The sequence below is a fragment of the Streptomyces sp. NPDC033174 genome (assembly GCF_055577795.1).
Map to the genome: position 1 here is coordinate 1 of NZ_JBVIPQ010000011.1, position 55869 is coordinate 55869.

The following is a 55869-nucleotide window of genomic DNA, read 5'->3' on the forward strand; positions in this document are numbered from 1 at the left end:
CCCCCCCCCCCCCCCCCCCCCCCCCCCCCCCCCCCCCCCCCCCCCCCCCCCCCCCCCCCCCCCCCCCCCCCCCCCCCCCCCCCCCCCCCCCACCCTCCCCCCCCCCCCCCCCCCCCCCCCCCCCCCCCCCCCCCCCCCCGGCACCGGTGCGTTAGGGAGGCGTCAGCCCTTGTTGGGGCCTTCGTAGTCCTCGCCGTAGGCGCCCTTGGCGGGGCGGCGACGGCGCATCGGGGGCTCCACGCCGTCCGCGAGGCGCCGGGCGGTGACCAGGAAGCCGGTATGTCCGATCATCCGGTGGTCGGGGCGGACGGCCAGGCCCTCGACGTGCCAGTTGCGGATCATCGACTCCCACGGCTGGGGCTCCGCGTAGCAGCCGAACTCGCGGATGGACTCCACGGTCCGCGCGAGCTGGGTGGTGGTCGCCACGTAGCAGCAGAGGATGCCGCCGGGCACGAGTGCCTTGGAGACGGCCTCCAGGCACTCCCAGGGCGCCAGCATGTCCAGGATGACGCGGTCGACGTCGGTGTCGGACAGGTTGTCCTGGAGGTCGCCGACGGTGAGCTGCCAGGCGGGGTGCGGGCCACCGAAGTAGCGCTCGACATTGCCCTTGGCGATCTCGGCGAAGTCCTCGCGGCGCTCGTAGGAGTGCAGCATGCCCTCGTCTCCGATGGCACGGAGCAGGAAGCTGCTGAGCGAGCCGGAACCCACCCCGGCCTCCACGACGCGGGCGCCGGGGAAGATGTCGGCGAAGGCCAGGATCTGCCCCGCGTCCTTGGGGTAGACCACGGCGGCGCCGCGGGGCATGGACAGGACGTAGTCGGGGAGCAGGGGGCGCAGCGCGAGGTACGCGACGTTCCCCGTGGTACGGACAACACTGCCCTCGGGAGCGCCGATCAGCTCGTCGTGGGGGAAGGAACCCTTGTGGGTGTGAAAATTCTTCCCGGCCTCGAGCGTGAACGTGTAGTGGCGTCCCTTGGGGTCGGTGAGCTGGACCTGGTCCCCGACCTTGAAGGGCCCGCGACGGCGGGCGGCACCGGTCGGTTCGGACATGTGACCAGCCTACCGGCAGCTATGCGGTGGGTCGTGCCATGGCCCTGACGAAGGCCCGCTCGACGTCCATGGTGGACAGGACGCCGTAGATCTCGCCGGTCTCCTCGACGACGAGGTACTCGGTGGCGGGATGGGCGCGCAGCCGGTCGAGGAGGGGCTCGCCGGCCAGTTCGGCCGGAATGCGCATGTCGTCTGTGAGGTCCTGGGCGAGGCCGCTGACGGCGACCCAGGGGCGGCGGTGCTGGGGGACGCCCACGATGGCGGTCTCGCGGACGAGGCCGGTCGGGGTGCCCTGGCCGTCGACGACGACGAGGGCGCGGGCGCCCGCTTCGTTGGCGCGGCGCAGGGCCTCGGAGAGCGGAGTCGCGGACTCGACGGGGACGGCGCGCCGGGTGAGGGTGCGGGCGCGCAGTTCGGGGAGGTGTTCGCGCAGCCGCGCCATGCGCAGGCTGTTGCCGGCGCCGGTCCAGATGATGGCGGCGAGGATGGCGGCGAGGAGCGCGTCCATCACCGTGTCCATTCCGCTGATCTCCTCGGTGGCGTTGCCGAGGGCGCCGGTGTGGGTGAGCAGGGGCAGGCCGATCAGGACGCTCACGGCCAGGGCCCGGCCGACCCAGGCGGCGGCGACGGTGCCGCTCATCGGCTTGCCGGTGATCTTCCAGACCAGGGCGCGGAGCATCCGGCCGCCGTCCAGGGGCAGGCCGGGGAGGAGGTTGAAGACGGCGACGATCAGGTTGGAGATCATCAGGCCGGCGAGCAGGACGCCGGGGACGGTGCCCGGCTCCACGGCGGCCATGCCCAGGTAGAAGACGCCCGCGAGGACGAGGGAGAGCAGGGGCCCGACGAAGGCGAGGACGAACTCGCAGCCGGGGGTCTCGGACTCCTTCTCGATCTCGGAGACGCCGCCGAAGAACTGGAGCTGGATGCGGCGCACCGGCAGTTTGAAGCGCAGGGCGGCGATGGTGTGGGCCAGTTCGTGGACGAGTACGGAGGCGTAGAAGGCCACCGCGAAGAAGAGCGAGACGAGATAGCGCAGGTTGCCCAGCTCGGGCAGGACACGGTCGAGCTGGCCGCCGAACACCCAGGTGATGAGGGCGGCGACCAGGAACCAGCTGGGGGCGACGTAGACGGGCACTCCGAACGGGCGGCCCATGAGGATGCCGCCTCCGGCCTCCCGGGACCGCCGGGGGGTGCCGCTGCCGGGGTTCGGTTGCGCCGTGTCGGACCGCGGCCTCGTGCTCTCGTCGCCGCTCTCGTCGTCCTTTTTCACGGGTTCCCTTCGTTGCCTGCGCCTGCTCCGGGAGACCGACCGCGTGCTGTGCGTTTCATCACCATCTCGCCGGAAGTCACCGGGTTACTGGCTCGATCATGCAGTGCGTGAGGGTCTGGAGTCGATGGTATTCCGCTCGCTGTCAGTGGCGGGTCGTAGGGTCTGCGTCATGAGTACCAGCCAGCAGCCGCCGTCGGACGCCCGGCAGCCCACGTCGTTGTCGCCCTCGCGGGCGAACGATTTCATGCAGTGTCCTCTGCTGTACCGGTTCCGGGTGATCGACAAACTGCCGGAGAAGCCGAGTGAGGCGGCTACCCGCGGCACGCTGGTCCATGCCGTGCTGGAGCGGCTCTTCGACGATCCGGCGGTGGAGCGGACGGCGCCTCGGGCGAAGGCGTTGATCCCGGCGCAGTGGGACCGGCTCCTGGAGTCGAAGCCGGAGCTCGGGGACCTGTTCGAGGCGGACGCGGAGGGTGAGGGGCTGCGGCGCTGGCTGGGCGAGGCGGAACGACTGGTCGAGCGGTGGTTCACGCTGGAGGATCCGACGCGCCTGGAGCCGGCCGAGCGGGAGCTGTTCGTGGAGACCGAGCTGGAGTCGGGGCTCCGGCTGCGGGGCGTGATCGACCGCATCGACGTGGCGCCGACGGGCGAGGTGCGGATCGTCGACTACAAGACGGGCAAGGCTCCGCGGCCGGAGTACAGCGAGGGCGCGCTGTTCCAGATGACGTTCTACGCGCTGGTGGTCCGACGGCTGAAGGGGGTCCTTCCGCGCCGGTTGCAGCTGGTCTACCTGGGCAGCGGTGACGTCCTGACGTACGACCCGGTGGAGGCGGATCTGCAGCGGGTGGAGCGGAAGCTGCTGGCGCTGTGGGAGGCGATCAAGGAGGCGACGCAGACGGGCGACTGGCGGCCGCGTCCGACGAAGCTGTGCGGGTGGTGCGACCACCAGGCCCTGTGTCCGGAGTTCGGCGGGACTCCCCCGGTGTATCCGCTGAGCATCGGGATGCCCGGGGCGGCACAGGTCCCGGCACAGGGCCCGGCGCCGGAGGAGGTCCCGGCACAGGTCGCGGCGGCGCAGCCCGCGGCCGCTTCGGTGGATCCGGCCGCCCCTGCCGCAACGGACGTCCCTGTTCGGGAGGACCACGACGGGGAGTGACGCGAACCACGTCGGCGGCGGCGCGGTGAGCGGTGTGCCCGGCGGAGTCCGGCGAGGGGTGCCAGGGCAGAATGGGCGCGTCTAGCGAAGGAGAACCCGTGGCGATCCGCGTCCTATTGGTCGACGACCAGCCCCTGCTGCGCACCGGCTTCCGGATGATTCTGGAGGCCGAGCAGGACATCGCGGTCGTCGGCGAGGCCGGGGACGGCCTCCAGGCCCTCGACCAGGTTCGGGCGCTGCAGCCCGACGTGGTGCTGATGGACATCCGGATGCCGCGGATGGACGGGGTCGAGGCGACCCGGCAGATCACCGGGCCGGGCCGCGACGGGCCCGCGAAGGTGCTGGTGCTGACCACGTTCGACCTCGACGAGTACGTGGTGGAGGCGCTGCGCGCCGGGGCGAGCGGCTTTCTGCTGAAGGACGCGCCCGCCAATGAGCTGGTGCAGGCGATCCGGGTGGTCGCCGGTGGCGAGGCGATGCTGGCTCCCAGCATCACGCGGCGGCTGCTCGACAAGTACGCGGACCACCTGCCGTCCGGCGAGGAGCCGGTGCCGGGCGCGCTGAACACGCTGACCGAGCGTGAGGTGGAGGTGCTCAAGCTGGTGGCGCGGGGCCTGTCCAACGCGGAGATCGCGGCGGACCTGTTCGTCAGCGAGACGACCGTCAAGACGCATGTGGGCCATGTACTGACGAAGCTGGGTCTGCGCGACCGGGTGCAGGCCGCCGTGTACGCCTATGAGAGCGGTCTGGTGCGCCCAGGCGCCCAGTAGCCGGACACGCACACCCGGCGCGGCCCGGGTGTCGCCGGCGCCGTGGAACACCGGCAGAACGGCGGCCGCGGCCCTCAGGACGGCAGTGTGACGGCGGACGTGCGGCGGCTCCCCGGCGCTCGATCCACCGCCTCGTGACGTGCGTGTGCCCCTGGGACCGGCGGTCCCAGGGGCACACTGCTGCCCGACCGGCCTAGTCCTTCTTGATCTCCCAGAAGCGGAAGACCGTCGAGGCGTCCAGCGTCCACTCCAGACCGGTGATGTCGTCGTGGGCCACCGCGTACTGCTTGCCCTGCCAGAGCGGGATGACCGGGACGTCCTTGGCCACCAGGTCCTGGAGCTCCGCGAAGTCCTTCTCGGTCGCCTGGCGGTCGGTCGCCGCCGAGGTCCTCGGGATGAGCGTCCCGGTGATCTTCTCGTTCTTGTAGTTGTTGCCGAGGACGTTGCCCTCGCCGAAGAACGGCGCCGTGAAGTTGTCCGGGTCCGGGTAGTCGGGGACCCATCCCTTCACGTAGACGCCGTACTTCCCGGCCTCGATGTCCTTCTCGTACTGGTCGATCGGGACCGACTTCATCGTCGCCTCGAACAGCCCGCTCTTGTTGAGCTGCGCGGCTATCGCCTTCAACTCCTGGTCGGTGGAGGGGCCGTAGCGGCTCGGCGTGGACCAGAGGGTGATCTTGACCTTGCCGTTGACGCCGGCGGAGCGCAGCGCCTTGCGCGCCTTGGCGACGTCCGGGCGGCCGCCATAGGCGTCGAAGAAGGCCGTGTTGTGGCCGATGATGCCGGCCGGGACGATCGAGTAGAGCGGGCTGGCCGTCGAGCGGTAGACGTCCCGGACGAGGGCGTCGCGGTCGACGAGGTGCGCGATGGCCTTGCGGACGCCGAGCTTGCCCGTGACCGGATCGTTCACGTTGAAGACCAGGTGCTGGACCTCGGCGCTGGAGCCCTCGAGGACCTCGCTGCCCAGGGCGTCGGGCGTCGCGGACTGCTCGAGCGCGGCGATGTCCTCGGAGGCGAGGCCACGGTAGGCCACGTCGACGTCGCCCTTGCCGAGCGCTTCGGAGAGCGCCTCGCGGTCACCGCGGAAGAACTTGAGGGTGACTCCGCCGTTCTTCGGCTTGGCGGTGCCCCGGTACTCCGGGTTGACCGAGAAGACGGCCTGGCCGTCGTCGAAGGACTCCAGCTTGTACGGGCCCGAGCCGACGGCCTTGCCGTCGGTGCGCAGCCCGTCCTCGGTGTACTCGCGGTGGTCGACGATGGACCCCGCACCGGAGGCGATCTTGCTGGGGAAGGTCGCGTCGGGGACCTTGAGCGTGAAGACGACCGTCCGGTCGTCCGGCGTGTCGATCTTGGCGATCGTCGCCAGCAGGGGCGCCGGGCCGGACGGGTTGTCGATCTTCAGGGCACGCTCGAAGGAGTACTTCACGTCCTTCGAGGTCAACTGGTTCCCGTTGGTGAACTTCAGGCCGTCCCGCAGGGTGCAGCGGTAGACGGTGCTGCCGCCCTTGGCGAATTCGCACTTCTCAGCGGCTTCGGGCTCGGGCGACGAGGCGCCCTTGGGGAAGCTGAGAAGGGACTGGAAGACATTGTTGAACAGCAGCCAGGAGCCGGGGTCGTAGCCCGCGGCCGGGTCCGTCGCCAGGACCTCGTCCGACATGCCGACGACCACGGACCCGTTCGCGCCCTGGCCCGGGCCCTTGTCCGTACCGCAGCCGCTGAGCAGCGCGGCGGACAGCCCCGCGGCGAGCGGAGCCGTCAGCCACTTGTTATGTGCCTTCACAGAACCTTGCCTCGTGATCTCTTTCAACCGGCCACGCGGGAGCGCGCGGCCGGGGTGACGAAGGGGTCAGGCGGTGCCGCGGCCGAGCTCCCAGAGCTGCAGGTCCGACGAGGTGTTCAGCGCCCATTCGACGCCGGTCACGTCATCGCGCGCGGCGACGTACTGCTTGCCCTGCCACAGCGGCAGAACCGGGACGTCGCCGGCGACGATGTCCTGCATCTGCTCGAAGGTGGCGGCCGCCCTGCTGCGGTCGGCCTCGCGTCGCGACAGCGGGATCAGCTGGTCGCGGACGGCCTTGTTGGCGTAGGGCGTGTTGAGGAAGTTGTCCGCGTCGAGGAACGGCGCGATGTAGTTGTCCGGGTCCGGGAAGTCGGGGAACCAGCCGAGGCCGTAGACGGCGTAGTCACCGCGCTTCTGGGCGGGGCGGAACTTGGCCCACTCGGTGCCCTGGACGGTGACGTCGAAGAGCTGGGTGGCGTTGAGCTGGTCGCGCAGCGCCTCGAACTCCTTGGCCGTGCCCGGGCCGTAGTGGTCGGTGGTGTAGTTCAGGGTCAGCTTCACCGGGGTGGTGATGTCCGCGCCACGGAGGATGGAGGCGGCCTTCTTCGGGTTCGGCTCGCCGTACTTGTTGAAGAACGAGTTGGTGTGCGTGGCGATGCTGGAGGGGATCAGCGAGTACAGCGGCTGCGCGGTGGAGCCGTAGACGCCGGCGAGGATCCGGCCACGGTCGATGACGGCGGCCATCGCCTGGCGGACGGCCTTGTCCTTGACCGAGGGGGCCTGGGTGTTGAAGCCGAGGTAGCGGATCTCCAGGCCGGGCACCTCGGTGAGCTCGATGCCTTCCTTGGGCTTCTCCGTGAAGCTCTTGATCTGCTCCGGCGACAGGGTCCGGGTCATCATGTCGATCTTGCGCGCCTCGAGCGCCGCCCCCATGGCGTCGGCGTCGGCGAAGGAACGCAGCTCCACCCTGTCGTTGAGGAGCTTGACGTCGCCCTTGTACTTGGCGTTCTTCGTGAAGACGGCCCTGGTGGCGTGCTCGCCGTCGTGCTCGATCTTCACGGTGTACGGGCCGGAGCCGTCGACAGCGAAGCCGTCGCGGAGCTTCTTGCCGTCGTACTTGTCCTTGCTGAGGATGCCGGCGACGGGGGTGGAGAGCTTGTACGGGAAGGTGGCGTCCGGGGTCTTGAGGTGGAAGACCACCTCCTTCTCACCCTTGGGCTCGACGGCGTCGACGTTGGCGAGCAGGGCCGCCGTACCGTTGTCGGACTTGATGTCCAGGACGCGCTCGATGGAGAACTTCACGTCCGCGCTGGTGATCGCCTCGCCGTCGGCGAAGGTGAGTCCGTCGCGCAGGGTGCAGCGGTAGCTCTCGCTGGCCTTGTCGGTGAAACCGCACTTCTCCGCGGCGTCCGGGACGGGCAGGCCGCCGCCGCGGGGCACGTGCATCAGCGTCTGCACGGTCTGCCTCAGGACGTTCCAGGCGCCGGTGTCGTAGGCGAAGGCCGGGTCGAAGGGCGCGGGGGCTTCCTTGGTCGCGACGAACTGGTCCGTGGTGCCGACGACTATGGCGTTGCCACCGCCGGACCCGCCTTCCGAGGCGCCACAGGCGACGAGCACGGGCGCGAGCAGGCCGACCACGGCCGGCAGCACCAAAGTCTTGCGGTTCATCCTGGACGTTCTCCCTCATCCGGCACTGAGATACAGCGGTGTCATGGACACTCCGCCGCGGCCGCCCGGTCGGGGCGGGGCGATCGGGCCGGGAAACAGTGCGATCGGTCCTGTGTTCGCGGTGACTTGGTTGACACCGGGGCACGCGGATGGTGCGGCGAAGTACTCGCGAAAGATTAGTGGGCGGCGCCAGGAAAGCAGGACTCGGGCAGAGTTGGGGAGTAATCGCACAGTGATCGGTAATGCACGGGGATCGATGATCATGCGAGGGAATGATTCGTACACCACTCCATGAACCGGGACACATGGGCCTGCCTGAAGTGGCTTGATCCGGACATGACGCCCTACCGGGCCACCTCCCGGGCGCCACACTGGGTGACGAAGGTCACTCGGTCCGCCTTTCGGTGAGGGGCCCGGTCATTTTCCCGGGCATTCCCCGGAACGCACGCTGGGTGCGCGGTTCAGTTCATTCGTGTGATCAGCGTCCGAAGAAAGCGGAGATCGACTTCTTCGAGGGACCGCACGACGACCCGCCCGTCGGAAGGGGCGATGGGCGCGACCGATGGCACGGCGACGACCCGGCAGCCCGCGGCCTCGGCGGAGGCCACGCCGGTCGCCGTGTCCTCGATCACCGCGCAGCGGGCAGGGTCTGCGCCGAGGCCGCGGGCGGCGAGGAGGTACGGCTCCGGGTGCGGCTTGGTGCGCCCCACCTCGTCCCCCGCCACGGTGAGGGTGAAGCGGTCACGGCCGAGCGAAGCCAGTACGCGGTCGATGACGTGCCGGTGCGAGGCGGACACCAGGGCGGTGGGGATGTTGTGCGCGGCGAGCTCGGTGAGCAGGCGCTCGGCCCCGGGCATCAGCGGCACTCCCCGGTCGATGCGCTCCACGAACTTCTCGTTCAGCAGGACGGTGAGCTCGGCGAGGGTGATGTCGGCGCCGGTGGCCTTGATGAGATAGCCGGCGCTGCGGCTCATCGGGCCGCCGACGACCACGTCGCGCCAGGCCTCGTCGAGCCGGTGGCCCAGGGCGCCGAACGCCTCGACCTCCGCGTCCCACCAGAATCCCTCGGTGTCGACCAGGGTGCCGTCCATGTCGAGGAAGACGGCCTGAAGGGCCGATCCTTCCGCCGTACGGGTCAGGGACGCGGGGACCGTACTGGTCATCCGGCACACCTCCATGAGGGACGAGAAGGCCGGCCGCCCTCCCAGCTGGGGAAGGCTGCCGGCCTGCACTGGACCGACCAGTGTACGTCTCGATGCTCCGGGGCGCGCTGTTGTTTCCCCCGGCCCGTCGTACTGTCGCCCGCTCGGGCGCCCCGGCGGACGTACGGGACGGTCCGACCGGCTCCCACGGGCGGGGTATCGCGGTCTACCGGGCGTTGAAGTACTTCGCCTCGGGGTGGTGGATGACGATCGCGTCGGTGGACTGCTCCGGGTGCAGCTGGAACTCCTCGGAGAGGTGCACACCGATCCGCTCGGGCTGGAGCAGCTCCGCGATCTTGGCGCGGTCCTCCAGGTCCGGGCAGGCGCCGTAGCCGAGGGAGAAGCGCGCGCCCCGGTACTTGAGGGCGAACATGTCCTCGACGTCGGCGGGGTCCTCGCCGGCGAAGCCGAGCTCGGCGCGGACGCGCGCGTGCCAGTATTCGGCGAGCGCCTCGGCCAGCTGCACGGACAGGCCGTGCAGCTCCAGGTAGTCGCGGTAGGAGTCGGCCTCGAAGAGCTTGGCCGTGGCCTCGCCGATGCGGGAGCCGACGGTGACGACCTGCAGTCCGACGACATCGGTCTCGCCGGACTCCTCCGGGCGGAAGAAGTCGGCGAGGCAGAGGCGGCGGCCCCGGCGCTGGCGCGGGAAGGTGAAGCGGGTGCGCTCGGCACCGTCCTCGCCCAGGATGATCAGGTCGTCGCCCTTGGACACACAGGGGAAGTAGCCGTAGACGACCGCTGCCTCCAGCATGTTCTGGGTGTGGAGCTGGTCGAGCCAGCCGCGCAGCCGGGGCCGGCCCTCGGTCTCGACGAGCTCCTCGTAGCTGGGGCCCTCGCCGGTGCGGGCCTGCTTGAGTCCCCACTGGCCCTTGAACAGGGCGCCCTCGTCGAGCCAGCTCGCGTACTCCTTGAGCTGAATGCCCTTGATGACGCGGGTGCCCCAGAACGGAGGCTCAGGCACCGCGTTGTCGGTGGAGACGTCGGAGCGGCCGCCTTCCTCGGGCTCGGTGACCTCCACGGCGGTGGTGGCCCGCACACGGCGCTGCTTCAGCTCGGGGAGCGCAGCTCCGGGGACGCCGCGCTTGACGGCGATGAGGGCGTCCATGAGGCGCAGGCCCTCGAAGGCGTCGCGGGCGTAGCGGACCTCGCCCTCGTAGATCTCGTGCAGGTCCTGCTCGACGTACGCCCTGGTCAGCGCGGCGCCACCGAGGATCACCGGGTAGTCGGCGGCCAGCTTGCGCTGGTTGAGCTCCTCCAGGTTCTCCTTCATGATCACGGTGGACTTGACGAGGAGTCCCGACATGCCGATGACGTCGGCGCGGTGCTCCTCGGCGGCCTCCAGGATCGCGGAGACAGGCTGCTTGATGCCCAGGTTGACGACGTTGTAGCCGTTGTTGGACAGGATGATGTCGACGAGGTTCTTGCCGATGTCATGGACGTCACCGCGGACGGTGGCGAGCACGATCGTGCCCTTGCCGTCCTCGCCCTCGACCTTCTCCATGTGCGGTTCGAGGTAGGCGACCGCGGTCTTCATCACCTCGGCGGACTGGAGCACGAAGGGGAGCTGCATCTGGCCGGAGCCGAAGAGCTCGCCGACGACCTTCATGCCGTCGAGAAGGGTCTCGTTCACGATGTCCAGCGCGGGGCGGGTCCGGAGTGCCTCGTCGAGGTCGGCCTCCAGGCCGTTCTTCTCGCCGTCGATGATCCGCCGCTTGAGACGCTCGTCCAGCGGCAGGGCGAGCAACTCCTCCGCCTTGCCGGCCTTCATCGACTTCATGTTGACGCCCTCGAAGAGCTCCATGAGCTTCTGGAGGGGGTCGTAGCCCTCGGCGCGGCGGTCGTAGATGAGGTCGAGCGCGACCTTGACCTGCTCCTCGTCCAGGCGGGCGATCGGCAGGATCTTCGAGGCGTGCACGATCGCCGAGTCGAGGCCCGCCTTCACGCACTCGTCGAGGAAGACGGAGTTCAGGACGACACGGGCGGCCGGGTTCAGGCCGAAGGAGATGTTGGACAGGCCCAGGGTGGTCTGGACGTCCGGGCGACGGCGCTTCAGCTCCCGGATCGCCTCGATCGTGGCGATGCCGTCCTTGCGGGACTCCTCCTGGCCGGTGCAGATGGTGAAGGTGAGGGTGTCGATGAGGATGTCCGACTCGCGGATGCCCCAGTTCCCGGTGAGGTCGTCGATGATCCGCTCGGCGATGGCGACCTTGTTCTCGACGGTACGGGCCTGGCCCTCCTCGTCGATGGTCAGGGCGATCAGGGCGGCGCCGTGCTCCTTGGCGAGCGCGGTGACCTTCGCGAACCGCGACTCGGGCCCGTCGCCGTCCTCGTAATTGACCGAGTTGATGACCGCGCGTCCGCCGAGCTTCTCCAGGCCGGCCTGGATGACGGGCAGCTCGGTGGAGTCGAGCACGATGGGCAGGGTGGAGGCGGTCGCGAACCGGCCCGCCAGCTCCGCCATGTCCGCCACGCCGTCCCGGCCGACATAGTCCACGCACAGGTCGAGCATGTGCGCGCCCTCACGGATCTGGTCGCGCGCCATCTCGACACAGTCGTCCCAGCGGCCCTCCAGCATCGCCTCGCGGAACTTCTTCGAGCCGTTGGCGTTCGTCCGCTCGCCGATCGCCATGTAGGCGGTGTCCTGGCGGAAGGGGACTGTCTGGTAGAGCGAGGCGGCGCCCGGCTCGGGGCGCGGGTCGCGGACGGGTGGGGTGAGGTCACGGACCCGCTCGACGACCTGGCGCAGGTGCTCGGGGGTCGTACCGCAACAGCCGCCGACCAGGGAGAGGCCGTACTCGCGGACGAAGGTCTCCTGGGCGTCGGCCAGCTCGGGCGCGGTCAGGGGGTAGTGCGCACCGTTCTTGCCGAGCACGGGCAGGCCGGCATTGGGCATGCAGGACAGCGGGATCCGGGAGTGCCGGGCGAGGTAACGAAGGTGCTCGCTCATCTCGGCGGGGCCGGTGGCGCAGTTCAGCCCGATCATGTCGATGCCGAGCGGTTCCAGCGCGGTGAGCGCGGCACCGATCTCGGAGCCGAGCAGCATCGTGCCGGTCGTCTCGACGGTGACGGAGCAGATCAGCGGCAGATCGAGGCCCGCGGCGTCCAGGGCGCGGCGGGCACCGAGGATGGCGGCCTTCGTCTGGAGCAGGTCCTGGGTGGTCTCCACCAGGAGGGCGTCGGCGCCACCGGCGATCATGCCTTCGGCGTTGATCTGGTAGGCGTCGCGCAGGGTGGTGTACGCGGCGTGGCCGAGGGTGGGGAGCTTGGTACCGGGGCCCATGGAGCCGAGGACCCAGCGCTGCCGGCCGGTGGAGGCGGTGAACTCGTCGGCGACCTCGCGGGCGATCCGGGCGCCGGCCTCGGACAGCTCGTAGTTGCGCTCGGGGATGTCGTACTCGTTGAGCGCGGCGAAGTTGGCGCCGAAGGTATTGGTCTCGACACAGTCGACGCCGACGGCGAAGTACTCCTCGTGGACCGAGCGGACGATGTCCGGGCGGGTCACGTTCAGGATCTCGTTGCATCCTTCGAGGTTCTGGAAGTCCTCGAGGGTGGGGTCCTGCGCCTGGAGCATGGTGCCCATGGCTCCGTCGGCCACCACCACACGCGTGGCGAGTGCCTCACGGAGGGCTGCGGCTCGGGTCCGGCTGTCAGCGGAAGGGGTAGGCAACGAGGCCATGGATTGTGCTCCCTGGAGTGCGACGGCTGTCGGCTTTGCGTCTTCGGAGGAAGGCGCACGGGGCCAGGGTAACCGCGGGACCGCCGGGGTGGACACGTCGTCCCACGGGCCGGACGGCATGCTGTGGCAGGGGCCCGTATCGGGGAGCGCGGTTGCGCGAACTCTTGACGGGCAATTTCAGTGGTGACACAAGTTCGGCATGGACCGATAGTGTTCAGCATTGTCGAACTTCATGATCCACGGATCCAAACGGCAAGGGAGAAGGCCGGGCGATGGCGAAGAACATCCAGTCGCTTGAACGGGCAGCGGCGATGCTGCGGCTGCTCGCGGGCGGCGAGCGCCGGCTCGGCCTGTCCGACATCGCGTCCTCCCTGGGCCTGGCCAAGGGGACGGCCCACGGCATTCTGCGCACGCTCCAGGCCGAGGGCTTCGTGGAGCAGGACGCGGCTTCGGGCCGCTACCAGCTCGGCGCCGAGCTGCTGCGGCTGGGCAACAGTTATCTGGACGTCCACGAGCTGCGGGCCCGCGCCCTGGTCTGGACGGACGACCTGGCCCGCTCCAGCGGTGAGAGCGTCCACCTCGGCGTCCTCCACCAGCACGGCGTCCTGATCGTCCACCACGTCTTCCGGCCCGACGACAGCCGTCAAGTGCTGGAGGTCGGCGCGATGCAGCCGCTGCACTCGACGGCCCTGGGCAAGGTGCTCTCGGCGTACGACCCGGTGGCGCACAGCGAGGTGCTGGAGGTCGAGCGCCGGACGTTCACGCCGCGCACGATCACCGGCCTCCACGACTTCGAGGCCGTCCTGGACATGACCCGCGCGCGCGGCTGGGCCGCGGACGTGGAGGAGACCTGGGAGGGCGTGGCCTCGGTGGCGGCGCCCATCCATGACCGCCGCCGGATGCCGGTGGGCGCGGTCGCCATCACCGGTGCGGTGGAGCGGGTGTGCAACGACGGGGAGCTGCGCTCCGAGCTGGTGGCCGCGGTGCGGGACTGTGCCCGTTCGGTCTCCCGCGACCTGGGTGCCGGCCGCTTCTGACGGGCTCCCGCGGCCGGTCGGCTACGGAGCCCCCACCTCCGGACACTTACGCCCGGCCCTCGGCCCGGCCCCGCCCGTACGCAGGCCGCCTCCGAGGGCCCCCGGTCCCGCCCCGCCCGGCCCTGACGCACGGGCCTTTCGGCCACTCGCCCCTGACCTGGGCATACGAGCCCCCGGGCGCTCCCCGCGCCCCGCGCGGGACCCTCGGTAACGAATCGGCTTTCGGCCACAGAACCCTTGACTCCGTGTTAACCGGGGCGCAAAACTGCCGTTCATCGGTCGGCATTGTCGAACACCTACCGGCAATACACGTTAGAGTGTGGCAACGCCAACGGCCGGGACAACGCCCTCACCTGAGGGCACGGACCACCGGAGGGACCCGGGGTTCGCCTTCCCCTGGACGAAGGACAAAGGAGTCGCGGGTGTCCAGCTCCGACATCTTCATCGGCGAGATCATTGGTACCGCCGTACTCATTCTGCTCGGTGGTGGCGTCGTCGCCGCCGTTGTACTCAAGCGCTCGAAGGCGCAGAACGCCGGCTGGCTCGCCATCACCTTCGGGTGGGGCTTCGCGGTCATGACCGCCGTCTACATGACGGGCACACTGTCCGGCGCCCACCTCAACCCTGCGGTCACACTCGGCATCGCGATCAAGGACGGCGACTGGAGCAACGTTCCGGTCTACTTCGCCGGCCAGCTGCTCGGCGCCATGCTCGGTGCCGCTCTGGTCTGGGTCGCGTACTACGGACAGTTCCAGGCCCACCTCACGGACCCGGAGATCATCTCCGCGCCTCCGCACGAGGAGGGCATGGTCGACCAGAAGGCCGCCCCCAAGGCCGGCCCCGTACTCGGCGTCTTCTCGACCGGCCCCGAGGTCCGCAATGTCTGGCAGAACCTCGCCACCGAGATAATCGGCACGGTCGTGCTGGTCCTCGCGGTCCTCACCCAGGGTCTGAACGACAGCGGCAAGGGCCTCGGTGTGATCGGCGCCCTGATCACCGCCTTCGTGGTCGTCGGTATCGGCCTCTCGCTGGGCGGCCCGACCGGCTATGCGATCAACCCGGCCCGCGACCTGGGCCCGCGTATCGTGCACGCCCTGCTGCCGCTCCCCAACAAGGGCGGCTCCGATTGGAGCTACGCCTGGATCCCGGTCGTCGGACCGTTGATCGGTGGAGCCCTCGCCGCGGGTATCTACAACATCGCGTTCGCCTGAGCCGTCCTTCTTCCACACTTCCGGGAGCAACCGTGACCGACGCACACACCCCCAGCACCTCCTCCCACGGCACCGGCCCGTTCATCGCCGCGATCGACCAGGGCACGACCTCCAGCCGCTGCATCGTCTTCGACCGCGACGGACGCATCGTCTCCGTCGACCAGAAGGAGCACGAGCAGATCTTCCCGAAGCCGGGCTGGGTCGAGCACGACGCCGCCGAGATCTGGACCAACGTCCAGGAGGTCGTGGCGAGCGCCATCGAGAAGGCCGGCATCACCTCGGCCGACGTCAAGGCGATCGGCATCACCAACCAGCGCGAGACGACGCTGCTGTGGGACAAGAACACCGGTGAGCCCGTCCACAACGCCATCGTCTGGCAGGACACCCGCACCGATGCCCTGTGCAAGGAGCTCGGCCGCAACGTCGGCCAGGACCGCTTCCGCCGCGAGACCGGCCTTCCGCTGGCCTCCTACTTCGCCGGCCCGAAGGTCCGCTGGCTCCTGGACAACGTCGAGGGGCTGCGCGAGCGCGCCGAGCGCGGCGACATCCTCTTCGGGACCATGGACTCCTGGGTCATCTGGAACCTGACGGGCGGTGTGGACGGCGGTCACCACGTCACCGACGTCACCAACGCCTCACGCACCATGCTGATGAACCTGCACACCATGGAGTGGGACCACAAGATCCTGGAGTCCATGCAGGTCCCGGCGACCGTGCTGCCGGAGATCCGCTCCTCCGCCGAGGTGTACGGCCACGTCAAGGGCGGCGTCCTGGACGGTGTCCCGGTGGCCTCGGCACTGGGCGACCAGCAGGCCGCGCTCTTCGGCCAGACGTGTTTCGCCGAGGGCGAGGCGAAGTCGACCTACGGCACCGGCACCTTCCTGCTGCTGAACACCGGCGAAAAGGTCATCAACTCCTACAGCGGCCTGATCACCACCGTCGGTTACAAGATCGGCGACGAGGCCCCCGTCTACGCCCTCGAAGGCTCCATCGCCGTCACCGGCTCGCTCGTCCAGTGGATGCGCGACCAGATGGGCCTGATCAACTCCGCCGCCGAGATCGAGACCCTCGCCTCCTCGGTCGAGGACAACGGCGGCGCCTACTTCGTGCCGGCCTTCTCCGGACTGTTCGCCCCGTACTGGCGCTCCGACGCCCGCGGTGTGATCGCCGGCCTGACCCGGTACGTCACCAAGGCGCACATCGCGCGCGCCGTTCTCGAGGCCACCGCCTGGCAGACCCGCGAGATCACCGACGCCATGACCAAGGACTCCGGCGTCGAACTGACCGCGCTCAAGGTCGACGGCGGCATGACCTCCAACAACCTGCTGATGCAGACCCTCTCGGACTTCCTGGACGCGCCGGTGGTGCGCCCGATGGTCGCCGAGACGACCTGCCTCGGCGCCGCCTACGCCGCCGGCCTGGCCGTCGGCTTCTGGCCCGACACCGACGCACTGCGCGCCAACTGGCGCAGGGCCGCCGAGTGGACCCCCCGCATGGACGCCGACAAGCGCGACAGCGAGTACAAGAGCTGGCTGAAGGCGGTCGAACGCTCCATGGGCTGGCTCGAAGAAGAGAACTGACGAGGAGTAAGCGACATGACCACCCTGCAGAGCGTCCCCGCCCTCGGGACGCACCCGGCTGCCGGTTCCCTGCCGAGCCGCGCCGAGACCCGGGAGCAGCTTTCCAAGGCGACGTACGACCTCCTGGTGATCGGCGGCGGCATCCTCGGCATCTCCACCGCCTGGCACGCCGCCCAGTCCGGGCTGCGGGTGGCCCTGGTGGACGCCGGTGACTTCGCCGGCGCCACCTCCTCCGCCTCCTCCAAGCTGCTCCACGGCGGTCTGCGCTATCTGCAGACCGGCGCGGTGAAGCTGGTGGCGGAGAACCACTTCGAGCGGCGTGCGGTGTCACGCCAGGTGGCACCGCACCTCGCCAACCCGCTCACCTTCTACCTGCCCGTCTACAAGGGCGGCCCGCACGGCGCCGCCAAGCTGGGCGCGGGCGTCTTCGCCTACTCGGCGCTGTCCGCCTTCGGCGACGGCGTCGGGCACCTGCTGAGCCCCTCCAAGGCCGCGCAGGACGTCCCGGAGCTGCGCACGGACAACCTGAAGGCCGTGGCCGTGTACGGCGACGACCAGATGAACGACTCCAGGATGGCGCTGATGACGGTCCGCGCGGCCGTCGACGCCGGCGCCGTCGTCCTCAATCACGCCGAGGTCACCGGACTGCGCTTCACCCGCGGCCGGGTCACCGGCGCGGAGCTCAAGGACCGTACGAGCGGTGACGAGTTCGGCGTCAGCGCACGTCTCGTCCTCAACGCCACCGGCCCGTGGGTCGACCACCTGCGCAAGATGGAGGACCCGAACGCGGCTCCGTCCATCCGTCTCTCCAAGGGGGCGCACCTGGTCCTCAAGCGGACCTCCCCGTGGAAGGCCGCGCTGGCCACCCCGATCGACAAGTACCGCATCACCTTCGCCCTCCCCTGGGAGGACATGCTGCTGCTCGGTACGACCGACGAGGAGTACGAGGGCGACCCGGGCGAGGTCGCCGTCACCGAGAAGGACACCGCGCAGATCCTGGACGAGGCCGCGTTCTCCATCCGCGACCAGCAGCTGTCCCGTGATCTGATCACCTACTCCTTCGCCGGTCTGCGGGTGCTGCCGGGCGGTCCCGGCGACACCTCCAAGGCCAAGCGTGAGACGGTCGTCACCGAGGGCCGCGGCGGCATGCTGTCGGTGGCCGGCGGCAAGTGGACGACCTTCCGCCACATCGGCCGTACGGTGATGCGGAAGCTGGAGTCGCTGCCGGGCGGGCCGCTGGGCGAGGACTACGAGCCCGTGTCCGAACTGCCCAAGCGGATGCCGCTGCCCGGCATAGCCAACCCGAACGCGGTCGCGCACCGGCTGCTGGTCGACGGCCCGGCGCCCGGTCCGCGCATGGCCGCCGACACGGCCAAGCACCTGGCCACGCACTATGGTTCGCTCTCCTTCGAGATCGCTCGCATGGCGAACGAGAACCCGGAGCTCGCCGAGCGCGTCCACCCGGACGCGCCGGAGATCTGGGCGCAGGTCGCCTACGCCCGTGACCACGAGTGGGCCGAGACGGCGGACGACGTCCTGCGCCGCCGTACGACGCTGACGATCCGCGGTCTGGCGACGGACGAGATCCGCGCCAAGGTCGAGGGAATGCTCGGCAAGTAGCACGGCACGTGTAAGGGGCGGCCTCCTGAAAGGCCGCCCCTTACTCATGCCATACGGCCGCCACAGTGCCGCAACATCCCGCGGGGAGAGTTGAAGCATGAAGTTTCAGGTGCTCTCCATCATCAGCCATGCGCCGCATCCCCTGACCGGTGAACTCGTCCCGGCGGCCGACCGGTTCGAGCAGGTCCTCGCGGTCGGTGAGGCCGCTGAGCGGCTGGGCTTCGACGCGTACTCCATCGGCGAGCGGCACGCCGGGCCGTACCTCTCCTCGAGCCCCACCGTGGTTCTGGGCGCCCTGGCCGCCCGTACCTCACGGATCAGACTCTTCACCGGTGTCACGGTCGTCGCCATCCTCGACCCGGTGCGCGTCGCCGAGGACTACGCGACGCTCGACCAGATCTCCCGGGGCCGGATCGAACTCGTCGTCGGCAAGGGCGCGGAGGCCGGTCACTTCTCGCTGTTCGGGCTCGACGAGGACCGCCAGTGGGACCTGCAGAAGGAGAAGTACGAGCTGCTGCGCCGGCTGTGGAGCGAGGAAGGGGTGGACTGGGAGGGCGAGTTCCGGCCCCCGCTGAAGGACGTGACCACCCTTCCGCGCCCGTTCGCCGGGGTCCCGCGCATCTGGCACGGCTCGGCGACCAGTCTCAACTCCCCCGAACTCGCGGCCAGGCACGGTGATCCGCTGTTCACGGCGAACGCCGTCCAGCCGCGTGAGGCGTACGCGCGGCTGATCGCCCACTACCGCGAGAAGTTCGAGGAGTACGGACACGACCCGGCCCGCGCGCATGTGGCGGCCGGCTCGGGCGGTCTGCTCGTCGCGGACACCGCCGAGCAGGCGGTCACCCGCTACAAGGAGCTCTACGAGGCGCGGGTGCGGCAGAGCTTCCAGCCTCATCTGGAGGGGAAGGCCGGCTACAACACGCCGTACCGCACCATCGAGGACGCCATCGCCGGCGGGCCGCAGCTGATCGGCTCGCCGCAGCAGATCATCGAGAAGATCCTCGGTTACCACGCGGTGTACCGCCACGACCTGCAGTCGATCTCGGTGGACAACTTCGGCCTCGGCGCGTCCGAGCAGATTGAGACGCTCCAGCGGTTCGCCGAGGAGATCGCCCCGGTCGTGCGGAAGGAGGCTCCGAGCACCCTCTGGGAGGAGTGATTCCCCACACCGCGGCGCATCGCGGAGCCCGTCGTCCCCGTGTGGGCGGCGGGCTCCGCGATGCGCCGTGTGCGAACCCGTGCGGATGGGTAGTCGATCAAGGCCAGGAACCCACCCGCCGGTGCACAGGGGCTGCGGGCCGGGCCCCTGAAAGCCGTAAGGTTGGTCCGTACGGCAGGAACTTCGGAAGGAGGCGCTGGGTGATCGAGCTCGAGGGGGTTCCCGAGCTGATCGACCCGGTCATGGTGGCCGCGTTCGAGGGCTGGAACGACGCCGGCGACGCCGCCTCCACCGCGGTCGCGCACTTGGATCGGGAGTGGAAGGGCGAGGTGTTCGCGGCGCTCGACGCCGAGGACTACTACGACTTCCAGGTCAACCGGCCCACGGTCTGGCTGGACGGCGGGGTACGGAAGATCACCTGGCCGACGACCCGGCTCTCCGTGGTCAGGGTCGGCGGCGAGAAGCCCCGCGACCTGGTCCTGGTGCGCGGCATCGAGCCGTCGATGCGCTGGCGTTCGTTCTGCAACGAGATCCTGGGCTTCGCCCATGAGCTGGGCGTGGAGATGGTGGTGATCCTGGGCGCGCTGCTCGGCGACACCCCGCACACCCGCCCGGTGCCCGTCAGCGGTGTCACCTCCGATCCCGACCTGGCGCGGACGATGGACCTGGAGGAGACGCGCTACGAAGGCCCGACCGGCATCGTCGGCATCCTCCAGGAGGCGTGCACGCATGCGGGCGTCCCGGCGGTGAGCCTGTGGGCGGCGGTGCCCCACTATGTGTCGCAGCCGCCGAACCCCAAGGCCACGCTGGCGCTTCTCAACCGGCTGGAAGACCTGATCGATCTGCGGATCCCGCTGGGCGAACTGCCCGAGGACGCCCGGGCCTGGCAGCTCGGGGTCGATCAACTGGCCTCCGAGGACAGCGAGGTGGCGGAGTACGTCCAGACGCTGGAGGAGGCGCGGGACACCGCTGAGCTTCCGGAGGCGTCGGGTGAGGCCATCGCCCGTGAGTTCGAGCGGTATCTGCGGCGGCGCGACGGCGGACCCGGGACGGGGCCGGGGCACGCCACCGACATCGGTGACGGTTCCTATCTGCGGGACACTCCCCCTGCGCCCGGCGGGCGCGGCGCGAACCCCACCAGCGGGCGGGCGAAGCCGCCCAAGCCGCCCAAGGCGGGCTCCGAGACGGGACAGAACGCGGGCGCGGACGCGGGGCCGGAGACGGGGCCGGATCAGCCGGACTCCGAGGCCGGGGGCGGCGGCACCCCCGACTCGTCCGAGGACTGAGCCGGGAGGGACCCACCGGAGCAGAAGCGTGCGGAGGGGGGCGGTGCCGGTTCGGCGCCGCCCCCCTCGCGTCACACCCGATCGACCGCCACGACGTCGTACTCGACGTCCGGGGCGGGCTCCACGTCGAAGCGGGCGTTGGGCAGATAGATCCGGTCGCCCCACGCCGCCGCCGTGGTCGGGATCCGGAACCGCTGCGGGTCGGTGATCCGCGCGACTGCGACTCCCGCGCTGCCCGACCCGTTCAGCCGCACCACGTCGATCTGGTTGAGCTGCTGCTGCACGATGTAGAGCGTGCGCCCCAGGAGCAGCAGCCCGTCGCCGAAGGGGATCTTGAGCCCGCCGAGATCGACCGCACGTGCGGCGCCGTCACGCGGGTCGATCCGCATCAGTGTGCCGCCGTCGGCGACGGTGTTCACGACCAGGAGGGCACGGCCGTCCGGTGTCCGTTCGATGCCGTTGGCCGTGAAGTCGGGGCCCTGGGCCCAGTCGCCACCGAGCGGGAGGGTCGTCACCTCGCGGCCGGGCTCGCCCTTGCGGTCCAGGGCCAGCCGGTAGAGCTGCGGCTGGTACGAGTCGGTGAACCAGGCCGCGTCCGGGGTGAGGACGACGTCGTTCACCATGGTCGTGTCGGCGCCGAGGCCTGAGAAGGTGCGGACGAGCTCCCCCGAGCGGGCGTCGGCGACCCGGATCTCTCGGCTCCAGCCGCCGGCGAGGAACAGCCGCCGCTCGGCCCGGTCGATCTTCAGCCCTACGGTGGCGCGACCGTCCCCGAGGCCCTTGCTGACGATCCGGCCCCGGCCGGTGGCCAGACTGGCCCGGTACACGTCCCCGTTGCCCAGCGAGCCGAAGTAGGCGTAGGGGCTGTGGCCTATGGCAATGCCCTCCGGCTGGAATCCGGGAGGCAGGAGGAAGCGGGTCGGCCAGGCTCCTCCCGGTCCGGGCCCCGCCTCCTGGCCCGTCCCGGCCGCGTGGGCCGTGCCGCCGAGCGGTGCGAGGAGCGCGGCGCCGCCGAGGCCCACGGCGGCTCCGAGGAATCTTCTTCTTGCCAGGGAACGAGGCATCGAGCGTCCTTCCGAACATACGTCTGTGGTCGCTGATACCTCATCACATGTGCTTGCTGCGCGCACCGTTGGCCGAGTGGAGCGAGGGGCGCCGGGCGGGCAGGGAAGGACCCGCCCGGCGCCCGGTCCGGTGTCAGGCGCAGTCGAACCTCGCGGAGGCCCAGTCCGCGTGGTCACCGCTCTTGGATCCGTTGGTGTCGGTGACCTTCAGGCGGACATGCCGCGCCCCGGTCACATCGACGTGTGCGGGTACGGTCGCCGACGCCCCGGTGAGCTTGGGCGAGGTCCACAGCACCTTGCCGTCAGCCTCCACGGAGAAGGCCACCTCCCCATAGCCGTTGATCTCGTCGTCGATGCCGACGTCGGCGGTGAAGGCGGTGCATCGGCCGCCGAGGTAGACCTCGATGTCGGAGTCGGCGTGGGCGCCGATGCCCTTCTCGTAGGTCTTCCCGGCGAGGGTGAGCGTACGGCCGTCGTTCGCGCCGGACTCGCCGTTGGAACGGTCGCGTTCCGGCGGGCCCCAGCCGTTCGTCGCCTTCAGCCACACCAGGTCGCTCGCCCACGCGTCGGCGGACGGCGGCTCGGGCATCACTCCGACCGCGAACCGCTGGACGGCGGTGCGCGCTTCGCCGGCCGAGCGGTAGCGCGCGGTCGCGGTGAGCGTCACCTCTCCCGGCGTGGCGTTCTTGGGCGGGGTGACGGCCACCGTGACGCGCTTGGTCGTGCCCGCCGGGACGCGGTCCACCGTGGACGGGGAGACCTGCCAGCCGGCCGGGGCGGTCGGCCGCACCTCGACGCCGGTGGCGTCGCGGGTGCCCGCGGTGACGTCGACGGTGACAGCACCGGTCGCTCCCGCGCCCAGCTCCTGGCCGGCGGGTACGGCGACGGTGGCGGCGGCGCCCGCGACGGCGCCGCCGACCGCGCTGGTGTCCTCCAGCTCCAGGTCGAAGGGTCGGTCGGTGCGCAGGGAGGCGGTCTTGACCTTCACCACTCCCCCGCGGTCGTCGCGGTCGTACCACCAGCCCTGGGCCGCCGCTTCGAACGCGGACCGCGAGGTGAGCCTCGGCAGGGCGCGGTCGGCGACCGTCACCCTGCTCGGCGCGTCACCGGTGTGCACGGTGAAGTTGTACGGTCGCGTCGTCTGCTTGCCCTGGTAGGAGCCCTTGCTGGCGCCGATGTGCACGGTCACGTCGCCCGCGCCGCGCCGCGGTGCCTCGACGTCGGCGCGCTGGGTGGCGTACCTCCCCGTGCGGTGCTGCCGGGTGACGCCGTCGTCCTCGTACAGCTCGAAGGACGACCGTCCCTGCGGGTAGATGTCCCAGGCGAGCGGCGAGTCGGCGGTCCGGTCGGCGTACGAGCGGATGCCGCCGGGCCACATCGGGACGGTGGCACCGGCGCGGACGAAGAGCGGCAGGGTGTCCAGCGGGGCGCTGTAGTCGTCGACGGTGACCGGGCCCTCGTAGGTGCGCCCGCTCCAGTAGTCGATCCACGTTCCCTTGGGGAGATAGATCCCGTCACGCTCGGTGGCGTCCTGGTAGACGGGGGCCACCAGGAAGTCCTCGCCGCTGAGGAACTCGTACTTCGCGGCGTCCGTGGCGGCCGTGGGGTCGCCCGGGTATTCGAGGGCCAGCGGCCGCGCCAGGCCCACCCCTGTCGTCGTCGCACGGTGGGCGTGGGTGTAGATGTACGGCAGCAGTGACTCGTGGAGCTTCAGGTAGTCGCGGTTGACGGAGGTGTACGGCTCGCCGTACCGGAAGGGCTGCTTGTCGTTGGCGGCCCAGCCGTCCATGGTCATCGTGACCGGCAGGAACATCTTCCACTGGAGGTCGCGGGTGTAGGTTTTGGCGCTGCCGCCGAAGATGCCGTCGACGTCTCCGGTGGTGTAGGCGAGGCCGGACATGGAGGCGCCGGCGTAGGTCGGGATCTGCCAGCGGATGTACTCCCAGGTGCCGGACTGGTCGCCGGACCACTGGACGCCGCAGCGCTGGGCGCCCGACCAGCTCTCGGGGGCCCAGGTGAAGCCGCGGGCGTCACTGTTGTCCTCGATGCCCTTGTGGGCGTCCTTGCAGCCGTCGAGGGCGAACTTGTAGCCGTCGCCGACCCAGGCGACATCGAGCTTGGCGACCCGCTGGCCGGCCTTGACCTGCTCGCCGAGCTTGGAGATGCCGTCCTCGGTCCACAGGCCGAGCTGTGTCTTGCGCTGCTGGAGGCCGGTGGCGGTCTCGGCGAGGTTCTCGTAACCGCAGCCGTAGCCGTCGTTGACGAGCATCCAGCCGTTGGGCATGTCGTTGCGGACGTACCCGTCGGCGACCTCGAGGGCGTCGAGGGTGTGGCGCTCGCCGCGGTTGGCGTTGTGCAGATAGCAGTCGGCGTCGCCGATCTCCAGGCCGTAGACCGGGGGCATGAAGGGCTTGCCGGTGAGCTTGGTGTACTGGCCGATGACGTCCTTGGCGCCGGGGCCCGCCAAGTAGTAGGCGTCGAAGCGCTGTTCCTCGGCGGTGGTGGTGACGGGCTCGCCGAAGACATAGGTGTTGGGCGCGTAGGTGTTGCGGTAGACGCCGTACCCGGCCGAAGACAGGTAGAACGGCACCGAGTTGGGGTGGCCGCCGTCGTTCCAGTTGTAGTCGACGCCGACCTCGACGGTCTTGCCGCGGTGGGAGGTGTTGCCGCGGCCGTTCTGCATTCCGGCGCCGTAGAACTGCTCGGCCGCACCCCGGGCGAGGGTCTGCGTGGTGCGGTCGCCGGTCCAGCTCAGGCCCTTGGTCTCGGCCCAGATCTGGCTTCCGTCGGCGCGGTGGAGGGCGAAGCGCAGCGGTGTCTTGTAGGCGCGCAGGGTGACGTGTGACGTGCTGAGTTCATAGCGGTCACCCTTGTCCTGCCAGCGGGTGGCGGGCGGGCCGCCCTGGGGCAGGACGATGTCGGTGCCGGTGGGGTCGGTGAACTTCCCGTCCGGCGCGAGTTCGATGCGGAAGGTCTCGGCGGAGACGAAGGTGACGCGGGCCTCCGCCTTGCCGGCCGTCAGGCGGTAGACGGGTCCGGCGTCGGTGAAGCCGGTGACGTCGCCGACGGTGGTGGGCGCCGGCTCGGCCCGGTCGCTGCCCTGGGCGCTCGCCGGTCCGGCGAACACCGCCAGAAGACCGAGCAGAGCGGCGGCCACCACAGCTCTCATGCGTATTGGTGATTGCATAGAGCGTATTTAGCGCAGAAACGAGCACCCGGCCAAGGACAAAACGGAACCGCCCTTGGACTTCGACGAGAAGTCCAAGGGCGGCTGCGTGAAAGGGGATTGCGCGGAGCTGCTTGTTACAGGGCCACACCGAGCAGTGCGTCGACGGTGCGCGAGACGAGTCCCGGCGCGCCCTCGTCCGTACCGCCCTCGGACCGCTGCCGCTCGGCCCAGCGGTCGACGGCCGCGAGGGCGGCCGGCGCGTCGAGGTCGTTCGCGAGCGCCTCGCGGACCTCCTCCACCAGGGCGTCGGCCGACGGACCGTCGGGCCGCGACACGGCGGCGCGCCAGCGGCCGAGCCGCTCCAGAGCGTCCTCGAGGACCTGGTCGGTCCACTCCCAGTCCGCGCGGTAGTGGTGCGAGAGCAGCGCGAGCCGGATGGCCGCAGGGTCCACGCCGTCGCGCCGCAGCGCGGAGACGAAGACCAGATTGCCCTTGGACTTGGACATCTTCTCGCCGTTCAGGGCGACCATGCCGGCGTGCACATAGGCCTTGGCCATGGGGAACTCGCCGGTCAGCGCCTGGGCGTGCGAGGCGCCCATCTCGTGGTGCGGGAAGACCAGGTCGGACCCGCCGCCCTGCACGTCGAAGCCCATGCCCAGGTGGTCCAGGGCGATGGCGACGCACTCGATGTGCCAGCCGGGCCGGCCGGGGCCGAGGCTCGCGCCGTCCCAGCTCGGCTCGCCCTCGCGGGCGGCCATCCAGAGCATCGGGTCGAGCGGGTTCTTCTTCCCGGGCCGCTCGGGGTCGCCGCCACGCTCGGCGGAGAGCCGCCGCATCAGTTCGGCGTCGTAGTGCGACACCTCGCCGAAGTGCGGGTCGGCCTCGACGGAGAAGTAGATGTCGCCCTCGAGCTCATAGGCGGCGCCCGCGTCCCGCAGCCGCTCGACGAGCGGCACGATGCCGGGTATCGCCTCGACGGCGCCGATGTAGTGCTGGGGCGGCAGCATCCGCAGAGCGGTCATGTCCTCGCGGAACAGGGACGTCTCGCGCTCGGCGAGCCCGACCCAGTCGATCCCGTCGCGGAGGGCGCGCTCCAGGAGCGGGTCGTCCACGTCGGTCACGTTCTGGACGTAGTGAACCTGCCGCTTGTTGTCGAGCCACACGCGCTGCACGAGGTCGAACGCGTTGTAGGTCGCCGCGTGACCCATGTGGGTCGCGTCGTACGGCGTGATGCCGCACACGTAGATACGGGCGACGGGACCGGGATCCAGGGTCACGGGACCCCCGGTCGCGGTGTCGTGGATCCGGAGGTCGCGGCCCTTGCCGGGCAGGGCGGGGACCTCAGAAGCGGGCCAGGCATGCATGTCTTGAGCGTAACCGGACGCATGTTCCGGATACGAACCGGATCCGGGATCTTGACCGATTAGGCACTCTTGCGATGTGGCGGCGTGCGTGCATGGCGGAACGTACCGGGGCAGAGCGGACCGGGGGCCGCTCGCCGGGCGAACCGACCAGGTCAGACGGGGGGCCAGGGGATGGCGGGCCACTGCCCGGACGGCTCCGGGTGGCGTCCGGTCGCCCGGAGCCTGCCCACCCGGGCGCGGACCGCGTCGATCTCGGCGGCGGTGATCAGTTCCGCCAGCCGGGTGGCGAGAGGGGTGCCCGGCGCGAGGTCGGCGTCCAGCCGGTCGAGCACCGCGGACGCCTCGGCCGGCAGCGGTTCGCCCGCCCAGCCCCACAGCAGCGTGCGGAGCTTGTCGTCGACGTTGAAAGTGACGCCGTGGTCGATGGCGTACAACCGCCCGTCGGGCGCTGGCAGCAGGTGACCGCCCTTGCGGTCACCGTTGTTGATCACCGCGTCGAGCACCGAGAGGCGCCGCAGCGCCGGGTCGTCGGCGTGGACCAGGAGCGCGGTGCGGTCCCCGTCGACCTGGGCGAGGCCGACCGTCTTCCAGCCGTCCCCCGGCTCGTCGTCCTCGACCAGGGCGAGCAGCGAGGTGACCGAGGAGGGAGCCGTCTCGATCCAGAGCTGGCACATGCCCTCGCCGTAGGGCCCGTCGCGCAGGACGGTGGGCGGGACGAGTCCCCAGCCGGTGGCCTCGGACAGTTCGTAGGCGGCGACCTCCCGCTGGGCCAGCGTCCCGTCCGGGAAGTCCCACAGCGGCCGCTCACCGGCGACCGGCTTGTAGACGCAGTGCGCTTCCTCGCCCTCGTACGCGACGGAGCAGTACAGCACCGCGTTGGACGCCTCGCGGACCTGGCCCCGGACGGTCAGCTCGCCCTTGACGAGGAGGTCGAGCACGCTCAGGCCCCCCGTCGGTATCCGTTCTGGCGCGGGCATACGTGTCCTTCCGGGTCGAGCGGCAGGCTGCACAGCGGGCACGGCGGGCGGCCGGCGTTGACCACGTCCAGGGCGCGCTTGGCGAACGCCCTGGCCTGCGCCCCGGTCAGCCGGACCCGGAGCATCGGCGGGCCGTTCTCCTCGTCCTGGAGCAGCCGCTCCTCGGCCTCGGCGAGGTCTTCCTCGGAGTCGACGTCGAGTTCGACGAGCGCCTGCGCCTCGACGATCATGCGCTGGTCCTCGCCGTCCCAGGCCAGGGCCATGGTGCCGACGCGGAACTCCTCCTCCACCGGGGCGTCCAGCGGCGCGGTGTCGGAGATCTCGGCGGGGGCGACGGCCGGCACCGGCGCGTTGCCGCCGGTGCGCCGGACGACCTCGTCGAGCAGTTCGTCGATCCGCTCGGCGAGCGCGGCGACCTGGGTCTTCTCCAGGGCGACGCTGGTGACCCGTCCCGCGGCGGAGGCCTGCAGGAAGAACGTACGGCGGCCAGGCAGCCCGACCGTACCGGCCACGAAGCGCTCCGGCGGGTCGTAGAGGAACACCTGACGGGACACGTTCCTGTCTCCCTTGTGTATCGACGGCCGGGATTCGGCGGCTGTCGGGCTAGCGACGGCAATCGGGCCGTGGGGCCCCGGGGTTGTTCCCGTGGCCGTGCGGCGGCCCGTCCACCCTACTGCGCGAAGCGATCACGGTGCGCCCGCACCGCCCCCTACCTCCGCGGCCCCGTTGCCGCTGTCCTCTCCGGTGCCCTCGCCGGCGGTCTCGCGCGGGGCGAGCGCGCCGAAGTCACCTGTGTCGCCGAGCCGCACCACGAAGGGCCGCAGCCGGGTGTAGCGGATGGCGGTCACCGAGCAGGGGTCCACATGGATCCGCTGGAAGAGGTCGAGGTGCATGCCGAGCGCGTCGGCGACGATCGACTTGATGATGTCGCCGTGCGAGCACATCACATACGCCGCGTCCTCGCCGTGCTCGCGGTCGATCCGCTCGTTCCACTGCCGTACGGCCTCGACGGCACGCGCCTGCATGGCACGCATCGACTCGCCGCCGGGGAAGACGGCCGCCGAGGCGTGGTGCTGGACGATCTCCATCAGCGGCTCGTCGGAGAGCTCGGCGAGCTTGCGCCCGGACCAGTCGCCGTAGTCGCACTCGCCGATCCGGTCCTCGGTGTGGAGCGTCAGCTCCGGGCGCGCGTCGAGCAGTGGCTGCAGGGTCTCCCGGCAGCGCTGGAGGGGGCTGCTGACGGCGGCGGCGAGCGGCACGGAGGCCAGCCGTCCGGGGAGCGCGGCGGCCTGTGCGGCGCCGCGCTCGTCGAGCGCGACCCCGGGGGTCCAGCCCGCGAGGATTCCGGCGGTGTTGGCGGTGGACCGTCCATGACGGACGAGGATCAGCGTGGCCATGCCCGTCAGCCTAGAAGGCCGGGGGCGGACGTGTAGGTGCGAGGTGCCCGGCAGCGGGAAGAATATCCGCCGTGATCGTGGACTGCGCCATTTACCGGGACGGAAGCCGCACGGAAGGACCCTCCGATCTGTCGGACGCGCTCGATGAGGCGCGGGCGGCCGGGGACTCCTTCCTGTGGATAGGGCTGCATGAGCCGACGGAGAAGGAGTTCGCACATGTCTCCGAGGAGTTCGGCCTGCACCCGCTGGCCGTCGAGGACGCCCTGAAGGCCCATCAGCGGCCGAAGATGGAGGTCTACGACGACTCGCTCTTCGTGGTGCTCAAACCGGTGGTGTACGAGCCGGAGAGCGACCGCGTGACCACCGACGAGCTGATGGTGTTCATGGGCGATTCGTTCGTGGTGACCGTCCGGCATGGGGAGAGCGCGCCGCTGGCGGACGTACGCCGGCGGCTGGAGGCCGCGCCGGACGTCCTGCGGCACGGGCCGACGGCCGTGCTGTACGCGGTGAGCGACGCCGTCGTGGACCACTACACGGAGGTGGCGGCCGAGCTCCAGATCGACCTGGAGGAGCTCGAGGCGGAGGTGTTCGCGCCGAGCGGTGGCAATCCGAAGACGACGGCGGCGCGGATCTACACGGCCAAACGGCAGGTACTGGAGTTCCGCCGGGCGACCGGCCCGCTGATGGGCCCGATGGCGCGCCTCGCGGGCGGCACCGTGCCCTTTGTGAACGTCGAGTCGCAGCCCTTCTTCCGGGACGTCAGCGACCACCTCATCCGTGCCAACGAGCAGGTGGAGGGGCTGGACCGGCTGCTGTCGGACGTCCTGTCGGCGCACCTCGCGCAGATGGGGGTGCGGCAGAACGACGACATGCGCAAGATCTCGGCGTGGGCGGCGATGGCCGCGGTGCCGACGATGGTCGCCGGGGTCTACGGCATGAACTTCGAGCACATGCCGGAGCTGGGGTGGGGGTGGTCCTATCCGGCGGTGGTGCTGCTGATGGCCGGTGCGGTGCTCGGTCTCTTCCGGCTGTTCAAGCGGCGGGGCTGGCTCTAGCCGTTCCCGGCCCGCCCGCCCGGTCAGAACGCCGGAGCGGGCTTGGCCGGTCCGCCGAGCGCGTTGCGCCGCTCGGGCATCCTGAGGTCGACCATGCGCCGCCAGCCGCCGGCCCGCTCGAGGGCGTACATGCCGTGGATTCCGGCGGCGAGCGCGGCCGATTTGGCCTTCGGCCAGCCGAGGAGGGGTCCCATGTGGGCCATGACGGCGAGGCTGACGTCGCGGTAGATCCTGATCTCGGTGAGGGCGCACTCGCGCAGGGTGCGCTGGATGGCACGGCCGACCCCGGCGTAAGCGAGGCGCAGCAACTCCTCGTGGCAGTACGACAGATGGTTCGTCTCGTCTTCGCTGATGATCCGGATCGCCTTGCCGACCTCGGGATGATCGCCGAAGTTCTTCATGAGCATGACCATCTGGTCGGCGGCGCGCTGTTCGGTGACGCGGCTGTGCGAGAGGTAGACGAGGATGTCCTCCTCGGTCAGCGGCTCGTCGCGGCGCAGCTTGTCGTGGGCGAGGCCGATGCCGCTCTTCTCGAGCAGCATGGTGTAGTCGGTCTCGGGGGGCACCTCCACCGGCTTCAGACCGCGCTTCTTGAGCAGCGCGTTGAAGATCCGGCCGTGCTTGTCCTCGTCCGCGCCATGCCGGGTGATCTTGGGCGCGAGGTGCCGCATGCTCTCGGGGACGAGTGCGGCGATCCTCGCGTTCTCCCAGCCCCCCTGGGTCTCACCGCTGGCGGCGATGGAGCAGAACAGCTGGAACGAGTCGTCGCTGTCGATGATTTCCTGGAACAGGCTTCGGGCCGAGAGCATCACTGCCACCTCCATGCGGGCGTGCGCATGGAACGAGTGAAATCCGGGACGGGGGGCCCGGCAACAGGTGGGCGCGGTGGCTGCGCCAAAAGAATGACTCCGAGGACGCGCGCGCCAGTAACCCCGGGGGACCGTGACGCGTTGTGCTGCGTGACGGCCGTGGCGGGGAAGACCCCCCGAGCCCCCACCACGGCCGCAGACTTGTTTTCGGCTCTCCCAGCGCGTACCCGGGTCCACACGGTGACCCGGGCACCACGGCCGCAGACTTGTTTTCGGCTCTCCCAGCGCGTCCCCGGGTCCGCACGGTGACCCGGGCACCACGGCCGCAGACTTGTTTTCGGCCCCTCGTTATTACGCCGGCCCCGGCCGATTACGCGAGGCCCGCCCGCTCCAGGGCTTCGGTGCCGGCGCGGAGGGCCGCGAGGCGCTCGTCGAGGGTGAAGCCCGCCGGGGCGAGCGTCAGAGTCGTGACACCGGCCTCCGCGTACGCGCTCATCCGGTCCGCGATCCGCTCCACGGAACCCAGCAGCGTCGTCTGGTCGATCAGCTGCTGCGGCACGGCCGCGGCGGCTCCCGCCTTGTCCCCGGCGAGGTACTTCTCCTGGATCTCGGCGGCTTCCTTCTCATAGCCCATGCGCTGCGCGAGCTGGTTGTAGAAGTTCTGCTTGCGGCTGCCCATGCCACCCACATAGAGCGCGGTGTACGGGCGGAACATGTCGGCGAGGCCCGGGATGTCGTCGCCGAGGGCCACCGCCAGCGTCGGATGGACGTCGAAGCCGTCCATCGTCTTCCCGGCCTTCTCGCGGCCCGCGCGGATGTGGCGGATCGCCGTGTCCTCCAGGTGCTCGGCGGAGGGGAAGATCAGCAGGGCGCCGTCGGCGATCTCGCCGGTCTGCTCCAGGTTCTTGGGGCCGATGGCGGCGATGTAGAGCGGGATGTGCTCCCGCTCCGGGTGCACGGTCAGCTTGATCGGCTTGCCCGGGCCGTCCGGCAGCGGCAGGGTCCAGTGCTCGCCCTCGTACGAGAGCCGCTCGCGGGACATCGCCTTGCGGACGATCTCGACGTACTCGCGGGTGCGGGCCAGCGGCTTGTCGAACTTCACGCCGTACCAGCCCTCGGAGACCTGCGGCCCGGACACGCCTAGGCCCAGCCGGAACCGGCCGCCCGAGAGCGAGTCGAGGGTGGCGGCCGTCATGGCGGTCATCGCCGGCTGGCGGGCCGGGATCTGCATGATCGCCGAGCCGATGTCGATGGACTCCGTCTGCGCGGCGACCCAGGACAGCACCGTGGGGGCGTCGGAGCCGTACGCCTCGGCGGCCCAGCAGACGTCGTAGCCGAGGCGGTCCGCCTCCTGGGCGACCGCGAGGTTGTCGCTGTCCATGCCCGCGCCCCAGTAGCCGAGGTTGATGCCGAGCCGCATAAACGCTCCCTCTTTACTGATCAGTAACGTCCCTGTGGCGGGGACTCTAGCGCGCGGGTGCCGGATCCGTCAGGGGGAGGTTGTCCACAGGCTCTCTCCGCGTGGGGTCTTGGCCAGTAATCTCGCGCCCATGGAGCAGAGGCATCTCGGCCGAACGGGCCTGCGCGTGTCACGGATCGGGCTCGGCACCCTCACCTGGGGCCGGGGTACCGAGGAGCACGACGCCGCCGACCAGTTGAAGGCGTTCTGGGACGCCGGCGGCACGCTGGTGGACACTGCGGACGTGTACGGCGGCGGGGAGGCGGAGTATCTGCTCGGGCAGCTCATAGAGCGGCTCGTGCCCCGGCGGGATCTGGTCATCGCAACCAAGGCGGGCAGCGTGCCGGACCCCGACCCGGGACGGCGGTTCGACGCCTCGCGGGGGCATCTCCTGGCGGCGCTCGACGCCTCCCTCGCCCGGCTCGGCACCGACTACGTCGACCTGTGGCAGATCCATGCCTTCGACCCGCACACCCCGCTGGAGGAGACCCTCCAGGCGCTGGACATCGCGGTGGCCACCGGGCGCGCCCGGTACGCGGGCGTGTCGAACTTCTGCGGATGGCAGCTCGCCAAGGCCGCGACCTGGCAGCTCTCCGCACCGGGGACGCGGACCCGGCTGGCGGCCACGCAGATGGAGTACTCGCTGCTCCAGCGCGGCATCGAGCGCGAGGTGCTGCCCGCCGCACTGGACCTCGGGATCGGGCTGCTGCCGTCCTCGCCCCTGGGGCGCGGGGTGCTGACGGGCAAGTACCGCAAGGCGACTCCGGCCGACTCGAGGGGCGCGTCGGAGACGATGGCGCCGTTCGTGGAGCCGTATCTGGACGACGCGGCGAGCAGGATCGTGGACGCGGTGGCGACGGCGGCGGACGGGCTCGCCGCCACCCCGCTGCAGGTGGCGCTGGCGTGGGTGCGGGACAGACCCGGGGTGACCGCCCCGATCGTGGGCGCGCGCAACGCGCAGCAGCTCGCGGCGGCATTGTCAGTGGAGAGCCTTAGTCTTCCTGACGAGATCTGCCAGGCGCTCGACGACGTGTCGGCGCCCGTGCACCGCTATCCCGATCAGGACTGGAGCACGCTGTGACTGTGCCTTCCCGGGAAACCGCCCCCGGACCCCCGGCCGAGGACGACGCCGTCGAGACCGGCGAGACCGGCGTCGACGCGGAGACGGCCGCGGAGGAGGCCGGGACCCCGGCCGAGGTCGAAACCGAGCCGGGGACCGAGGAGACCGGGGCGGAGAGCGCGGCCGCCGGCGCGGCGGAGAGCGCCGGAGAGGCGGCGGAGGCGGCACAGGAGACGGCTCAGCTGTCCGAGGCCGCGGCCGAGCTGGCCGCCCAGCGGGAGCTGCGTGAGCGGATCGAACAGCGCAAGGCCGAGAAGGCGGGACCGGTCGAGGCGGGCACCAAACTGAGCGGCAAGGCCGCCGACCTGCTCGCGGCGGTACGGGCCGTGGAGAGCGGCGAGAAGTCGGGCAGCGCGTTCTACGACTCCCCCGCGCCCGAGCCCCGGCGTCCCGCACCCCCCGCCGTCACCCCGGCGCGGCCCCCGGTCCCCGAGACGGCGCAGGCGCCCGCCCGCGCCGCCGCTCCCGAGACCCTGGAGTCCGTAAGGGCGGTGCTGGTCCGGGGTGGCGCGCCCGAGTCGCTCGCGGCGAAGGTCGTCGGCGTGCTGGGCGAGTCGGCCGGGGACGTACTGGCCGAGGACCCGTGGCAGCTGCTCTCGGTGCCGGGGGTCCGGCCCGAGCAGGCCGACGGCTTCGCGCGGGCGCTGCTCGGCGATGCCTGCGGCCCGGGCGATCCGCGCCGGGCCACCGCGCTCGTGGGCTGGCTGCTGGAGCGCGCCGCGCTCCAGGGGCACACGGCTCTGGAACTGGCCGCGGTGCGCGCCGCGCTCGCCGAGCGCAAGGTGCCGGACCCGGCCGAGGCAGTGCGGCAGGCCGTCGCCGAAGCCGTGGTGCTGGTGTTCCAGGAGGAGCAGGACGGCCTCGGCTTCGAGGCGCCCGAGGGGGAACCCGGCGAAGAGCCCGGCGACGAAAGCGTCCGAGAGGCACCACCGGCGGAGGAGAGCGGCGAAGCCGCACCGGTGTTGCTGGGCCTCGACCGGTACGCGCTGGCCGAGGAGTCGCTGGCCGACGGGCTCGCCCGGCTCGTCAGGACGGGCCCCTCGGACAGCTGGGACGATGCGGCGGCCGACGCGCCCTCGCCGTCGGCGGCCGAGCTGATCCGCGCGTGCGCCGGTCACGGCCTGGTCGCCCACACGGGCGGCGAAGCGGCCCGTGCCGAGCCGGTCGCGCTGGCCGCCGCCGCGCGCGAACTGGGCTTGCGGACCGTCGTGGCGACACACAGCGACAACGGGGCACGCAGGCTCGGCGCGGCGGCCGGTGCCGTCACCGTGGCCGCTCTGCTGTCGGGGGCGGCCGGGCCGGGGCGGGACGCGGAGGGAGCCTTCGCACTCGATCTCCTGATCGTCCTGGACGCCCCGCAGCTCGACGTGGAGACGGCCGCGATGCTGGTGGAGTCCCTCCCGGACGGCTGCCGACTGGTGCTCAGCGGCGACCCGGGGGTACTCGGGTCGGCGGGAGCGGGCCGGGTGTTCGGGGATGTGCTGGCCGCGCGGGTGTGCCCGCAGATCGCCTCGCGGACGCCTGATCCGGGGCCGATCGGCGAGCTGGTCTCCGGGATCGGGATCGGGGAGCTCAACCCGGTCGAGGCCCCCGGCAAGGAGGTCGTGATCGTCCCCGTCAAGGACGCGGGCGAGGCGGTCCACCGGGCGGTGCAGCTGGTCGCCGACTCGGTGCCCCGGGCCTTTGACATCCCGTCCGAACAGACCCAGGTGATCACCGTGGGGCACGGCGGCTCGGCCGGAACGCGGGCGCTGAACACCGCGCTGAAGCAACGGCTCAACGCGGGCCCCGGCCGGTTCGGCGGTTTCGACCCGGGCGACCGGGTGGCGTACTCACCCGCGCCCGGTCGCACGCTGGCCGGGACCGTCGTCTCGGCGGACGCCGAGGGCCTGCGGCTCGACTGCGCGGGCGACGCCGTCGTCGTACCGAAGGAGCGGGTCGAGTCGGCGGTCCGCCACGGCTGGGCGCTGACCGCGCACCAGGCGGCGGGAATGCGCTGGCCGGCGGCGGTCGTGGTGCTCCCGGGCGACGCCGCGCAGGGGCTGAGCCGCGCCTGGGTGTACACGGCCTTCGGACGTGGTGAGCGCCATCTCTCGGTGGTGCAGGGCGTGGACCAGGCGCTGCCCCGGGCGGTGGCGGCCGGTGCGCCCCAGGACCGTACGACGCGGCTGCGGCCGCTCCTCGAGGGGCTGCTGACCGTGACGCCCGCCGAATAGGGGCCGAAACAAGGACGGGGGGTACCGATGCCGGTACCCCCACCGAATCCCGGGACGCGGGTCAGACGCCTTCGGTGTCGTCCTCCCCGTCGTCCTCGAGGTCGTCGTCGAACACGGCGCTGACGTCGAAGCGGCAGACGATGCTCTCGGGGTCCGCCTGGTCGAAGGGCGTGGTCAGCCACTCTCCGGGGTCGGGCAGTTCCTCGGCGGCGGTGACCCACAGGGTGGAGTCGCCCTCTTCGAGGCCGAACTCCTTGTGACGGGAGGCGATCTCGTCCGGTTCGAACTCGCCGAACAGCACGCCGAGGGCCGCGTGGACGCTGGCCCCGACCGCGGGCACGTCCTGCGTCCCTTGGCCGTCCGGGTCGAGGTCGGCGATGCGCTGCGCCTGGGCGAGCAGGCGGTGAGGCTCCACCACCGCGTAGTCGCGTCGGATCAGCACGCTGAGGGCGTTCGGTTCCTCGGGGCCCGCGTAGGGCGGCATGGAATCGTCGGCGCCGGGGATCTCGAAGGGCGTGACCTCGTCGTACCGGTCGTAGAGCCGCTCGTCGTACGCCTCGGCGGCCGCGGCGAGGGCGTTGAACGCGCTGTAGACGGCCGGGTCGTCATCGCCCGTGCGGCGTTCCACCGCCTCCAGATGACGGTCCAGTGCGGCTTTGACCGCCTCGGCGGCGGCACGTACCTCGGCAGCGGTGGGCTGCGCAGCATCAGACATAGGACAGACGCTATCCGTACAGGGCCTCTGCCCGCACAATAGATGCGATGCCGGAATACGAATTTGTCGACGTGTACGTGCCGCGCGGTGTCTCCCGCAAGGAGGCGACGCGCCTGCTGACCGACCATGCCGAGTACGGACACTGGGAGTTGGACCGCCTGAGCCTGCACCGGGACGGCAGTCGCAGGGTGCGGCTGCGCCGGCGCATCATCCGCCAGATCCGCGCCACCTGGTGAGACCCCGCCCCCGCGATGTGGGACGGAGCACACACGAAGGAGCGGGCCCCGCGACGGCGGGGCCCGCTCAGTGCGCTTGTGGCGCGGACCGCGTTACTGGGCGGACCGGCGGGCGCGGCGGTACAGCACCGCGCCGCCGAGCAGCAGAGCCGCTCCGGCCGGGATCACCGCGGCGAGCGGACCGGAACCGGTCTGCGCGAGCTCCTCGCTGCCGCCGAGCGGCGGCGTGAGGGTCTGCGGGCCGGGCACATTGGGCTCGTTCGGCTCGCCGGGCTTGCCCGGGTGGCCGGGGTTGCCGGGCTCACCGGGGTGACCGGGGTTACCCGGCTCTCCCGGGTGGCCGGGGTTACCCGGCTCTCCCGGGTGGCCGGGGTTACCCGGGTTTCCGGGGTTACCCGGGTTTCCCGGGTTTCCGGGCTCTCCCGGGTGGCCCGGGCGCTCGACGCCCGACCCGTTGGCGCACTCGTTGCCGATGGAGGGGTTGAGCACCCCGACGACGTCCACGGTGTTGCCGCAGGCGTTCACCGGCGCGTGCACGGGGACCTGCACAGTGTTTCCGGACGCGACCCCACCGGAGTTGGTGGTCTTCCCCGACGCGCTCGAACCGGACGCGCTGTGGCCCGGCTTCTTCGAGACATTGGCGCACTTGTTGCCGATCGCGGGATTGAGCACCCCGATGACGTTCACGGTGTTGCCGCAGGCATTCACCGGCGCGTGCACGGGGACCTGCACAGTGTTTCCGGACGCGATTCCCGAAGAATTCGACGTCTCACCACGGGCGTTCGAATCGGCGTGAGCATATCCGCCGCCGAGGGCGAGTACGCCGCCCGCGGCCGCCACAATGATCAGGCCTTTGCGGGTGACCTGTCGCATAGCTTGTTCCCTGCCTTCTAGGCTTCCGAAATGCCGCCGGGCGGATCACCCGGAGGCGAAATACCCACGGGCCCCGGAGCGCATGGCGCGCGCTCCGGGGCCGACCGGGCTCAGACCCTCATGGGTTGAGGCCCAACGTCACTTGATGATGCAGGTGTTGCCGAAGGTGGGGTTCAGCAGCCCGATCACGTTCACCGTGTTGCCGCAAAGGTTCACCGGCACGTGGATGGGGGCCTGGATGACGTTGCCGGAGAGCAGGCCACCGGAGTTGACGGCGGCACCCTGCGCACCAGAGTCGGCAACGGCCATACCGGCGCTCGCGAGCACCAGACCGCCAGTGGCAGCCGCAGCGGCGACAACCTTCTTGATCATGATTCCTCCTTGTTGGCAATGCGGTCCCAGCCGCGGACCGCACCACCTGTAACGAGGGGGAAGTAATCAGGCTACGAGCTTATGAGTTCATTCACCCTTTCCGGTAACGGGCGTACGCACGGGCGAATTTCGGAGTCCCGACGTGGGCCGTTGTCAGGAGGCGTCGATGAAACGGTCGAGTACGCGCGCGCCGAACTTCAGCCCGTCCACCGGAACGCGCTCGTCCACGCCGTGGAACATTCCGGCGAAGTCCAGCTCCGGCGGCAGCTGGAGCGGCGCGAAGCCGAAGCAGCGGATGCCGAGGTCGTCGAAGGACTTGGCGTCCGTACCGCCGGAGAGCATGTACGGGACGGCCCGGGCGATCGGGTCCTCGGCCCGCAGCGCCAGCTGCATGGCGTCCACGAGGTCGCCGTCGAAGCTGGTCTCCAGGGCCTTGTCGCCGTGCACGTCCTCACGCTTCACGCGCGGCCCGAGGATCCGGTCGAGGTCGGCGAGGAACTCGTCCTCGTAACCGGGCAGGAAGCGGCCGTCGACATGGGCGGTGGCCTGGCCGGGGATGACATTGACCTTGTACCCGGCACCGAGCATGGTCGGGGCGGCGGAGTTCCGCAGGGTCGCGCCGATCATCTTGGCGATGCCGCCGAGCTTGGCGAGGGTGGCCTCCATGTCCTCCGGGTCGAGCGGAGTACCCAGCGCGTCGGAGAGCTCGTCGAGGAAGGACCGTACGGTCTTGGTCATCCGCACCGGCCACTGGTGTCGCCCGAGCCGTCCGACGGCCTCGCAGAGCTCGGTGATCGCGTTGTCGTTGTTCGTCATCGAGCCGTGGCCGGCGGTGCCCTCGACGGTGAGGCGCATCCAGTGCATGCCCTTCTGCGCCGTCTCGACGAGATAGAGGCGCAGGTTCTCGTTGACGGTGAACGAGAAGCCGCCGACCTCGCCGATCGCCTCGGTCACCCCGTCGAACAGGTCCCGGTGCTTGTCGACCAGGTACCGGGCGCCGTAGGTGCCGCCGGCCTCCTCGTCGGCGAGGAAGGCGAGCACGATGTCGCGCGGGGGCTTGCGGCCGCTGCGCATCCGGTCCCGGACGACCGCGAGGGTCATCGCGTCCATGTCCTTCATGTCGACGGCACCACGACCCCAGACGCAGCCGTCGGCGATCTCGCCGGAGAAGGGGTGATGCGTCCAGTCCTCGGCGTTGGCCGGCACCACGTCGGTGTGGCCGTGGATGAGGAGTGCGGGCCGGGACGGGTCCTCTCCCTCGATCCTGGCGACGGTGGAGGCGCGCCCCTTGTGGGACTCGATGATCTTCGGATCGAGACCGACCTCGGCCAGCTTCTCGGCGACGTACTCGGCCGCGGCCCGCTCCCCCGGGCCGGAGTGGTCTCCGTAGTTGCTGGTGTCGATGCGGATGAGGTCGCGACAGAGGTCCACGACCTCGTTCTCGGCGGCTCCGCCGTTGCCGCTCCGGGCCGTGTTCGACTCGCTCACGCTGCTTCCTCCCACTGTCACTGCTGGTGGTCCCCCACATCCTCCCGCGCCCCGCCCCTGGACCCAAGGGCGGCCCAGTCCTGTCCTACGCCCGTCACGAGGGTCCCGGGCGGCCCCGCGCCCGGGGCGAAGGGGAGGTGACCGGGGGGTGATCAGGCACCTCTGAATGTTTGCTATGGTTTTCCACGTCGGAACGGCCGCAGGGCCGCGAGACAGACACCTTGTCCGGGTGGCGGAATGGCAGACGCGCTAGCTTGAGGTGCTAGTGCCCTTTATCGGGCGTGGGGGTTCAAGTCCCCCCTCGGACACCATACGAAGACCGGTCGGGCCCTCGGGCCCGGCCGGTCTTTCTGTTGTGGCGGCCCGGTCCGGTGCGTCCGTTCGGCCCACGGCCCGCCCTCTCCTCTTCCCGTTCGATTCCCGTCGACCCGCGCGCCGGTGTGGCAGTGCCGGGTGATCGGGGTACGTACGTACGGTCGTGGCGCGTGGCACAGCGCGTTTCCGCACGAGGATTGAGAGGCAAGGAGGCATGGACGTGGAGAAGTTCTCTCTGGAGGCCGTGGGCCGGGAGCAGCTGAAGGCGGCGCAGGCGGCGGCGTCCGGGCGCAGTGCGACCACCGTGGTGGGCGGCCACGAGCGGATCCTGCGGCAGACGATCGTCGCGATGACGGCCGGGAGCACACAGAGCGAGCACGAGACCGCCGCCGGGGAGGCGACGGTGCTGGTGCGGACCGGGCGGATCCGGCTGGACGCCGAGGGGCATGTGTGGGAGGGCCGCGACGGGGACCTGCTGGTGATGCCGGTGACGTCGCACACGGTGGAGGCGCTGGAGGACTCGGTGTTCCTGCTGACGGTGGCGATGCGCTGACCGGCGGTCGCCGCGGGGCGGCGGATATCGTTCCCGGGTGAGACGCAGAGCGCGGACCCCCGAGGCGCCGCTTCCCCAGCGGGCCGGGATCGACCCGGCGCGGCTCCGGCTGCCCGAGGACCCCGGGGGCGCCTGGGCGACGGTCCGTGACCATCTGGTGGAGCGGTTCGCCGGCGCCATCGGCGTGGAGCGGGTGGACGCGATGCTGAGTGAGGGCCGCTTCGTCGGTACGGACGGGCCGGTGGCGGCCGCGGAGCCGTACCGGCCGGGGATGCGTCTGTGGTTCCACCGCGACTTCCCGCCCGAGGTGCCGGTGCCGTTCGGGATCGGGATCGTGTACCGCGACGAGCGGATCGTCGTCGCCGACAAGCCCCATTTCCTGGCGACGATGCCGCGCGGGCGGCATGTCACCGAGACGGCGCTGGCCCGGCTGCGCCGCGATCTGGGTCTGGAGCGGTTGCAGCCCGCGCACCGGCTCGACCGGCTGACGGCGGGCCTGGTGCTGTTCGTCGTCCGGCCGGAGGACCGGGGGGCGTATCAGACGCTGTTCCGGGACCGGGCGGTGCGCAAGGTCTACGAGGCGGTGGCGCCGTACGACCCCGCTCTGACGCTGCCGGTGACGGTACGCAGCAGGATCGTGAAGGAACGGGGGGTCATGGCGGCGCGGGAGGAGCCGGGCGAGCCGAACAGCGAGAGCCGCGTCGAGCTCATCGGCCACGAGGGCGGGCTCGGCCGGTACCGGCTGCTGCCGGCCACCGGCCGCACCCATCAGCTGCGGGTCCATATGAACCGGCTGGGTGTGCCGATCCTGAACGACCCGGTGTATCCGGTGGTGGCGGAGGACGGGTCGGAGGACTTCTCGCGTCCGCTGCAACTGCTCGCGCGGACACTGGAGTTCACCGACCCGGTCTCGGGCGGGCCGCGGCGGTTCGAGAGCCGGCTTCGGCTCAGTGGCCTCGCTTGATCCGCTCCTCCAGGTGAGGTGCCTCGGCACCGATCGTGGTGGTGTCGCCGTGCCCGGTGCGGGCGACGGTGTCCGGGGGCAGGGTGAGCAGCCGGTCCCGGATCGAGTCGATGATCGTCGGGAAGTGGGAGAAGGAGCGGCCGGTGGCGCCGGGGCCGCCCTGGAAGAGCGTGTCGCCGGTGAAGACCGTCCCGAGGTCGGGGGCGTACAGGCAGACGGCGCCGGGCGCGTGGCCCGGGGTGTGGAGCACGGTCAGGTCGGTGCCGGCGATGGTCAGGGTCTGGCCGTCGGCGAGGTCGCCGTCGGGCGAGTGGCCGGGGTGGGTCTGCTTCCACAGTGGCTGGTCGTCGGGGTGCAGCAGGATCCGCGCGCCGGTGGCGGCGGCAAGGGCCGGGGCCGCGTCGATGTGGTCGTTGTGGGCGTGGGTGCAGACGATGGCCCGCAGGGCGCGTCCGCCGAGGGCGGCGAGGATCGCGGGGGCGTCGTGGGCGGCGTCGACGACGATCGCCTCCGCGTCGTCACCGACGATCCAGACGTTGTTGTCGACGTCCCAGGTGCCGCCGTCGAGGCTGAAGGTGCCCGAGGTGACGAGCCGGTCGATGCGGGCGGTCATCAGAACACCACCACCGAGCGCAGGACGTCGCCCTCGTGCATCCGGGCGAAGGCCTTCTCGATGTCGCCGAGTCCGATGGTCTCGGTGACGAACATGCCGAGGTCGATGCGGCCCTGCTGGTGCAGGTCGATGAGCATCGGGAAGTCGCGGGAGGGCAGGCAGTCGCCGTACCAGGAGGACTTCAGGGAGCCGCCGCGGCCGAAGACGTCGAGGAGGGGGAGTTCGAGCTTCATCTCCGGGGTGGGTACGCCGACCAGGACGACCGTGCCGGCGAGGTCGCGGGCGTAGAAGGCCTGCTGATAGGTCTCGGGGCGGCCGACGGCCTCGATGACGACGTCGGCCCCGAAGCCGCCGGTGAGGGCGCGTACGGCCTCGACGGGGTCGGTGGAGCGGGAGTTCACGGTGTGTGTGGCGCCCATGGCCTTCGCCGTCTCCAGCTTGCGGTCGTCGATGTCGACGGCGATGATCCGGGCGGCGCCCGCGAGCCGGGCGCCGACGACGGCCGCGTCGCCCACCCCGCCGCAGCCGATGACGGCGACGGAATCGCCACGGCCGACGTTGCCGGTGTTGAGGGCGGCTCCGATGCCGGCCATGACGCCGCAGCCGAGGAGGCCGGCGACGGCGGGCGCGACGGCGGGGTCGACCTTGGTGCACTGTCCGGAGGCGACCAGAGTCTTCTCGGCGAAGGCGCCGATTCCCAGGGCGGGCGAGAGTTCCGTGCCGTCGGCGAGGGTCATCTTCTGGCGGGCGTTGTGGGTGTCGAAGCAGTACCAGGGCCGGCCGCGCAGACAGGCCCGGCAGCGGCCGCACACCGCACGCCAGTTGAGGATCACGAAGTCGCCGGGCGCGACGTCGGTGACGCCGTCGCCGACCTCTTCGACGATGCCGGCGGCCTCGTGGCCGAGCAGGAAGGGGAAGTCGTCGTTGATGCCTCCCTGCTTGTAGTGCAGATCGGTGTGACAGACCCCGCACGCCTGGATCTTCACCACCGCTTCGCCGGGCCCCGGGTCGGGGATGACGATCGTCTCCACCCGCACGGGTTCGTTCTTCCCGGGGGCGACAACTCCCTGGACCTGCTGCGGCATCGCGGTCTTCCCTTCCTCGGCAACGCTGTTCGGTACCACTATTACGTGCCATGGCGCGCGAAAGGCCCCTGTGGGAGCGATCTCCCGCAGGGGCCAGGCGCGATGCGCGTGGATCAGTCGTTGTGCGACGCGGCCGCCTGCGCGACGCGCTTGCGGACCAGGTACCAGCCGCCGACCAGCATGACCGCGATGAGCGGCAGGCAGGCGACGGTGGTGCGGCCGATGCCGCCGTCCATCCACATCAGGACCACCACGGAGGCGAGGAAGCCGAGGGTGACGATCTGGGTGTACGGGGCCCAGGGCAGCTGGTAACCGGGGCGGGTGACCCTGCCCTCCTTGGAGCGGCGGTAGAACAGCAGCGAACAGACCATGATCATGGCCCAGGTGCCGAGGATGCCGATGGAGGCGAAGTTGAGCACCAGCTCGAAGGCGTCGCCCGGCATGACGAAGTTCAGTACGACGCCGAGGGCGCCGAAGCCGGCGGTGAGCAGGATGCCGCCGTAGGGCACGCCGCCCTTGTTCATGACGCCGGTGAACTTGGGCGCGGAGCCGGACAGCGACATGGAGCGCAGGATGCGGCCGGTCGAGTACAGGCCGGAGTTCAGGCTGGAGAGCGCGGCCGTGAGGACGACCAGGTTCATCACGCCGGCGCCGCCCGGGATGCCCAGCTTGTCGAAGACGGTGACGAACGGGCTCTGGTCACCGGAGTACGCGGTGTAGGGCAGCAGCAGCGCGAGCAGGACGACCGAGCCGACGTAGAACAGGCCGACCCGCCACATGATCGAGTTGATCGCCTTCGGCATGATCTTCTCGGGGTTCTCGGTCTCACCGGCGGCGACGCCGCACAGCTCGACGGAGGCGTAGGCGAAGACGACACCCTGGACCAGCAGCAGCATCGGCATCACACCGCTGGGGAAGATGCCGCCGTTGTCCGTGATGGTGGCCAGGCCCGGGGTGTGGCCGCCGATGTCGTGCTGGGTGACGACCAGGAAGATGCCGATCAGCATGAAGACGACCAGTGCGCCGACCTTGATGATCGCGAACCAGAACTCCATCTCACCGAAGTACTTCACCGAGATGAGGTTGGCGGTGAGGACCACGGCGAGGGCGATCAGCGCCAGGACCCACTGGGGGACGTCGCTGAACATCGCCCAGAAGTGGGCGTAGGTCGCGGCGGCGGTGATGTCGGCGATGGCGGTCGTCGACCAGTTCAGGAAGTACAGCCAGCCGGCCGTGTAGGCGCCCTTCTCGCCCATGAACTCACGGGCGTAGGAGACGAAGGCGCCGGAGGAGGGGCGGTACAGGACCAGCTCGCCGAGGGCCCGTACGACGAAGAAGGCGAAGACTCCGCAGACCGCGTAAGCGATGAACAGGGAGGGTCCGGCCTGCGCCATGCGGCCACCGGCACCCAGGAAGAGCCCGGTGCCTATGGCGCCGCCGATGGCGATCATGTTGATGTGCCGTGACTTCAGGTCCTTGCGGTACCCGGCGTCACCGGCGTCGATGTGGGGGGACGCTGGGGCCGCCGGTGCGGTGGCGGACAGCGTGTGGTCGGCCGCAGTGAGCGTGCGGTCACTCATGGAGTTGTTCGCCTTCGTGAGGGGATTGCGGTACCCGGCCGTGTCGCCGCGTGATGAGGGGTGGTCATCGCGCGCGGCGGAGGGCCAGCGCACATAGTCACCGGTGAACCGTGATTTTGGCAGTGGCCAATGTCACGAACGGGCAGATCTGAGGTGTTTTTGAGGTTACCGGGTGGTTTACGGCAGGCGTGACCGGGTGCCGCCGACGCCCGAAGGGCCCTACGGAGCCAGGACGTCGAGCTCGTGGAGCGCGCCGACGGCGATCTGCCGGGTCAGCTCCTCGGCGCGGGCCGCGTCCCGCTCGCGCACCGCTTCGGCGACCTGGACGTGGAGGGTGACGGCGGCCGGATCGGGGTCCTCGAACATCACCTGGTGGTGGGTGCGGCCGGTGAGCACCTCGGCGACCACGTCGCCGAGCCGCGCGAACATCTCATTGCCGGAGGCGTTGAGGACGACCCGGTGGAAGGCGATGTCGTGGACGAGGTACGCCTCCAACTGGCGGCCCCGCGAGGTGGCGACCATGCCGAGCGCGTGCTCGGTGAGCTCGCGGCACTGCTCGGGAGTGGCGTGGTCGGCGGCGAGTCCGGCGGCGACGGGCTCGACCGCGGAGCGCAGGACGGTCAGTGAGCGCAGCTGGCGGGGACGGTCGGCGCCGGCCAGCCGCCAGCGGATGACCTGGGGGTCGTAGACGTTCCACTGCGCGGTGGGCAGGACGGTCACGCCGACGCGGCGGCGGGACTCGACCAGGTGCATGGACTCCAGTACGCGCACGACCTCGCGGATCACCGTGCGCGAGACGTCGAAGCGCTGGGCCAGCTCGTCGGTGCGCAGGACGCTCCCCGGCGGGTACTCCCCAGCGGTGATCGCCAGGCCCAGGGTGGCCAGCACGTGCGTATGGAGCCCCTGGGCCGGTGTCGTCATGGGCTCAGCCTATGCGGGAGCCCACTGAGGCCATAAAAAGTATGACTTTAATGTCACAGGCTCTTGAATACGTCGTACCCAATGGGTTTCATATGCGCGACGGACGTCGATGTCGAAGAAGACAGCGAGGCACTCTCCATGAGCACCACCCCTCTTGCCGGCCCTCCGGTCGTCGTCGTGATGGGCGTCGCCGGGACCGGCAAGACCACCATCGGTCCGCTGGTCGCCGAGGCGCTGGGCGTCCCGTACGCCGAGGGTGACGACTTCCACCCGGCGGCCAACGTCGCCAAGATGTCGGCCGGCGTCCCGCTGGACGACGACGACCGGGGCCCCTGGCTCGACGCCATCGGCGCCTGGGCGCACGGGCGGGCCAGGCTCGGCGGGGTGGTGAGCAGCTCCGCGCTGAAGCGGACCTACCGGGACCGGCTGCGCGCTGCCGCCCCCGGCGCGGTCTTCCTCCATCTGACCGGCGACCGGGAGCTGATCGAGCGGCGGATGACCGAGCGCCGGGGCCACTTCATGCCCGCCGCGCTGCTCGACTCCCAGTTCGCCACCCTGCAGCCCTTGCAGGACGACGAGGCCGGCGTCGCCGTGGATGTCTCCGGCACCCCTGAAGAAATCACCGAACGGGCCGTCGCCGCGCTGCGCGCGCTCACAAGCTAAGGACTCACCGTGACCAGTCTCAGCGTCGAGATGCTGGCAGCCGACGCGGCCGAGCCGATCACCTCGGCCGGCAACGCGCAGCTGGGCATCGCCGTGCTCGCGGGCATCGCCGTCATCGTCCTGCTCATCACCGCGTTCAAGCTGCATGCCTTCCTGGCCCTGACCATCGGGTCGCTGGCGCTGGGCGTGTTCGCCGGGGCACCGCTCGCGGCGACCCTGGAGTCCTTCACCACCGGCCTCGGCAAGACGGTCGCCAGCGTGGGCGTGCTGATCGCGCTCGGTGCGATCCTCGGCAAGCTGCTGGCCGACTCCGGCGGCGCCGACCAGATAGTCGACACCATCCTGGCCAGGGCGAGCGGTCGGGCCATGCCCTGGGCGATGGTGCTCATCGCCTCCGTCATCGGGCTGCCGCTCTTCTTCGAGGTCGGCATCGTGCTGCTGATCCCGGTGGTGCTGCTCGTCGCCAAGCGCGGCAACTACTCCCTGATGCGGATCGGCATCCCGGCGCTGGCCGGACTCTCCGTCATGCACGGCCTGATCCCCCCGCACCCCGGCCCGCTCGTCGCCGTCGACGCGATCGGCGCCAACCTCGGGGTCACCCTCGCCCTGGGCGTGCTGGTCGCCGTACCGACGGTGATCATCGCGGGTCCGCTCTTCTCCCGGTACGCCGCACGCTGGGTCGACATCCAGGCGCCCGACCGGATGGTGCCGCAGCGCCCCTCCGAGGATCTGGAGCGCCGCCCCGGCTTCGCCGCCACCGTCGTCACCGTGCTGCTGCCCGTGGCCTTGATGCTGGCCAAGGCGCTGGTGGACATCGTCGTGGACGACCCGGACCACGGTCTGCAGAAGGTCGCCGACGTCATCGGCTCGCCGCTGATCGCGCTGCTGGCGGCCGTCCTGCTCGGCATGTTCACACTGGGCCGGGCCGCGGGCTTCACCAAGGACCGGCTCTCCTCGACCGTCGAGAAGTCGCTCGCCCCGATCGCGGGCGTGCTGCTGATCGTCGGCGCGGGCGGCGGCTTCAAGCAGACGCTGATCGACGCGGGCGTCGGCCGGATGGTCCTCGACTTCTCCAAGAACTGGTCGATCCCCGCGCTGCTCCTCGCCTGGCTGATCGCAGTGGCGATCCGGCTGGCGACCGGCTCGGCGACGGTGGCGACCATCTCGGCCGCCGGTCTGGTGGCACCGCTCGCCGCCGACATGTCGACCTCGCACGCGGCGCTGCTCGTCCTGGCGATCGGAGCCGGTTCGCTCTTCTTCAGCCATGTGAACGACGCAGGGTTCTGGCTGGTGAAGGAGTACTTCGGAATGAGTGTCGGCCAGACGATCAAGACCTGGTCGGTGATGGAGACGATCATCTCGGTGGTGGGCATCGCCTTCGTCCTGCTGCTGTCACTCGTCCTGTAGCCATCCGGGGTGCCGGTCACGGGCCCACTGGCGCTCGACCGATCCGGTGCGCATGCCTCGGCGTGCCTCCGGATCGGCGAGCGCCTTTCCGATGTGCGCGGCGACCACGACGCCGACCGCGAGGGCCAGCCAGTCGTGGACGAAGGTCGCGCCGGAGCGCCACACCAGCGGGGCGAGACCGGTGAACCACATCAGCAGTCCGGTGCCCAGCATCACGAGCACGGCCCCGGCGATCCACCCCGCGTACAGCTTCTGGCCCTTGCTGAACTTGGGCGAGCCGAGCCGGTTCAGCCGGCGCAGATCGGCGCGCAGCGCGCGGGACGCGAGCCCGAGGAGGAGCGGTACGGGCAGGAGCAGCCCGGCCCACCGGTGGACGGTGACCACGGCGGCGCGGCGGCCGACGAGTTCGGCGAGCTGGGGCACGTACAGCGCGGCGGCCGTCACGACGCACAGCAGCGTCAGGGCGGCGGTGGCCGCGTGGACGAGACGCTGCGGGCGGCCGAAACGCTCCACTCGGTCCGGGAGTTCAGACGGTCGGGGTGTCGCTTCGGCCGTTGGACCGGCCGACCCAGGCGTCGACGTCATACCCTCTCTCCTCCCAGTAGCCGGGCCGCACGTCACGGGTGACGGTGATACCGGAGAGCCATTTCGCCGACTTGTAGAAGTACATCGGCGCGACATAGAGGCGGACGGGGCCGCCGTGTGCGTGGCTGAGCGGCTGGTCCCGCATGCGCAACGCCACCAGGACGTCGGGACGGCGGGCCTGCTCGAGGGTCAGGCTCTCGCTGTACGCGCCGTCGAAGCAGGTGAAGCGGACCGCCCCGGCCCCCGGGCTCACTCCTGCCGCGTCGAGCAGGTGCGAGAGCCGTACGCCTTCGAAGGGCGTGCCGGGGACGCGCCAGCCGGTGACGCACTGGACGTCCTGGACCAGCCTCGTGCGGGGCAGCCTCATGAGGTCCGCCAGCGTGTGGTGCGCGGGCCGCTCGACGAGGCCGTCGACGGTGAGGCGGTAGTCGCCCTCGCCCTTGCGGGGTACCGAGGCGGCCACGGAGTAGTACCGAAAGCCACCGCCGTTGGGCAGCAGGCCGGTCAGGCCGGTGGGGTCCTTCCCGGAGGCGGAGCCGAGGAAGGACTCGAGACCGCGCTGGAGGTACGGGGCGGAGACGACACCGGCGGCGCCCAGTCCGAGCATGGACAGCAGGAGCCGGCGGCCGATGGGCGGGCCTTCGCGGTCCCGGGGGTCGTCCGGGGACGCGTCACGGGGTGGGGTCACGGGTCGATTCGAGCACCACGGGGGCCGGAGGGCCAGGGGCGGTGGCGCTTCGTCAGAGTTCCGTCATATTCGGCGGTCGCCCCCGGGGACGCTCGGGTCGGGGCGGACAACCCGGGCGGCCCGCTGCCAGACTGGCGCGCATGTCCAGCCATGAAGCCCTGAAGCCCTTTCTGCTCGCCTTCCCTGGGCCCTTGCGCGATCGGCTCGTCGCGGCCGTGCTGTCCGGCGAGAAGGTCTCGACGACCGGTCTGCTCACCGAGTACGAGATCGAGGACGAGGAACTCCCTCCGGTCGGCGAACGGTCGGCGCTGATCGACTCGGACGGCCGCGAGGTCGCGGTCGTGGAGGTCACCGAGGTGCGGGTGCTGCCGCTCGGCGAGGTCGACCTGGCACACGCCCTCGACGAGGGCGAGGGACACGCGACGGTCGCCGAGTGGCGTGCGGCCCACGAGCGGTTCTGGCACAGCGCGGAGATGCGGGAGGCGCTGGGTGACCCGGAGTTCACGGTCGACGACACGACCCTGGTGGTCGCGGAGCGCTTCCGAGTGGTGGAGCGGCGCGGCGAGGAGCGGGAAGAGGGGTAGGGGTTCACCCGGCTCACGCCGTCGCCGTCGCCGGGGTCGCCGCTCCTCGGCCCCGCTCCGTAGCGGTGCCGAGGGGCGGCCCGGGCCCGAGTGCGTGCCGGGGCTAGGCCACCGCCCTCGCGGCCGCGCGGCCTGCCGCGCGGCCGGAGAAGAGGCAGCCGCCGAGGAAGGTGCCCTCCAAGGAGCGGTAGCCGTGTACGCCTCCGCCGCCGAAGCCGGCCGCCTCTCCCGCCGCGTACACACCGGCCAGGGGCGCCCCGTCCGCCGTCAGGACCCGCGAGGACAGGTCGGTCTCCAGGCCGCCGAGCGACTTGCGGGTCAGGATGTTGAGGCGTACGGCGATCAGCGGGCCGGCCTTCGGGTCGAGGATCCGGTGCGGGGTCGCCGTGCGGATCAGCCTGTCGCCGAGGTATCTCCGGGCCCCGTGGATCGCCGTGACCTGGAGGTCCTTGGTGAAGGGATTGGCTATCTCCCGGTCGCGCGCGACGACTTCGCGGCGCAGTTCCGCCTCGTCGATCAGCGGCTCCCCGGTGAGCGCGTTCATGCCGCGGACGAGCGCGGACAGGTCCTTCTCGACGATGAAGTCGACGCCGTGGTCCATGAACGCCTCGACCGGCCCCGGGACTTCGGCGCGGGCGCGCCCGATGACACCGCGGACCGATCTGCCCGTCAGGTCGGGGTTCTGTTCGGATCCGGAGAGCGCGAACTCCTTGCCGATGATCTTCTGGTCGAGGACGAACCAGGTGTGGTCGTGGCCGGTGCGCATGATGTGTTCGAGGGTGCCGAGCGTGTCGAAGCCGGGGAAGAGCGGGACGGGCAGCCGCCTGCCGCGCGCGTCCAGCCAGAGGGAGGACGGACCGGGCAGGATACGGATGCCGTGCCGGGCCCAGATCGGGTTCCAGTTCTCGATGCCTTCGGTGTAATGCCACATGCGGTCGCGGTTGATGTGGTGCGCGCCGGCACGTTCCGCGATGCCGAGCATCAGACCGTCGACGTGGGCGGGGACCCCGGAGAGCATCCGCCGGGGCGGTGTGCCGAGCCGCTGGGGCCACTGGGACCGTACGAGGTCGTGGTTGCCGCCGATGCCGCCGGAGGTGACGATCACCGCCTGCGCGCGGTACTCGAAGGCGCCGGCCACCTCCCTGCTGCTGGCGGCGCCACGGGCCGCCGCGGAGGGCTCCAGGATTTCGCCGCTGACCGTGTCGACCACGCCGCCGGTGCGGCTCAGGCCGGTGACCCGGTGCCGGAACCTCAGCCGGACCAGTCCCTTGGCCACTCCCGCGCGGACCCGCCGCTCGAAGGGCTCGACGATGCCGGGCCCGGTCCCCCAGGTGATGTGGAAGCGCGGCACCGAGTTGCCGTGGCCGTTGGCGTCGTACCCGCCTCGCTCGGCCCACCCGACGACGGGGAAGAAGCGCACGCCCTGCCCGTGCAGCCAGGCGCGCTTCTCGCCCGCCGCGAAGTCGACGTACGCCTCCGCCCAGCGGCGCGGCCAGTGGTCCTCGTCGCGGTCGAACCCGGCGGTGCCGAGCCAGTCCTGGAGGGCCAGGGCGTGGCTGTCCTTGATCCGCATCCGGCGCTGCTCGGGCGAGTCGACGAGGAAGAGGCCTCCGAAGGACCAGTGCGCCTGGCCGCCGATGGACTGCTCGGGCTCCTGGTCGAGAAGGATCACGCTGCGTCCGGCGTCGACGAGTTCCGCCGCCGCGGCCAGGCCCGCGAGGCCTGCCCCGATCACGATCACATCGGCGTCGTACGCCATGGGCCACGTCCTTCCGGGAGGTGGTCCGATCTTCGATACCCGGCAGTAGCCCGTCAACCGGTTCCGCCCCTCCCCTTTGTTAATGCCAGTCATTAGACTGCCGTTCATGGCGAGGACGTCCGGGGCGGGGACCCGGGAGAAGCTGATCCGGGCGGCGGAGGAGATCTTCGCGGCGCAGGGGGTCGGCGGCGCGCAGCTGCGGGACATCGTGGCACTGGCCGGGCAGGCGAACCCTTCCGCCGTGCAGTATCACTTCGGCTCGCGCGGCGGGCTGCTCGACGCCGTGATGGCCGGCCGTCAGGCCCGTACGGAACAGGTACTGGCTCCGCTGCTCGACGCCGCCGACGACGACGTCCGTGGCCTGCTCGCCGCGCTCGTCACTGCCGAGGCGTCCGAACTGCGCACCGAACGGGGCCGTTGGTGTCTGCGGATCTCCGCGCAGCTCAGCCACGAGAGCGGGGTGCGCGGCGGAACCCCGCACCCCACCCTGGCGGGGACGGCGTACTGGCGGCTGATCGAACGCCTCGGGGCCCATCTGGTGGGCCCGCTGCCCGAGCCGCTGCGGCTGGAGCGGCTCGATCTGGCTCTCACGGTGATCGGGGCCGCGATGGCCGACCGGGCCCGGCAGTACCTCGACGGCAGCGAGCCGCTGATCGGCGAGGCCCTCTTCCTCGCCGATCTCGTCGAAACCACCGCGGCACTGCTCGGGGCGCCGGTTCCCCGCCCGGCGCCGCGCGCACGAACAGCTTCCGCGGAGGACGACGGCCCGGCGCCCGGCGCCCCCGTACCCGACGGCCCGGGACGCTGACGGCGCGTCACCCGACGACCCGGCAGTACGAAGACCCACACGGCCCGCCACCACGCGCGAAGGGATCACGCATGAACGACCTCACCGGCAGGACCGTCCTCATCACCGGAGGCGCCCGCGGCCTGGGCGCAGCAGCCGCGCGGCGGGCGGTGGAGGCCGGCGCGAACGTCGTGATCACCGACGTCCTCCACGAGGACGGAAGAGCCACGGCGGCGGAGCTCGGCGCGAGCGCCCGCTTCCTGCACCACGACGTCACCTCGGAAGAGGACTGGCAGCGCGCCGTCGCCTACGCGACCGGCGAGTTCGGCCCGCTCCACGGCCTGGTGAACAACGCCGGCACAGCCGCGGGCTCCCTCCTGGAGAGCGAGTCGGTGGAGCACTTCCGCCGCGTCCTCGACATCAACCTCACCGGTGTCTTCATCGGCATGAAGGCCGTGATCCCCGCCATGCGGGAGAACGGCGGCGGCTCGATCGTCAACATCTCCTCCGCGGCCGGTCTGACGGGTCTGGCGATGACCGCGGGCTACGGGGCGTCCAAGTGGGGCGTGCGGGGGCTGACGAAGATCGGCGCGGTGGAGCTGGGCACGGCGGGGATCCGGGTCAACTCCGTCCACCCCGGCATGACCTACACGCCGATGACGGCCCCCATCGGTATCCAGCGGGGTGAGGGGAAGTTCCCCGGCGTTCCGATGGCCCGCGTCGGCGAGGCGGAGGAGATCGCCGGCGCCGTGGTCTTCCTGCTCTCCCACGCGGCCTCGTACATGACGGGCGCGGAGCTGGCGGTGGACGGGGGCTGGACCGCCGGCCCGACCGTCGACCGGGTCGTGGGCCGCTGATCCGACCGGCCGGTCCGCCACCGGGCCCGTCCGTCCGGTCCGATGCCCTCCCGGCCGATCCGCCCCGGCCGGTGATGAGATGGGCGCATGAACCCCGCTGACGAAATTCTGGACATCGTCGACGAGAACGACGAGGTGATCGGGCAGGCCGCGCGCGGAGAGGTGTACGCGCGCGGCCTGCGCCACCGCTGCGTCTTCATCCAGGCCCGGGACGCCGCCGGGCGCGTCTTCGTCCACCGCCGCACCCCGGCCAAGCTGGTCTTCCCGTCGCTGTACGACATGTTCGTCGGCGGTGTCGTGGGCGCGGGCGAAAGCTATGACGCCGCCGCCCTGCGCGAGGCCGAGGAAGAACTGGGCGTCACCGGCCTGCCGCGCCCGGTGCCCCTCCTGAAGTTCCTCTACGAGTCGCCGGACGGCGAACACGGCTGGTGGTCCGCCGTCTACGAGGTCCGCTGCGAGCTGCCGGTGAACCCGCAGCCCGAGGAGGTCGCCTGGCACGCCTTCCTGCCGGAGTCCGAGCTCGCACGGCGGCTCACCGAGTGGGAGTGGGTCCCGGACGGGCTCGCGGCCTACGAGCGACTGCGGGCCCACAGGGCGGGGTGAGGCCGGGGCGCGACCGGGTCAGGACCTGCGGCGCGACCGGGTGGGCATCCGTTGCACGACGGGGTGGGGACCCGCCCCGCCACCGGGTGGGCGCCGGGAGGGGACGGAAGCGGGCGGGGGTGCGATCCGCCGGATAAAGTGCACAGGTGAGCGAATTCGTGCAGAGCCTGCGGCTGTGGTTCGCGCCGCAGCGGATCCGGGACGACGGCGAGACGCCCGACTACCGGTTCTCCCTCGCCAATGAGCGCACCTTCCTGGCCTGGATACGCACCGCGCTCGCGCTCGTCGGCGGCGGATTCGCCGTCGACCAGTTCCTGCCGGACCTGCGGTGGGGCGTCCGCGTCGGCCTGGCGCTCGTGCTGCTGGCCGCCGGTGGCCTGTGCGCCCTGCGGGCGGTGAACCACTGGGTGCGGTGCGAGCGGGCCATGCGGCGCGGGCAGGATCTGCCGGTGTCGCGCTTCCCCGTCCTGCTCTCCCTGGCCGTCGGCGTCGTCGCCGTGGCCATGGTGGTGGTCGTGATCTTCGGCTGGACCGGGTGAGGGGCGAGGCCGAACCACGCGATCCGGGACTTCAGCCGGAGCGCACACGGCTGGCCTGGCGGCGTACGACGCTGTCGTGCACGGTGGCGGCGATCCTGGCGGCCAAGCAGGCCATCCACGACGGGATCACGCCGGCCGGGGGCGTGGGGGCGGCGCTGTGCGTCCTGGTCTGGCTGGCGTTCCTGCTGGTCGCACACCGGCGTATTCAGGCCCTGGGGGCGAGCAGGCCCGGCGCGCTGACGCTCCGGGGCGCGGTCCTGGCGACGGGATGCACGATCGCGCTGGCCGCGTTCGCCGTGGCCGTGGTGGTCTGACAGCGCGCTGGCCGCGTTCGCCGCGGCCGCCGTGGTCCGACAGCGGACTTCCCGCGTTCGCCGTAACCGCGGTGGTCCGACAGCGCACCGGCGCGGCTCAGTCGTCCCAGTCGACGGTGACGACGACCTTGCCGTGCAGCCCGCCGACCGCGTTGGCGCGCTGGGCCTCGGCGGCCTCCTCCAGCGGGAAGGTCTTGGCGATCGGCACGGTCAGGACGCCCTGTTCGGCGAGGTCCGCCAGCGCGGCGAGGTCGGCGGCATCGGGACGCACCCAGCAGTAGAGGCCGCCCAGGGAGAGGACCTCGCCGTCCGAGATGGAGGCGAGCCGGCCCTGCGGCGCGAGCAGCTCGGGTGTGCCCTTGAGGTAGGGGCCGCCGATGGTGTCGAACGCGGCGTCCACACCGTCCGGCGCGAGCGAGCGGACCTGCTCGGCGAAGCTGTCGTCGTAGACGACGGGCTCCCCGCCGAGCGCGCGGACCTGCTGCGGCCCCTCCTCGCGTCCGGGGCGCACGGCGCCGATGACCCTGGCGCCCATGTGCCGGGCGAGCTGCACGGCCATCGCCCCGACGCCGCCGGCCGCCGCGTGCACCAGGACGGTCTCCCCGGGGCGCACCGCGAGTGCGCGCAGAACCTGGTAGGCGGTCAGGCCGACGAGCGGCAGACCCGCGGCCTCCTCGAAGGAGAGGTTGCGCGGCTTGCGGGCCAGGGTGCGCACGGGTGCGGCCACGTACTCGGCGAAGGTGCCCCGACACAGGAAGTCCTCGCGGACATAGCCCATGACCTCGTCCCCGACGGCGAACTCGGTGACCGCCGGGAAGGGGCGGACGACCACGCCGGAGACGTCCCACCCGGGAACGACGGGGAAGACGGCGTCGATCATCCCTTCGAGATGGCCGGCCTGGCACTTCCAGTCGACGGGGTTCACGGCCGCCGCGCGCACCTTCACCAGGACGCTGTCGGGCCCGACCTTCGGCTCGGGGCGCTCGCCGAACTCGAGGACCTCGGGACCGCCGTAGCGGCTGTAGCTGATCGCCTTCATGGTCCGACCCTCGGACGGCTTTCGCGCTCCCGCAAGCCGGACGGGCCGCTCGGACCGTCCGTCCGACCGGTCAGTCGGAGCAGTCGGACAAAGTCAGTCGGACAGGGCCGCGAGCGGGGGCAGCATCGGGCGGGGTTCCTCGCCGCCGAGCCAGAGGCCCACGAGAAAGGCGGTCGTGGCCTCCAGCAGATCCGCCCGCTCGAGTCCTCCCACGGTGAGCGGAACGCAGCCGATGTCCCGGACCAGGGTGCGCACGCGCTCCAGGGAGGCGTCGTCGTCCCCGCACAGGGGGACGGCGAGCGGACCGTCCGCGAAGGCGGGCGGGGTGAGGCGCCAGACGGCGGGCGTGCAGTGGTTGAACGCCTTGACGACATGGGCGCCGGTCGCCTCCGCGAGGGTACGGGCGGCGCCCCGGCCCGGCTCGGTCGTGAGCGTGAACCCCGGGCCGATCGCGTTCGTACAGTCGATCAGGGTCCGGCCGCTCAGATCCCCGGCCCGGGCGAGGACGCCGAGCGCGGCGTCGTACGGCAGAGCCACCAGCGTCGCGTCGCCGAATGCGGCCGCGTCGGCCAACGAGCCCTCCCGGGCACCGATGCGGTGGGCCAGTGCTTCCGTACGAGAGGGCGAGCGGCCGCCGAGAAGGATCTCGTGGCCGACCCGCGCCCACTGGCCGCCGAGGGCCTCCGCCATGTTCCCGGTGCCGAGAATGCCTATGCGCATGTCCGTTCCCTCACTCGCGTAGCGTGCGGTGCGACTGTCTGGTGTGTGTGGTGACGTGACAAGACGCTAGAGGGGGCGGCGGTTACCGAATGGTGCCCAACGACCCCGGAGAGGGGCGGGGTTGTGGACAGGATGCTCGCGGACTGCCGGGCCCGGCTCGGCTTCGATCTGCTGGCCAACACCTGGAATCCGGTGGTCGTCTTCGCGCTGAGCGACGGCCCCCGGCGCCACGGTGAGCTGCGGACCCTGATCGGCGGCATCAGCGCCAAGGTGCTCACCGAGACGCTGCGGCGGCTCGAGGGGTACGCGCTGGTGGAGCGGCACGTCTGCCCGAAGTCCCCGCCCCGGGTGGAGTACGGGCTGACCGAGCTCGGGCGCAGTCTGCTGGAGCCGATCGAAGCGCTCGGCCGCTGGTCGGCCGAGTACGGCGAGATGTTTGCCGCCGCGCAGGGGTGGAACTCGGATGAATGCCTCATTCAGGACTAGCCTTGAAGTGTCATTCGATCCCCCACCC

General features: G+C 71.0%; 50 protein-coding genes and 1 tRNA gene. 24 read left to right on the plus strand and 27 right to left on the minus strand.

The window, feature by feature from the left end; all coding sequences use genetic code 11:
- Positions 1–162: 162 nt before the first annotated feature.
- The gene (locus ACZ5VC_RS29040) at positions 163–1050 is read right to left on the minus strand and encodes a tRNA (adenine-N1)-methyltransferase (protein ID WP_468709455.1); all 888 of its coding nucleotides are present in this window, start codon (positions 1048–1050) and stop codon (positions 163–165) included.
- 19 nt (positions 1051–1069) lie between these two features.
- Positions 1070–2320, minus strand: coding sequence for a site-2 protease family protein (locus tag ACZ5VC_RS29045; RefSeq protein WP_469122956.1), 1251 nt, complete (start codon positions 2318–2320; stop codon positions 1070–1072).
- Between the two features lie 244 nt (positions 2321–2564).
- Here ACZ5VC_RS29045 and ACZ5VC_RS29050 point away from each other — a divergent pair, with 244 nt between their 5' ends.
- Positions 2565–3476, plus strand: coding sequence for a RecB family exonuclease (locus tag ACZ5VC_RS29050; protein ID WP_469123105.1), 912 nt, complete (start codon positions 2565–2567; stop codon positions 3474–3476).
- A gap of 98 nt (positions 3477–3574) precedes the next feature.
- Positions 3575–4246: a response regulator gene (locus tag ACZ5VC_RS29055; protein ID WP_469122957.1), complete on the plus strand. Its 672-nt coding sequence runs from the start codon at positions 3575–3577 to the stop codon at positions 4244–4246.
- A gap of 193 nt (positions 4247–4439) precedes the next feature.
- Here ACZ5VC_RS29055 and ACZ5VC_RS29060 read toward each other — a convergent pair whose 3' ends face one another.
- The 4 genes from ACZ5VC_RS29060 to metH form a co-directional block, all read right to left on the minus strand.
- Complete coding sequence (locus ACZ5VC_RS29060; RefSeq protein WP_469122958.1) at positions 4440–6026, minus strand: ABC transporter substrate-binding protein; 1587 nt, start codon at positions 6024–6026, stop codon at positions 4440–4442.
- 66 nt (positions 6027–6092) lie between these two features.
- Positions 6093–7694: an ABC transporter substrate-binding protein gene (locus ACZ5VC_RS29065; RefSeq protein WP_469122959.1), complete on the minus strand. Its 1602-nt coding sequence runs from the start codon at positions 7692–7694 to the stop codon at positions 6093–6095.
- Positions 7695–8155: 461 nt separating this feature from the next.
- The gene (locus tag ACZ5VC_RS29070; RefSeq protein ID WP_469122960.1) at positions 8156–8857 is read right to left on the minus strand and encodes an HAD family hydrolase; all 702 of its coding nucleotides are present in this window, start codon (positions 8855–8857) and stop codon (positions 8156–8158) included.
- 205 nt (positions 8858–9062) lie between these two features.
- On the minus strand, positions 9063–12572 hold the full coding sequence (gene metH, locus ACZ5VC_RS29075) for a methionine synthase (RefSeq protein WP_469122961.1): 3510 nt from the start codon (positions 12570–12572) through the stop codon (positions 9063–9065).
- Positions 12573–12844: 272 nt separating this feature from the next.
- On the opposite strand from metH, the gene ACZ5VC_RS29080 reads away from it, so the two are divergent.
- The 6 genes from ACZ5VC_RS29080 (at position 12845) to ACZ5VC_RS29105 (ending at position 20465) form a co-directional block, all read left to right on the plus strand.
- The gene (locus ACZ5VC_RS29080; RefSeq protein ID WP_469122962.1) at positions 12845–13609 is read left to right on the plus strand and encodes an IclR family transcriptional regulator; all 765 of its coding nucleotides are present in this window, start codon (positions 12845–12847) and stop codon (positions 13607–13609) included.
- Positions 13610–14031: 422 nt separating this feature from the next.
- On the plus strand, positions 14032–14820 hold the full coding sequence (locus tag ACZ5VC_RS29085; RefSeq protein WP_469122963.1) for an MIP/aquaporin family protein: 789 nt from the start codon (positions 14032–14034) through the stop codon (positions 14818–14820).
- A gap of 32 nt (positions 14821–14852) precedes the next feature.
- Positions 14853–16400: a glycerol kinase GlpK gene (gene glpK, locus ACZ5VC_RS29090; RefSeq protein WP_468709469.1), complete on the plus strand. Its 1548-nt coding sequence runs from the start codon at positions 14853–14855 to the stop codon at positions 16398–16400.
- A 15-nt stretch (positions 16401–16415) separates the two neighbouring features.
- Entirely contained in the window at positions 16416–18020 is a 1605-nt protein-coding gene (locus ACZ5VC_RS29095) for a glycerol-3-phosphate dehydrogenase/oxidase (RefSeq protein ID WP_468709471.1), read from the plus strand.
- A gap of 97 nt (positions 18021–18117) precedes the next feature.
- The gene (locus ACZ5VC_RS29100; protein ID WP_469122964.1) at positions 18118–19179 is read left to right on the plus strand and encodes an LLM class flavin-dependent oxidoreductase; all 1062 of its coding nucleotides are present in this window, start codon (positions 18118–18120) and stop codon (positions 19177–19179) included.
- Positions 19180–19379: 200 nt separating this feature from the next.
- The gene (locus ACZ5VC_RS29105) at positions 19380–20465 is read left to right on the plus strand and encodes a PAC2 family protein (protein WP_469122965.1); all 1086 of its coding nucleotides are present in this window, start codon (positions 19380–19382) and stop codon (positions 20463–20465) included.
- A 71-nt stretch (positions 20466–20536) separates the two neighbouring features.
- Here the strand turns inward: ACZ5VC_RS29105 and ACZ5VC_RS29110 are convergent, their stop codons facing one another.
- From ACZ5VC_RS29110 to ACZ5VC_RS29135, 6 genes are all read right to left on the minus strand, one after another.
- Entirely contained in the window at positions 20537–21529 is a 993-nt protein-coding gene (locus ACZ5VC_RS29110) for an SMP-30/gluconolactonase/LRE family protein (protein WP_469122966.1), read from the minus strand.
- Positions 21530–21662: 133 nt separating this feature from the next.
- Entirely contained in the window at positions 21663–24716 is a 3054-nt protein-coding gene (locus tag ACZ5VC_RS29115; RefSeq protein ID WP_469122967.1) for an NPCBM/NEW2 domain-containing protein, read from the minus strand.
- A gap of 116 nt (positions 24717–24832) precedes the next feature.
- A complete protein-coding gene (gene mshC / locus ACZ5VC_RS29120; RefSeq protein ID WP_469122968.1) occupies positions 24833–26062 on the minus strand; it encodes a cysteine--1-D-myo-inosityl 2-amino-2-deoxy-alpha-D-glucopyranoside ligase in 1230 nt (409 codons plus the stop codon).
- A 152-nt stretch (positions 26063–26214) separates the two neighbouring features.
- Complete coding sequence (locus ACZ5VC_RS29125; protein WP_469122969.1) at positions 26215–27039, minus strand: SCO1664 family protein; 825 nt, start codon at positions 27037–27039, stop codon at positions 26215–26217.
- Positions 27003–27593 (minus strand): DUF3090 domain-containing protein, encoded by a 591-nt coding sequence (locus tag ACZ5VC_RS29130; RefSeq protein ID WP_468709480.1) that lies wholly within the window; start codon positions 27591–27593, stop codon positions 27003–27005. Before ACZ5VC_RS29130 ends, ACZ5VC_RS29125 begins: the two co-directional genes overlap by 37 nt.
- A gap of 132 nt (positions 27594–27725) precedes the next feature.
- Positions 27726–28436, minus strand: coding sequence for a histidine phosphatase family protein (locus ACZ5VC_RS29135; protein WP_469122970.1), 711 nt, complete (start codon positions 28434–28436; stop codon positions 27726–27728).
- A gap of 62 nt (positions 28437–28498) precedes the next feature.
- On the opposite strand from ACZ5VC_RS29135, the gene corA reads away from it, so the two are divergent.
- The gene (corA, locus tag ACZ5VC_RS29140) at positions 28499–29491 is read left to right on the plus strand and encodes a magnesium/cobalt transporter CorA (protein ID WP_469123106.1); all 993 of its coding nucleotides are present in this window, start codon (positions 28499–28501) and stop codon (positions 29489–29491) included.
- A 23-nt stretch (positions 29492–29514) separates the two neighbouring features.
- Here the strand turns inward: corA and ACZ5VC_RS29145 are convergent, their stop codons facing one another.
- A complete protein-coding gene (locus ACZ5VC_RS29145) occupies positions 29515–30300 on the minus strand; it encodes a ferritin-like domain-containing protein (RefSeq protein WP_469122971.1) in 786 nt (261 codons plus the stop codon).
- A 370-nt stretch (positions 30301–30670) separates the two neighbouring features.
- Complete coding sequence (locus ACZ5VC_RS29150; protein ID WP_468709485.1) at positions 30671–31720, minus strand: LLM class F420-dependent oxidoreductase; 1050 nt, start codon at positions 31718–31720, stop codon at positions 30671–30673.
- Between the two features lie 130 nt (positions 31721–31850).
- Between ACZ5VC_RS29150 and ACZ5VC_RS29155 the strand changes: the two genes are divergently transcribed.
- Entirely contained in the window at positions 31851–32840 is a 990-nt protein-coding gene (locus tag ACZ5VC_RS29155) for an aldo/keto reductase (protein ID WP_469122972.1), read from the plus strand.
- Positions 32837–35095 (plus strand): helix-hairpin-helix domain-containing protein, encoded by a 2259-nt coding sequence (locus ACZ5VC_RS29160; protein ID WP_469122973.1) that lies wholly within the window; start codon positions 32837–32839, stop codon positions 35093–35095. Before ACZ5VC_RS29155 ends, ACZ5VC_RS29160 begins: the two co-directional genes overlap by 4 nt.
- A gap of 61 nt (positions 35096–35156) precedes the next feature.
- Here the strand turns inward: ACZ5VC_RS29160 and ACZ5VC_RS29165 are convergent, their stop codons facing one another.
- A complete protein-coding gene (locus tag ACZ5VC_RS29165) occupies positions 35157–35810 on the minus strand; it encodes a hypothetical protein (protein WP_469122974.1) in 654 nt (217 codons plus the stop codon).
- Between the two features lie 47 nt (positions 35811–35857).
- Here ACZ5VC_RS29165 and ACZ5VC_RS29170 point away from each other — a divergent pair, with 47 nt between their 5' ends.
- The gene (locus ACZ5VC_RS29170; RefSeq protein WP_125749393.1) at positions 35858–36046 is read left to right on the plus strand and encodes a DUF5703 family protein; all 189 of its coding nucleotides are present in this window, start codon (positions 35858–35860) and stop codon (positions 36044–36046) included.
- A 93-nt stretch (positions 36047–36139) separates the two neighbouring features.
- On the opposite strand, the gene ACZ5VC_RS29175 is transcribed toward ACZ5VC_RS29170, so the two are convergent.
- From ACZ5VC_RS29175 to ACZ5VC_RS29185, 3 genes are all read right to left on the minus strand, one after another.
- Complete coding sequence (locus ACZ5VC_RS29175) at positions 36140–36919, minus strand: chaplin family protein (protein ID WP_469122975.1); 780 nt, start codon at positions 36917–36919, stop codon at positions 36140–36142.
- A gap of 138 nt (positions 36920–37057) precedes the next feature.
- On the minus strand, positions 37058–37291 hold the full coding sequence (locus ACZ5VC_RS29180; RefSeq protein ID WP_469122976.1) for a chaplin: 234 nt from the start codon (positions 37289–37291) through the stop codon (positions 37058–37060).
- A 153-nt stretch (positions 37292–37444) separates the two neighbouring features.
- Positions 37445–38779, minus strand: a complete 1335-nt coding sequence (locus ACZ5VC_RS29185; RefSeq protein ID WP_469122977.1) for a M20/M25/M40 family metallo-hydrolase — start codon at positions 38777–38779, stop codon at positions 37445–37447.
- Between the two features lie 223 nt (positions 38780–39002).
- Here ACZ5VC_RS29185 and ACZ5VC_RS29190 point away from each other — a divergent pair.
- From ACZ5VC_RS29190 to ACZ5VC_RS29200, 3 genes are all read left to right on the plus strand, one after another.
- Positions 39003–39090: transfer RNA gene (locus tag ACZ5VC_RS29190), tRNA-Leu, on the plus strand.
- A gap of 218 nt (positions 39091–39308) precedes the next feature.
- On the plus strand, positions 39309–39647 hold the full coding sequence (locus tag ACZ5VC_RS29195; protein ID WP_468709495.1) for a cupin domain-containing protein: 339 nt from the start codon (positions 39309–39311) through the stop codon (positions 39645–39647).
- 37 nt (positions 39648–39684) lie between these two features.
- Positions 39685–40611, plus strand: coding sequence for an RluA family pseudouridine synthase (locus ACZ5VC_RS29200; protein ID WP_469122978.1), 927 nt, complete (start codon positions 39685–39687; stop codon positions 40609–40611).
- Here ACZ5VC_RS29200 and ACZ5VC_RS29205 read toward each other — a convergent pair.
- The 4 genes from ACZ5VC_RS29205 to ACZ5VC_RS29220 form a co-directional block, all read right to left on the minus strand.
- Positions 40595–41224 carry an MBL fold metallo-hydrolase gene (locus ACZ5VC_RS29205; protein ID WP_469122979.1) on the minus strand — a complete coding sequence of 210 codons (630 nt, stop codon included), beginning with the start codon at positions 41222–41224 and terminating at the stop codon, positions 40595–40597. The genes ACZ5VC_RS29200 and ACZ5VC_RS29205 overlap by 17 nt on opposite strands.
- Entirely contained in the window at positions 41224–42309 is a 1086-nt protein-coding gene (locus tag ACZ5VC_RS29210) for an S-(hydroxymethyl)mycothiol dehydrogenase (protein ID WP_469122980.1), read from the minus strand. The genes ACZ5VC_RS29205 and ACZ5VC_RS29210 overlap by 1 nt, the downstream gene beginning before the upstream one ends.
- 113 nt (positions 42310–42422) lie before the next feature.
- Positions 42423–43889, minus strand: coding sequence for an amino acid permease (locus ACZ5VC_RS29215; protein WP_469122981.1), 1467 nt, complete (start codon positions 43887–43889; stop codon positions 42423–42425).
- Between the two features lie 219 nt (positions 43890–44108).
- On the minus strand, positions 44109–44810 hold the full coding sequence (locus tag ACZ5VC_RS29220; protein WP_469122982.1) for a FadR/GntR family transcriptional regulator: 702 nt from the start codon (positions 44808–44810) through the stop codon (positions 44109–44111).
- Positions 44811–44948: 138 nt separating this feature from the next.
- On the opposite strand from ACZ5VC_RS29220, the gene ACZ5VC_RS29225 reads away from it, so the two are divergent.
- Both ACZ5VC_RS29225 and ACZ5VC_RS29230 read left to right on the plus strand, forming a co-directional pair.
- Positions 44949–45473 carry a gluconokinase gene (locus tag ACZ5VC_RS29225; protein ID WP_469122983.1) on the plus strand — a complete coding sequence of 175 codons (525 nt, stop codon included), beginning with the start codon at positions 44949–44951 and terminating at the stop codon, positions 45471–45473.
- A gap of 9 nt (positions 45474–45482) precedes the next feature.
- On the plus strand, positions 45483–46880 hold the full coding sequence (locus ACZ5VC_RS29230) for a GntT/GntP/DsdX family permease (protein WP_469122984.1): 1398 nt from the start codon (positions 45483–45485) through the stop codon (positions 46878–46880).
- On the opposite strand, the gene ACZ5VC_RS29235 is transcribed toward ACZ5VC_RS29230, so the two are convergent.
- Entirely contained in the window at positions 46866–47465 is a 600-nt protein-coding gene (locus ACZ5VC_RS29235) for a cytochrome b/b6 domain-containing protein (RefSeq protein ID WP_469122985.1), read from the minus strand. The two genes, ACZ5VC_RS29230 and ACZ5VC_RS29235, sit on opposite strands and share 15 nt — an antisense overlap.
- Positions 47407–48153 (minus strand): molybdopterin-dependent oxidoreductase, encoded by a 747-nt coding sequence (locus ACZ5VC_RS29240; RefSeq protein WP_469122986.1) that lies wholly within the window; start codon positions 48151–48153, stop codon positions 47407–47409. The genes ACZ5VC_RS29235 and ACZ5VC_RS29240 overlap by 59 nt, the downstream gene beginning before the upstream one ends.
- Before the next feature lie 140 nt (positions 48154–48293).
- On the opposite strand from ACZ5VC_RS29240, the gene ACZ5VC_RS29245 reads away from it, so the two are divergent.
- A complete protein-coding gene (locus ACZ5VC_RS29245; protein WP_469122987.1) occupies positions 48294–48737 on the plus strand; it encodes an ASCH domain-containing protein in 444 nt (147 codons plus the stop codon).
- 103 nt (positions 48738–48840) lie between these two features.
- Here ACZ5VC_RS29245 and ACZ5VC_RS29250 read toward each other — a convergent pair whose 3' ends face one another.
- Positions 48841–50496, minus strand: coding sequence for an FAD-binding dehydrogenase (locus ACZ5VC_RS29250; RefSeq protein ID WP_469122988.1), 1656 nt, complete (start codon positions 50494–50496; stop codon positions 48841–48843).
- Positions 50497–50602: 106 nt separating this feature from the next.
- Here ACZ5VC_RS29250 and ACZ5VC_RS29255 point away from each other — a divergent pair, with 106 nt between their 5' ends.
- The 5 genes from ACZ5VC_RS29255 to ACZ5VC_RS29275 all read left to right on the plus strand — a co-directional run bounded on the left by ACZ5VC_RS29255 (position 50603) and on the right by ACZ5VC_RS29275 (position 53596).
- The gene (locus ACZ5VC_RS29255; RefSeq protein WP_469122989.1) at positions 50603–51304 is read left to right on the plus strand and encodes a TetR/AcrR family transcriptional regulator; all 702 of its coding nucleotides are present in this window, start codon (positions 50603–50605) and stop codon (positions 51302–51304) included.
- Between the two features lie 71 nt (positions 51305–51375).
- The gene (locus tag ACZ5VC_RS29260) at positions 51376–52140 is read left to right on the plus strand and encodes a glucose 1-dehydrogenase (RefSeq protein ID WP_469122990.1); all 765 of its coding nucleotides are present in this window, start codon (positions 51376–51378) and stop codon (positions 52138–52140) included.
- An 87-nt stretch (positions 52141–52227) separates the two neighbouring features.
- The gene (locus ACZ5VC_RS29265) at positions 52228–52743 is read left to right on the plus strand and encodes an NUDIX domain-containing protein (RefSeq protein WP_469122991.1); all 516 of its coding nucleotides are present in this window, start codon (positions 52228–52230) and stop codon (positions 52741–52743) included.
- 146 nt (positions 52744–52889) lie between these two features.
- A complete protein-coding gene (locus ACZ5VC_RS29270) occupies positions 52890–53282 on the plus strand; it encodes a YidH family protein (protein WP_468709512.1) in 393 nt (130 codons plus the stop codon).
- Positions 53279–53596, plus strand: a complete 318-nt coding sequence (locus ACZ5VC_RS29275; protein WP_469122992.1) for a DUF202 domain-containing protein — start codon at positions 53279–53281, stop codon at positions 53594–53596. Before ACZ5VC_RS29270 ends, ACZ5VC_RS29275 begins: the two co-directional genes overlap by 4 nt.
- A 97-nt stretch (positions 53597–53693) precedes the next feature.
- Here ACZ5VC_RS29275 and ACZ5VC_RS29280 read toward each other — a convergent pair whose 3' ends face one another.
- Together ACZ5VC_RS29280 and ACZ5VC_RS29285 are read right to left on the minus strand one after the other, a co-directional pair.
- The gene (locus ACZ5VC_RS29280; protein ID WP_469122993.1) at positions 53694–54635 is read right to left on the minus strand and encodes an NADP-dependent oxidoreductase; all 942 of its coding nucleotides are present in this window, start codon (positions 54633–54635) and stop codon (positions 53694–53696) included.
- 93 nt (positions 54636–54728) lie between these two features.
- On the minus strand, positions 54729–55355 hold the full coding sequence (locus tag ACZ5VC_RS29285) for an NADPH-dependent F420 reductase (protein ID WP_469122994.1): 627 nt from the start codon (positions 55353–55355) through the stop codon (positions 54729–54731).
- Positions 55356–55487: 132 nt separating this feature from the next.
- Between ACZ5VC_RS29285 and ACZ5VC_RS29290 the strand changes: the two genes are divergently transcribed.
- Complete coding sequence (locus tag ACZ5VC_RS29290) at positions 55488–55841, plus strand: winged helix-turn-helix transcriptional regulator (protein WP_469123107.1); 354 nt, start codon at positions 55488–55490, stop codon at positions 55839–55841.
- Positions 55842–55869 lie beyond the last annotated feature (28 nt).

Bases quoted from the DNA above. Each gene is read 5' to 3' on its own strand.
- ACZ5VC_RS29285 (WP_469122994.1), bottom strand. From the start codon at position 55,355: ATGCGCATAGGCATTCTCGGCACCGGGAACATGGCGGAGGCCCTCGGC.
- ACZ5VC_RS29195 (WP_468709495.1), top strand. From the start codon at position 39,309: ATGGACGTGGAGAAGTTCTCTCTGGAGGCCGTGGGCCGGGAGCAGCTG.
- ACZ5VC_RS29265 (WP_469122991.1), top strand. From the start codon at position 52,228: ATGAACCCCGCTGACGAAATTCTGGACATCGTCGACGAGAACGACGAG.
- ACZ5VC_RS29110 (WP_469122966.1), bottom strand. From the start codon at position 21,529: ATGCCTCGTTCCCTGGCAAGAAGAAGATTCCTCGGAGCCGCCGTGGGC.
- ACZ5VC_RS29070 (WP_469122960.1), bottom strand. From the start codon at position 8,857: ATGACCAGTACGGTCCCCGCGTCCCTGACCCGTACGGCGGAAGGATCG.
- ACZ5VC_RS29175 (WP_469122975.1), bottom strand. From the start codon at position 36,919: ATGCGACAGGTCACCCGCAAAGGCCTGATCATTGTGGCGGCCGCGGGC.
- ACZ5VC_RS29220 (WP_469122982.1), bottom strand. From the start codon at position 44,810: ATGACGACACCGGCCCAGGGGCTCCATACGCACGTGCTGGCCACCCTG.
- ACZ5VC_RS29205 (WP_469122979.1), bottom strand. From the start codon at position 41,224: ATGACCGCCCGCATCGACCGGCTCGTCACCTCGGGCACCTTCAGCCTC.
- ACZ5VC_RS29215 (WP_469122981.1), bottom strand. From the start codon at position 43,889: ATGAGTGACCGCACGCTCACTGCGGCCGACCACACGCTGTCCGCCACC.
- ACZ5VC_RS29180 (WP_469122976.1), bottom strand. From the start codon at position 37,291: ATGATCAAGAAGGTTGTCGCCGCTGCGGCTGCCACTGGCGGTCTGGTG.
- ACZ5VC_RS29040 (WP_468709455.1), bottom strand. From the start codon at position 1,050: ATGTCCGAACCGACCGGTGCCGCCCGCCGTCGCGGGCCCTTCAAGGTC.
- ACZ5VC_RS29245 (WP_469122987.1), top strand. From the start codon at position 48,294: ATGTCCAGCCATGAAGCCCTGAAGCCCTTTCTGCTCGCCTTCCCTGGG.
- ACZ5VC_RS29100 (WP_469122964.1), top strand. From the start codon at position 18,118: ATGAAGTTTCAGGTGCTCTCCATCATCAGCCATGCGCCGCATCCCCTG.
- ACZ5VC_RS29250 (WP_469122988.1), bottom strand. From the start codon at position 50,496: ATGGCGTACGACGCCGATGTGATCGTGATCGGGGCAGGCCTCGCGGGC.
- ACZ5VC_RS29235 (WP_469122985.1), bottom strand. From the start codon at position 47,465: ATGACGTCGACGCCTGGGTCGGCCGGTCCAACGGCCGAAGCGACACCC.
- ACZ5VC_RS29135 (WP_469122970.1), bottom strand. From the start codon at position 28,436: ATGGCCACGCTGATCCTCGTCCGTCATGGACGGTCCACCGCCAACACC.
- ACZ5VC_RS29260 (WP_469122990.1), top strand. From the start codon at position 51,376: ATGAACGACCTCACCGGCAGGACCGTCCTCATCACCGGAGGCGCCCGC.
- ACZ5VC_RS29145 (WP_469122971.1), bottom strand. From the start codon at position 30,300: ATGCTCTCGGCCCGAAGCCTGTTCCAGGAAATCATCGACAGCGACGAC.
- ACZ5VC_RS29155 (WP_469122972.1), top strand. From the start codon at position 31,851: ATGGAGCAGAGGCATCTCGGCCGAACGGGCCTGCGCGTGTCACGGATC.
- ACZ5VC_RS29170 (WP_125749393.1), top strand. From the start codon at position 35,858: ATGCCGGAATACGAATTTGTCGACGTGTACGTGCCGCGCGGTGTCTCC.
- ACZ5VC_RS29150 (WP_468709485.1), bottom strand. From the start codon at position 31,720: ATGCGGCTCGGCATCAACCTCGGCTACTGGGGCGCGGGCATGGACAGC.
- ACZ5VC_RS29115 (WP_469122967.1), bottom strand. From the start codon at position 24,716: ATGCAATCACCAATACGCATGAGAGCTGTGGTGGCCGCCGCTCTGCTC.
- ACZ5VC_RS29255 (WP_469122989.1), top strand. From the start codon at position 50,603: ATGGCGAGGACGTCCGGGGCGGGGACCCGGGAGAAGCTGATCCGGGCG.
- metH (WP_469122961.1), bottom strand. From the start codon at position 12,572: ATGGCCTCGTTGCCTACCCCTTCCGCTGACAGCCGGACCCGAGCCGCA.
- mshC (WP_469122968.1), bottom strand. From the start codon at position 26,062: ATGCATGCCTGGCCCGCTTCTGAGGTCCCCGCCCTGCCCGGCAAGGGC.
- ACZ5VC_RS29210 (WP_469122980.1), bottom strand. From the start codon at position 42,309: ATGCCGCAGCAGGTCCAGGGAGTTGTCGCCCCCGGGAAGAACGAACCC.
- ACZ5VC_RS29050 (WP_469123105.1), top strand. From the start codon at position 2,565: ATGCAGTGTCCTCTGCTGTACCGGTTCCGGGTGATCGACAAACTGCCG.
- ACZ5VC_RS29080 (WP_469122962.1), top strand. From the start codon at position 12,845: ATGGCGAAGAACATCCAGTCGCTTGAACGGGCAGCGGCGATGCTGCGG.
- ACZ5VC_RS29065 (WP_469122959.1), bottom strand. From the start codon at position 7,694: ATGAACCGCAAGACTTTGGTGCTGCCGGCCGTGGTCGGCCTGCTCGCG.
- ACZ5VC_RS29280 (WP_469122993.1), bottom strand. From the start codon at position 54,635: ATGAAGGCGATCAGCTACAGCCGCTACGGCGGTCCCGAGGTCCTCGAG.
- ACZ5VC_RS29095 (WP_468709471.1), top strand. From the start codon at position 16,416: ATGACCACCCTGCAGAGCGTCCCCGCCCTCGGGACGCACCCGGCTGCC.
- ACZ5VC_RS29225 (WP_469122983.1), top strand. From the start codon at position 44,949: ATGAGCACCACCCCTCTTGCCGGCCCTCCGGTCGTCGTCGTGATGGGC.
- ACZ5VC_RS29125 (WP_469122969.1), bottom strand. From the start codon at position 27,039: ATGCCCGCGCCAGAACGGATACCGACGGGGGGCCTGAGCGTGCTCGAC.
- ACZ5VC_RS29165 (WP_469122974.1), bottom strand. From the start codon at position 35,810: ATGTCTGATGCTGCGCAGCCCACCGCTGCCGAGGTACGTGCCGCCGCC.
- ACZ5VC_RS29290 (WP_469123107.1), top strand. From the start codon at position 55,488: ATGCTCGCGGACTGCCGGGCCCGGCTCGGCTTCGATCTGCTGGCCAAC.